This is a genomic window from Streptomyces canus (assembly GCF_030815415.1).
Classification (GTDB): Bacteria; Actinomycetota; Actinomycetes; order Streptomycetales; family Streptomycetaceae; genus Streptomyces; species Streptomyces canus_F.
Window position 1 is genome coordinate 5,008,067 of sequence record NZ_JAUSWW010000001.1, and the last position, 57,671, is coordinate 5,065,737.

The following is a 57,671-nucleotide window of genomic DNA, read 5'->3' on the forward strand; positions in this document are numbered from 1 at the left end:
GGACTGGCCGGGACGGTACTGGGTGTAGGTGTCGCCGGAGCCGACGTCGAGGACCTCGCGGACCGAGATGGAGTTCTGCTCACCGCACGCGGTCGACAGGTCCGTGTTGTACGGCTTCCAGTTGGCGTTCTTCACCGTGTAGTCCACGGCGTCGGTGTTGGCGAGACAGAACGCCTCCTTGCCGCTGCGCACCTCCCTCGTCTTGTCCTCGCTCAGCAGCCGGTAGCTGGCGAAGTCGGTGAAGTGCCAGTGCTCATGGCCGATGCGCGGGTCCCACTCCATGGTCCCGGTGGGCGTGTAGCCGACCTGCTTGCCGTTCGCGTCGTAGAAGTACTGGTACGCGTCCATCAGATCGGCGCCCGGCTTGCGGAAGCCGTCCACGACGAGCGGTGCGGGGCCGGCGTTCCAGACGTTGGCGCTGAAGGCCAGGTAGTCCTTGCCGGGTACGTCGCCGTCCTCGCCGTCGGTGATGGCGATGTCCCACGCCGGGAGGGAACGCAGGTCCGGCTTGGGCACGTCGGCCGGGACACCGGCCCGTCCGGTGGGCCGGGTGCTGTTGGGACGCAGTGCGGCCGCGATGCGCGAACCGTCGGTGTGGCCGGGGCCGTCGCCGAGGTGGTGGGCGAGGCCACGGTCCTCCAGGGCGTGGGAGAGGGCTCCCGGGGTGGGCTCGTCGGCGCCGCGCGGGCCGTAGTGGTGGGCCATCCCCTGGGCCGAGCCGTGAGCCGAGCCATGGGCCGAGCCGTGCGCGCCGCCCTGGTGGGCGGTCATGCCGCGGCCGACGCCGCCGTTCTCGCTGGGCTGCCGGACGGTGACCTTGATGGTCGGCGAGTCGTTCGGGATCCCGAAGAGGTCCCGGTACTTCTTCGCCACGGACACCTTCGCGGTGTACTCACCCACCGGCAGGTCCACGGGCTTGTCGTAGTCGACGGTGCTGGAGTTGGACGCCCAGCCCTTCTCGACACCCCACACCGACCCGAGGGTGAACGGGTTGGTGGGGCAGCTCTCCGGATAGTGCGAGGTGGCGGGCGCCTCCGGCCGGAGCCGGCCGGAGGCGTTGTTGGGGCAGAAGTTCCCCTTGCTCTTGGCGACCTCCGTCCCGTTCGCGTCCTTGACGGACACCTCCAGGAACCCGGGGAGCCCGGAGAAGTCCTTCACGAGCCCGGTGGGCAGCGCCTTGGTCGTCGTCGTGCCGCCGTGGCGGAAGACCTGCTTGGCGACGACGGGGTCCTTGTACGACTTGCGCGTCACCTTGAACTCCAGGGGCGCGTTGTCGACGGTGACATACGTGCCGAGGTCCAGGTAGACCCCGGGCTCCCCCTGCCACCGGTCGAGCGTCACGGAGTTCGACGCGGCGATCAGCTTGAGCTTCGGCTTGCCGGGTGTGGCGGCCTGCGCGGCCCCGGCGCCGGGCGCCGCTCCGGCTCCGGTGACGACGACGGTGAGCGCGGCGCCGGCGGCGAGCGCGGGGCGCTTCCAACGGCTGCGGTTGCGGTGTTGCTGACTGGTCATCGGTTCCTCGTCTGCGAGTGCCCTGGTCAGGGGCATCGGACTGGACAACCCACGGGCGGCCGACGGTGTGGACGCACCCCCATGCGGCCCCACATGCACTCCGGCAACCTGTGAGCGATCTGTGAGACCGGTAAAGAGGGTGTTCAGGTTGCCTGTTGGGAAGGAAATCCATCGATCGGGCGGCGCCCGCCCGGACACCTCACGCCCCGGTTACTTTTGCCTCAACCCCTGGTTGCGCGGGGGTGAGCAGGCGACGATGGGCTCATGACTCTCGCCGAGCGCGCCTTCGAGCGCCTCCACGTCTGGCCCGACCTCCGCACGGGTCACCCCAGTTGCGGGACCGGGCGGGCCCTGCGCTCCCCGCACGGCGAGATCGTGCACTTCCACTCCGACCGGGACGTGGACCTGCATCTGACCGGCCGCACGATCGAGCGCTTCGCGAGGGACCTCCAGGGGTCCACCGCCATCCACCTGGTCCCCGGTTCCCGCTGGGTCACCGTCCACCTGGACTGCGACACCGACGTCGACCTGCTGCTGAGCCTGGTCAGCATGGCCCTCAAGGCGTATCAGGGACAGGCCGGCGAGTCCGCGGCCACCTGCAACTTCCGGCGGGTGACGGTCGTACCCCGCGACATACCGGCGTAGCCGCTCCGCTGGGAGGGTGGTGATGAACCTGCGAGCCGGTGGGGGTTGCTCGCGCAGTTCCCCGCGGCCGCCGGGCCGGACCAGGTCATCCCGACAATGCCCGCCACGCCCGGTAGTGGTCCAGGACCGTCTCCTCGATCGGGCGGTAGGTGAGGCCCAGTTCGTCGATGCTGCGGCTGTTGTCGACCTCGAAGCGGATGCCGAGGTGCTTGCGGATGTAGTCCTGGGTGAGGCCGAACGCCGGGCCGAGGACGCGAACCGGCCAGTGGGGCAGCCGGGTCCGGGGCAGCCGGAGGTTCCTCGGGTACTCGGCGCGCAGGATGCGGGACATGTCGTGGAAGGACGTCATGGTCGGCGCCGCGAGGATGTAGCGGCCGTGTGCTCGCGGGTTCTCGGCCGCGGCGATGTGCGCGTCCGCGACGTCCCGCACGTCGACGGTGGTGAAGCTGAAGTCCGGGGCGCCGTAGAAGAAGTAGCCGTTGAAGAGCTCCTCCAGGAGGAAGAGGCTGCCGGACTCCGAGGCGGGGGTGAGCGAAGGGCCCAGGATCAGGCCCGGGTTGACCGCCACCATGCTCCAGCGGTCCTGCGCCTTCGCCGCGTCCCAGGCCGCCTGCTCGGCGACCGTCTTGGCATAGTGGTAGGGGTTGTTCTCCACCGTGCTGGTGGTGTTGACGTACTCCTCCGTGAGGATCCCGTCCTTCATCTCCAGTACGTCGGCGTAGTCGCCGAAGATCGCGCCGACGGTGGAGGTGAGGACGAGCCGGCGGACGGCCGGGGTGCGGTCGATGGTGCCGAGCACATTGCGGGTGCCGAGGAGCGCGGGCTCCACCACGTCTTTGCGGCCGTCCTTGATCCTCTCCGGTACGAGGAACGGGGAGGCGACGTGGAAGACGGTCCCGCAGCCCTGAGCCGCCTCGTCGAAGGAGCCCTCGGCGAGCAGGTCCGCCTCGAACAGGTCGAGCCTGTCCGGGAATTCGGCCTGCATCGCCCGCAGGGGCCTGGTCTTCGGCGAGTCGGCGGCGGCGCGGACCGTCGTACGGACCCGATGGCCGCGCTCCAGGAGCCGTTTCACCAAGTGGCTGCCCACAAAGCCGCTGCCGCCGGTCACCAGGACCGGGGTCCTCTCCGCGTCGTCCACCCGCGCTCCTCGAACAGAACAGGTCAGAGCCCGTAGCGGCTCTTCAGATGACGCCAGAAGTCACGCGCCATCCATTTGTCGAACTCCGTGATCTGCGTGGCCGATCCGGCCTTCATGAGGAAACAGCACTGGCCGGTCGGCGTCCAGTCGTAGAAGTCGTCGAGCCCGAAGGTGTGGCCGACTTCGTGGAGATAGATATGGATGTTCTCCTGGCCGAGGGCTCCGGTGAAGTACTCCTGGCCGACACGCTGGCCCCAGTCGCCGCCCGCGCCGCCCTGGAAGCCCTTGGTGAGCCACAGCGACTGGTCGTAGTGGCGGGTGACGCCGCCGGGGCACTTCGTGTAGTTGCCGTCCTGGTGGAAGAAGCGGCCGCAGTCGGGGGCGCACTGCGGGGCGCCGCCGTCGTCAAGGTTGTTGACGTAGATGTCGACCGAGTTGTCGGTCCACTGGAGCGTGGAGCGGTTCTTCACGGCCCAGCCGACGATGTTGACGGGCACATTGGTGTACGGCCAGGCGTTGGTGCCCGTGCCGTTGTCGAGCATGGCGGCCATCCACTTGCCGAACTGCTTCTTCAGCTGGGCGTGGATCTGGTCGCGCAGTGCGGTGCTGACGGGGGCGTCGGACTCCCAGCGGACGCAGTAGTTGATGCTCCCCTTGTTGGCCATGACCTGGTCCCAGCCGTAATTGCGGAAGCCGTAGAGGTTCGGGTACGTCGACTCGACGTGGTTCCAGACCTCGTTCAGTGGCTGTACGAGGGTGGACGGCGGGTTCCAGTTGTCGGCCGACTGTGCCGGGGCGGCCGTTGTGAAGGCCGCCGCCAGCAGGGCGGTGAGGACGGTGACGAGACGCGCGATGCGGGTGCGCATGGGGGTGAACTCCCTTCGTGGGGTGGGACTTCACCATCTGGTCGCCGCCGGCCGACGGGCAGGTTGCCGACGCATTGTTCACACCCTGTGGACGGCGCCCGCAAGGATGTCGATGACCCACGGTGCCCGGGTCTCGGCGATGCCCGGGATCCTGACCAACCAGGCCGTCGATGCCGCCGACCGATTCGAGGCCCTTGTCCATCATCAGGATCACGTCGGGCCCGGCGGCGATGAGGGCCTCGCTGGTGAGCGGTGTGAACGGCTTGTCCAGGCCCGTCTCGACCCCGGCGTCGACCGCGCCCGCGGCCTCGATCAGGGAGTCGGCGCCGGAGCCCTTGCCGCCCATGAGGTGGACGGCCGCGCTGCCGCGCATGCAGAGGAAGGCGACCTTGGGCCTGCTGCCCTCGGGGACGGTCGCCTTCGCCGCGGAAAGGTCTTCGGCGATACGGGAGTTGAGGGCCTTGCCCGCTTCCGGGACGCCCAGCGCCTGCTCGATGTGGGTGGTCCGCGTGCGGACGTCGGGCAGCTTCGTCGCCGGGTCCAGGACCACGACCGGGACGCCCGCGTCGCGGATCTGGTCGATGGCCTCGCTCGGGCCGGTGTCGTTGTCGGCGTACCGGCGAGGTCGTACCGTCGACTGACGCCCGACGTACAGACGTTCGCCCTCTCCGGCGCGGCCGGAGAGGGCGAACTCATGCCCGGGGTGTCACAGGGACACAGCGACCGCGTCGTACGTGGTCTCCGGTGTCGGCGGGGTCGTGAAACGGGCGTTGACCAGGTACAGCCGGTCCCCGAAGCGGGCGGCCGTGGTCGGCACGTCGAAGCGCGGGTCGGTGATCGTGGTGCGCAGAGTCGCGGTGGTGGCCCTGGTGTCCAGGTCCCAGACGCTCACCAGGTTGAGACGGTTCTGGACGACGTACAGCGTGCGACCGATGCGCCACAGACCGTCGCCGTTGACGACGGCGTCCTGGCCGACCAGCGTGATCTTCGTGGCGTGGCCGGTCCTCGGGTTGACGCGGTGGAGCTCGCCCGGGGTGGACTTGACGACGATCAGGGCGCGGCCGTCGGGGGTGCCGACGACGCCGTTGGCGTTGTTGACGTCGGGGAGCTGCACCCAGTCGCCGGTGAGCGGGAGGGTGCGGACGGCGCCGTCGCGGCCGCGGGGGACGCTGTAGAGCTGGGCGGCGCGGGAATCGGTGAACCAGGCACGGTCGCCGAGCAGGGTGACGTCGTTGACGAAGTGGCCGCTGGCCTCGCTCAGTTGGAAGGTGCGGACGACCTCGCCGGTGCGCGCGTCATGGACGCGGGCGACACCGGTGTTGCCCGCGACGTACAGCAGGCCGTCGCGGTCGATCTTCAGGCCGACGGCGATCTGGCCGGGGGCTCCGGCGTAGAGGACCGTGCCCTCGCCGGTGCGCAGGTCGACGCGGTAGATGCCGCCGTTGCCACGGGAGCCGAAGTAGGCGTACGGCTTCGAGCCGATCGCGATGCCCTCGGGCAGCCAGCCGTTCGGCAGCGGGAACTCGGTGGGCCAGGCGGCGGCCTGGGCGGTGGCGGGGGCGGCCGTCACCGACAGCGCGGCCAGGGCCGCGGCGCCGCCGAGGACGGCTCTGCGGCTCGGGTTCTGGATCATCGTGGGGACCTCCGTGGAATCCAACTCCGTTTACCGTTCCTTTAGTTGGCAACGGCACGGCGGAAAGCCGAGTTCCCGGAAATCCCGAAGACAGCAGGTGGACAGGTTCCTCGAATTCAGGACTGCCCTTTTGAGTCATTTCGGCGATACTTGCCATATGAGTACCGCAACGTTTGTAGTAGCGGCCGCGGGGAGCGATGTGCTCAACGTGATCGCCGCTTTCGTCGGTGGTGCGTTCATCGCCGGTGCACTGATCTGGGCCGTGCAGTTCGGCATGCGGGTGCAGGACCGGGAACTTGCCAGGCCCCGCCCGGACGAGCAGCCCAGACTTCCCAGCACCGGCGCGATCCACGAGATCAGAGAGATGCGGGAGCCGAACGTGGTCCCGCTCGCGGAGCGGGAGCGGCTCATGCCGTATCAGCTCCAGCGCGGCAGTAAACGAGGCAAGGACCAGCAGCGAAAGCGCTGGCTGCCAGGGTCCAGCGGATCCTTCGGCAGCGGCGGTCTGGGACACCTGTGACGGTCTGACGTGGAGGGGCCGTCCCGCCGGGGCAGCCCCTCCACATCTGTGTCGTCAGGGATCCGGACCGGGTCAGCGCCCCGCCGGGGCGTTACCGCGGCCCGGCACGTGGGGCGCCGTCGCCAGGGCCCAGATCACGAAGAAGCCGACGCCGACCATGATCCCGGACCAGACGGGGGCGTACGGCAGGAACAGGAATTGCAGGACCATGCTCATCGACGCCAGGAAGATGCCGGTCATCCGGGCCCACCAGGCGCCCTTGAGGACGCCGTAGCCGACGGCCACGAGGACGACGCCCAGGACGAGCATGATGACGCCCCAGCCGGTGAGGCTGATCTTGTAGACGTAGTCGCCGATCCGGTTGTAGACGTCGTCCGTGGCGAGCGCGGAGATGCCCTGAAGGATCGCGATCACCCCGTTCACCAGCATCAGGACACCGGCGAAGACGAGCCCGCCGGTCGCGAACCCGCTGCCCGCCGGCATGTCGGCGGGGGTGGGCGCGGCCTGCTGGTGGTCCTTGTCCCATACGGGCGGTGCCGAGGAGGACGGTGTCGTGGAGGACGGGGTCGGATGCGGTTGCTGTGTCATGGTTCGACGATCTGCCCGGGCCCCGGCGGGCACCACGGGGGCACGGCCGAACGGGTGAGGGCCGGGGTGCGGTCGCGGGCGGGCCGATCTTCACTGGAGGCATCCGCAGCACCCTGGAGGCGATATGACGGGCTACCGCACGGCACCGGTGGCGGTGGTCGCGGCCGCCGCACTCACCGCGGTCACCGCCCTCGCCGGCTGCTCCGACGACGACACCCCCGCGTCGGTGGCGAGCAAGGCCGCGTCCGTCGCGTCCCAGGGCGCGGACGCGTTCGCGTCGGCGACGGCGGAGGCCGGCGAGAGGTTCGACGACGTCAAGAACGGCGTCGACGTCAAGGGCGATGTGAAGCTCGGCACGGTCACCGCCTCCGGCGGGCGCGCCGAGGCCGAGGTCACGGTGACCAACACCGGGGGATCACAGAAGTCCTTCCTGGTGCAGGTGAACTTCACCGACGGCGACGGCACCTTCCTGGACGCGGTCGCGGTGACCGCCCCCGACGTGCCGGCGGGCCGGTCCGGGAAGGCGACGGCCCGCAGCAACCGCGATCTGTCCGGTGCGGTGAAGGCGGAGGTGGACAGGGCGGTCCGCTACTGAAGCCGCCGCCGGCTCCCGCGTCGAAGGCTCACGCCATCCAGAAGAAGACCGCCGTCATCCGCTTCTCCTCCAGGGTGGCGCCGCAGTAACCGGTGGCGCTGTGCACCAGGTTGGCGCTGTAGAGCAGCAGCCGGTTGTACCGGTGCGGCACGCGTACGTCTTCCTCGAAGGCGTCGGGCGCCACGAACCGGGTGCCGAGCGCGTCGACGAGGTTGTTGTGCGGGGCCTGCACGACGTTGCCGCCGAGTCGGCCGCCGGGCAGGGACTGGCGGTAGAAGCTGGTCCCGCAGTCCTTGGGGACGCCGGGGTTGAGGTAGAGGACCGCCGCGTACCGGCACAGGTTGCGCGAGTCGGTGTGCGGACGGGGCGTGCTCTCGCCCTCGCCGACCACCTGGACGCAGTTGTGGTTGAGGGTGCCGCCGCCGGGTGTGCGCTGGACCCACAGCTCCTTGGCGCCGGTGGCCTGCCGCACCAGCCGCTCGACGCGGGCCAGTTCGGCCGGTTCGAGGCCCGGCATGGCCCGCAGCCCCGGCCATGCCTCCGGCTTGTGCGGGTAGCCCTCGACCCAGTCGTCCTTGGCCAGACACCGTTCCCGCACGGCGTCCGCGTCGGGCAGGACATCGTCCAGGACCCAGTAGTCGCGCCCCTTGGTGGGCTTGCGGTAGGGGAGCACGGGAAGGGTGGCAGGGGGGTGTGGGGGCATGCGCCGAATCTAGGGCCGGGCCTTCTTTCGACTCTCCCGCAAAGGGGTCTGGAATCTCCCGCGAAGTGGTCAACGCTTCGTCAACGAGCCCTCGGAGTACGGGATATCACGCACGCAATTGTCCGCATTCCGAACCCCATGTGTCAGTAATCCGCCAGTAACGCCCGCTGCCTAAAGTCCCTCGCATCGGCCCTGTTCCGACACATTGGCCACGAGCAGGGCCGAGTCATGCCCCTCGGGACGGGAGCCGCCGTATCCCTCCTGTGGGGGGTAGGGATACACGCCGGGAGCCCCGCGGGACCGATGAGGTCACCCACCGCGGGGCCTCCGGTGATGCGTCCGGGCGTTTCACATGTCCGGACATTTTGTTTGTCCGGTCATATTCCGGTCAAAACAGGAAACCGGGCTAGAGTGCGGCCCACATGAGCAGCAGAAACGCGGAAACGGCGGACGGTGCCGTGCGCCGACCGGCGACGCCCGTCCTGCGGCTGTATCTGCTCGGCGGCTTCCGAACCGAACGCACGGACGGGGCTCCCGTCGCCGATCGCTGGCCGCGCCCCAGCTCCCGTCGCCTCGTCGAACTGCTGGCCGTCTCCCCGGGCCGGGTCAGACACCGCGAGGAGATCATCGAGATGTGCTGGCCCGACACGGCCGGCACCCCCGCCGCCCTCGGCAGCCTCCGCGTCGCCCTGCACGCCGCCCGCCGCGCCCTGGAGCCGGAGCTGACCGCCCGCACCCCCTCCTCGTACCTGATCGGCGAGGGCGCACTGCTCCGGCTGGCGCCCGACACGGTGTGGATCGACGCCGACGAGGCCGAGACCCTCGCCGACCGGGCCCTGCGCACCGGAACCACCGCCCACCTGGCCGCCGCCCTCGAAGCCTTCACCGGCGAGCTGCTCCCCGAGCACCGCTACACCCCGTGGGTGGAGGCACGGCGCGAGCGGCTCGACGCCCTGCGCGACTCCGTACGGCTCACCCTCGCCGAGGCGTACCTGACGGACGGCGAGACGGAACGGGCCGCGGCCACCGCCCGCCGGATCCTCGCCGACAGCGCCGCCGAGGAACGCGCCCACCGGGTCCTGATCGGCGCCTACCTCCACCAGGGCATGCGGCGCCGCGCCCTCGCCCAGTACCACCAGTGCCGCCTCGCGCTGGACACCGAATGGGGCATCCGGCCGGGACCCGAGACCGAGGCGCTGCACCGCGCGGCGCTGGGCACCCCCAGGACGGACGTACGACGTCCCGCTCCCGCCGCTCCGACACCGCCGCCCGCCGTCCTCGACACCCTCGCGGCCTCGCCCTTCGTCGGCCGCCGCGCCGAACTGCAACGCCTCCTCGACCCCACCCGCCCCGCCCTGACCGTGGTCGGCGGCGAGGCGGGCATCGGCAAGACCCGGCTGGCCGCGGAGGCGGCACGGCGGGCCGCGGCGGACGGGGCGGCCGTGCTGTGGGGCGCGAGCCACGACACGGCGGAACAGGCGCCGTACGGCCTGTTCGTGGAGGCCCTGGAGGGCTGGCTGGCCGGCCGTCCGGCGGCCGAACGGGCCCGGGCGGGCGCGGAATACCCCGAGCTGGCGGCGCTGCTGCCGTCGCTGGGCCAGATCGGCCCGGCGCCGGAACGCGGCGGCGGCCCCGAGTACGAACGCGAACGGATCTTCGCCGCCGTCTGCGGCCTGCTGGCCTCGGCGGCGGCACCGGGCGGTGTGCTGGTGGTGCTGGACGACGTCCATACGGCCGACACGGCGTCGCTGCACCTGCTGAGCCGCCTCGCCCGCCGCACCCAGCGGTCCGCGAAGGTGCGCTTCCTGGCCACGTACCGCCCCGAGGACCTCCCCGAGCCGGACCCGCGCCGCACCCTCCTCGACACCCTCGTCCGCCAGGGAACGGCCCGCCGGCTCCACCTGCCCCGCCTGGACCGCACCGACTGCCTGGACCTGGCGGCGGACGCGAGGGGCGGCGACGCCGACCCCACGACCCTGGAACGCGTCTGGGAGCTCTCCCTCGGCCACCCCCTGTTCGCCGTGGAACTGGCCAAGGCGACATCCGGGACGTCCGGGTACGAGGATCTGACCCCGCCGGAGGGCGTCCGCCTCCTCGTCGCCGACCGCCTGTCCCGCCTCAGCCCGGCCGCCTGCCAGGTCATCGAGACGGTGGCGATGGCGTGCGGCGGGGTCGCGGCACTGACGGAGGTGCAGGAGGTCGCGGGCGCCACGGCGGAAGTGGCCGACGGCATCGACGCCGCGCTCGCCGCCGCCGTACTGGAGGAACGGCCCGTACCGACGGACGGACGGACCGTGCCCGGCCTGGGCTTCCGGCATCCGCTCATCCGGCTGGTGTGCCGGGAGCGCCTCTCGGTCGCCCGGCGCCGCCGACTGCACGCCGCGTACGCCGAGCTGCTGCTGCGCCGCCGTCCCGGCGCGGTGGACGCCGTGGCCGCGCACCTCACGGGCGCCGACGATCCGCGCGCCGCCGGCCATCTGCACCTCGCGGCACGCCGGGCCGCGGCCGTCGGCGCCGACGACACCGCCGACCACTACTACGGCGAACTGACCGCCCGCCTCGACGCGGTCGCCGTCGAAGCCGCCCGCATCCGCCTCGACCACGCCGCCGTCCTGCGCCGCATGGCCCGCCACGAGGACGCGGCACGGGTCCTGCGGGAGGCGCTGACAGATCTGCGGAGACACGGCAGCACGGAGGAACAGGTGCGGGTGGCCGCCCAGTTGGCGGAGACGCTGGCCAGGACGGGGGAGGCGGAGGAAGGGTTCCGCCTGCTGGACGCGTACCGCCCGAGCGAGGAGATGTCGGCGGAGACGGTCGCGGGACACTGGTTGGCGCGGGGTGTGCTGTGTTTCGTGACGGGCGACTACGAGGGTTCGTTGGGGGCGGCACATACGGCAGAACAAAGCGCCGGTGAGAGTGACGCCCTCAGGGGCGCGGGGCTGCATCGATGTGCGGCTCCGCCGCGGGGCGCGACCAGCCACAACGCGCCCGCAGCCGCCGACGGCGAAGTCACCTCCCATGGTCTGCGAGCTCGTGCACTGGCCCAACAGTCCACATCACTCGCCCTCACCGGAAGGCTCCCCCAGGCCCGTGCGGCAGCGGACGCCGCCCTCCCGCACGCCGAGGCACACGGCGACCCCCGCCTCCTCGCGACGGTGCTCTCGATCCTGCGTGAGCACGCCCGACGTTCCGGTCGGCTCCACGAGGCCCTGGCCACCGGAACCCGAGCCCTCGACCTCGCCGACCGATGCGGAGACTGGGAGGCCGCCGCCTTCGAGAAGGCCAACCTCGCCGAAGTGCACCTCCTCCTGGGCGAGCTCGAAGCGGCCGCCGCCCTCGCCTCCGACGCCGTCGCGGAGGCCGAGGCCCGCCCCGGCACCACCCTGCCGTACGCCCTCACCGCCCTCGCCCGCGTCCAGCTGCGCGGCGGCCCCCGCCCCGCGCTCCCCGACCCCCGGGAACTGCTGACCCGCGCGGCCCACTGTGTGGCCCGCCGGCCCGACCACCAGGCCGAGTACGAAGTACGCACCGCCCAGGCCGAGTTGGCGCTCCGCGACGTCCGCCCCGACCGCGCCCTCGCCCTGCTGGCCACCGTGTCCGGCACCGGCGTCCCCGTCATCGCCGCCTGGGCCCACCTCACGGCCGGCGATGCCGCGCGCGCCGCCCGGCTCGCCGCGGAGGAGGCCGTACGGGCCGCCGGGGCGGGCGAGGCCGTCACCGAGTGCGAGGCCCGTACCGCGCAGGCGACGGCGCTGGCGGTACTGGGCCGCGCGGACGAGGCCGGGCGGTGTGCGGCCCGGGCGCGCGAGCTCGCCACGGCCCTGCCCTATCCGACGGTGCTGCGCAGGGTGTCCCACGCGAGCCCGTCGTGACGTCACCGCGCGGCGGGCGCCACCGTGACGTTCCTCTGCTCGCTCACCGCGCTGACCCCGTTGAGGGAAGCGGTCGCCTGGAGCCGTCCCGGACCGGCGGGAAGCGGCAGAGCGGGCCGGCAGGACCACCCGCCGTCGGCGCCGGCCGTCGTGGTGCACACCTCGGCCCCCGGCTCCGGACCCTGACCCGTCACCCCCTCGTCCTCCGCGTCCTCGTGCCGCACGGTCACCTGCGCCCCCGGATACGCGGTCCCGGCCATCTCCGGCCGCGCGCCGAGCGGCACCCCGGACTCGGGCCGGGTCAGCGTCGGTTCGGGCAGGCCGACGGTCACCGCGCAGGTTCCGTGGTCCTTGCGGGTGCCGCGCGCGTCCGTGAGCCGCATCGCGCAGCCGGTCAGCCGGGTGCCGGGCACCGCGTCGGCCGGTACGGCGAGGACGAAGGGGAAGGCGTGCTCCTGCCAGGCACCGGCGTTCGTGGTGCCCGTGTAGGTGTACGTGGCGCTGTCGCCGTCGGTGTCGACCGCGCCGCGGTAGCCGTGGGCGTCGAGGGGGGTGTCGGTGACCTCGGTGCCCTCGGGGGCGGTGAACGTCAGCCGTGACCCCGCGCCGAGGGCGGGGCCGGTGTATCCGGCGGCCTCCACGATGCCTTCGCGTCCGGGCACGATGGTGACGGTGGCCCAGAGGTCACGGCCGCCGTGCGCGGAGGCGGGCGTCCAGGCCGATGCGATGAGGGTGATTGCGGTGATACCCAGGGCGGCTGTCTTCCGGCTCATTCCCCGATTCTGACGGGGCGTCGGGGGTCAGGTCTCGCGCTGTGCGTCCGTACGGGTTGCGGACCGGCGAAGTGACGTACGCATCATGAACACCCGTGGCTCCTCGTCCGTACTGAAGGTCCGGACAACCCCGATCGGACAGGAGCCACGGTGCGCTTTTCGCGGAATGCCACGGGCACGCTCTTCGTGGGCGGTGCGCTCAGCCTGACCCTGGTCGCGCTCGCCTATCCCGCGATGCTCGGCTTCGACAAGGTTTCCACCGCCCAGGACAGGGTGATCGCCCAGACCCAGTGGGGTCCGCTGACCGAGCAGGACCGGGACTTCGTGGTCAAGGTGCGGGCGGCGGGCCTGTGGGAGTACCCCCTCGGAAAGATCGGCATGGAGAAGGGGACGACCAAGGAGGTCAAGACCGCGGGAGAGCATCTCGTCGACGGCCACGCGGCGCTGGACACCACCTGCCGCAAGATCGCCCCGATGCTCAACATCACCCTGCCGAACGTGGCGAGCCCGCAGCAGGTGGCGTTCGTGAACCAGATCAACTCCAGCACCGGCCGGGAGTTCGACTCGAACTTCGCCAACATCCTGCGCATCACCCACGGCTCGATCTTCAACACGGTGGCGAAGATCCGCTCCACCACCAAGAACTCGCTGGTGCGGGCGCTCGCGGACCAGGCCAACAACACCGTCCTGGACCACATCACGGTCATGGAGAAGACCGGCTTCGTCAACTTCGACCAGGCCCTCTTCCAGCAGACCACGCCGCCGAAGCTGCCCACCACCGATCTGACCCCGCCGCCCCCGCAGCCCGGCGAGCCCATGGTCGTCCTCACGCCGCCGCCGACCGCGACCTCCACTCCGGTCGCGCTCCCCGGCGAGCAGGCGGGCACCGTCCCGAGTCCGACCATCGGCTGATTGCGCTACCCCAGCCAGACCGTCGTGTCCGGTGCCAGCCGCCCGTCCTCCAACGGGCTGCTGGCCAGCAGCACTTCGCCCGGCGGCAGCTCCACCGCCGCCGGGGACAGGTTGGCCACACAGCGCCACCCGTCGTGCCGTACGAAGTCCAGCACCCCGTCGGCGGCCCCGTCCGCCCAGGTCAGCGCCTCGCCCTCCAGCAGTTTGCGGCGCAGCTTCAGGGCCGCGCGGTACAGCTCCAGGGTGGAGCCCTCGGTGCCGTCCTGCGCCTCGACGGCGTACTGCGCGAAGCTCTCCGGCTGCGGCAGCCAGGCCCCGCCCGCGCCGAAGCCGTACGACGGCCCGGTCCGTGTCCACGGCAGCGGCACCCGGCAGCCGTCGCGGCCCTTGCGGACGCGTCCCGTCTGCTCCCAGATCGGGTCCTGGAGCACCTCGACGGGCAGGTCGGCGACCTCGGGCAGACCGAGTTCCTCGCCCTGGTAGACGTACGAGGATCCGGGCAGCGCCAGCATGAGGAGCGTGGCGGCGCGCGCACGGCGCAGCCCCTGGGAGGTGTCGACCTGTGGTGCGTGGCCGCCGGAGAGCAGCCAGGCGTTCTCGTCCGTGCCCGGCGGGAGCATCAGGCGGGAGGTGTGGCGTACGACGTCGTGGTTGGAGAGCACCCAGGTGGCCGAGGCCCCGGCCGCGCGGGCGCCGGCGAGGGAGTCGACGATGACCTGGCGGAGTTCCGCCGCGTTCCAGCCCGCGAGCAGATAGGCGAAGTTGAAGGCCTGGCCGAGTTCCTCGGGGCGGGCGTACTGCGCGCGCCGGTCCGCGCCCGGGACCCAGGCCTCGGCGACCGCCATGCGGGGCGGGCGGTAGGAGTCGAAGACCTTGCGCCAGTCGCGGTAGATCTCGTGGACCTCGTCGCGGTCGAAGAAGGGGTGGGTGCCGGGCGCGAACTCGGTCAGCGCCTGCTCGCCGCTCAGTTCGGGTGAGCCGAGGTCGCGCAGCGGCTCGGCGAGGTCCTTGGCCAGGGCGTGGGCCACGTCGACGCGGAAGCCGTCGACACCCCGGTCGGACCAGAAGCGCAGGGTGGTGCGGAAGTCGGCGCGGACCTCGTCGTGGTCCCAGTTGAAGTCGGGCTGCTCGGGTGTGAACAGGTGCAGATACCACTGTCCGTCCGGTACCCGTTTCCAGGCGCTGCCGCCGAACACGGACTGCCAGTCGGTGGGCGGCAGTTCCCCGTGCGCACCCCGCCCGTCCCGGAAGACGTACCGCTCGCGGGCGGCCGAGCCGGGTCCGGCGGCGAGGGCCTCCTGGAACCATGCGTGCTGGTGGGAGCTGTGGTTGGGGACGAGGTCGACGATGACCTTCAGGCCGAGACGGTGGGCCTCGGCGACCATGGCGTCGAAGTCGTCGAGGGTGCCCAGGCGCGGGTCGACGTCCCGGTAGTCGGCGACGTCGTAGCCGCCGTCGGCCAGCTCGGACGGGTAGAACGGGCTCAGCCACAGGGCGTCGACGCCGAGGCCGCTCAGATGTGTGAGCCGCTCGGTGACACCTCTGATGTCACCGAGCCCGTCGCCGTCGGCGTCGCCGAAGCTTCGGGGGTAGACCTGGTAGACGACAGCCTGCCGCCACCAGTTCGGGTCCCTGGACGAGAGGTCGGGGGTCACACGATCTCCTGAGTGCTCTGTGCGTACGGCAAAGACGAACAAAGGGGAATCTGTCCACACCTGTGGAGTGACGAACCTCCCCGCCGTGCGGAGCAGTCTGTTCCTTGTGTGGTGAAATTGTGATGGCCGTTGAACAGGCCTCGTATTCCCGCAGGTTGACACCCCTCGGCGGCGAGATCCACGATGTCCGCAGCTGTGGCGCATGTGACCAATGAGCCCAGTGTTGCCGAGTGCTTTTCTGTGCCCTCGGCGTTTTCGGATCACTCCACCCTGATGGGATACGCATGTCCATAGCGAGACGTGTCACTGTGCGCCGCCTGCTGGGGACGGGCGCCGCGACGCTCGCCCTCTGCGCCTCGGGCGCATCCGCCGCCTGGGCCACCGGGCCCGGCGGCGACGGCTGGAACCACGGCGGTACCTACAAGCCCGGGACGGGCGCGGGTACGGAGACCGGGACCGACCGCTGCCAGTTCTCCCTGGACGGGGTCAACTTCTTCGACTCGGTCAAGGTGGACGACCAGAACCTGAAGCCGACCGAGGACGGCAAGGTCCACATCAAGGTCCGCGCGGCCCAGGACGCGGCCACCTGCACGGCCTCGCTGGCCTCCTACATCGCCCACGGTCCGACCTTCGCGACCTCCGGCGAGCAGATCTTCGTCGACTTCGACACGGTGACCGTCAAGCAGGGCCAGAGCGACTCCCTCGACATCGCGGTGCCCGACGCCGGCTGCTACGCGCAGATCGACCTCTACCGGGGCGCCACGAAGTTCGACGGCAACCTCGACGCCAACGACGGCTTCACCCACGGTGAGCTGCCCAAGGGTCCGGACCGCCCGGTCATCAAGGACAAGCTGATCGCGGCCTGGAACGGCGGCACGAAGGACTGCTCGACGACGCAGACCACGCCTCCGGCGACCCCGCCCGCCGAGACGACTCCCCCGGCCTCCGAGTCGACCCCGCCGGCCTCCGAGTCGACTCCCCCGGCCTCCGAGTCCACGCCTCCGGCCTCCGAGACCCCCTCGACGGACAGCCCGTCCGCCTCAGCGTCCACCACGGCCCCCGCCGCCACCCCGAACGGCGGCGGCGGCGACGACCTCGCCGAGACCGGCGGCTCCAGCGCGACCGGCCCGATCGCCATCGGCGCGGCCGTCCTGCTGGCCGGCGGCGCGGGCATCGTCCTGGCGACCCGCCGTCGCAAGGCGACGCGCGCGTAGTGACGCACAGCGGTTCCCCGCGCCCCTTCAGGGGCGCGGGGAACCGCGCGACCAGCCCTCACCGGCCGGCGGCCACGTCACCACCTAGTCGCCCTCCACCACCGACAGCCACAACTTCACGTACCGCTCCACATCCACGTCCAACCCCACATCCACCAGGGTCAATTCGCGCTCACCCTCGTGGATCTCGGCCTCCCCGGGCCGTGGCCGGCGGTCGACAATGGTCTGCCCCCGGGTCGCCCCCGGCGCCAGGCTCACCTCGACCGGCAGCAGCTCCGTACCGAGCCCGCCCGGGTCCACCACCGCGCACACCGCCCCCGCGTCCCCCAGACCCCCCGTAGGGGTGGGATCGCCGGACGTCGCCGGATCGCGGTGGGCCAGCAACTCCCCCGCCATCCGCAGCCGCGGCTCCGAACTCGCCCGCAACCGCTGCACATCCGCCGCCGGCACCAGCACCCGCTTGAACACATCGAGCCCGTACATGGTGATCGGCACCCCCGCGGTCAGCAGCACCGCCGCCGCCTCGGGGTCGTGCCACACGTTGAACTCGGCGACCGGCGTCGCGTTCCCCGTCGCCACCGCCCCGCCCATGAACACAATGCGCTCGATGTTCCGCACCACCTCGGGATGGGTCCGCAGCAGCAGCGCGATGTTCGTCAGCGGCGCCGTCGGAATCAGCGTCACCGGCCGCGGTGACGCCAGGATCTCGCGGCGCAGCAGCGTCACCGCGTCCACGTCGACCGGTCGCCGGGTCGGCGCGGGCAGCCCGAGGTCGCCCATCCCGTCCTGCCCGTGCACATGCTTCGCCGACCGGGCGGGCTCGACCAACGGCCGTTCGGCGCCCCGCGCGACGGGGATGTCACCGGCCCCGGCCTGCTCCAGGACGGTCAGGGTGTTGCGTACGACACCGTCGACGTCGGTGTTCCCGGCCACGCAGGTGATCGCCCGCACGTCGAGGCCCGGGTGACGTACGGCGAACAGCAGGGCCAGGGCGTCGTCGACACCGGTGTCGCAGTCGATGATCACGGGAATGGGGTGGGCGGTCACGATGGACTCCTTCCGTCGGGACCGACCTTACGCAGCCGCCCACAGTTCAGCCCCGCGGCCTTCGACCACCGCCCCCACCCGCCGCAGCAGTTCCTCCACCGGTACGGCACCCGGCCGGCGCCCGTCGCGCAGCCGTACGGCGGCCAGGTCGCCATCGGCCTCCCGCGCGCCGATCACCGCGACGTACGGCGCGAGCCGGGCCGCACGGATGCGGGCGCCGAGGGTGCCGTGCTCGGGGCCGGCGAGTTCGGCCCGCAGTCCGAGGCCGAGGGCGCGGCGGAGGACCTGGTCCGCCTGTTCGTCCTGCTCCTGCGACACGGGCAGCACGACCAGCTGCACCGGTGCCAGCCAGGCCGGGAACGCCCCGCCGTGCTCCTCGATGAGATGCGCGACCGCCCGTTCCACGCTGCCGATGATGCTGCGGTGCACCATGACCGGCCGGTGCTTGGCCCCGTCGGCGCCGATGTAGTGCAGGTCGAAGCGTTCGGGCTGGTGGAAGTCGATCTGCACGGTGGACAGGGTGGACTCGCGGCCGGCCCGGTCGGTGATCTGTACGTCGATCTTCGGACCGTAGAAGGCCGCCTCGCCCTCCACCGCCTCGTACTCGACCCCCTCGAGGACCTGCTCCAGCAGGGCGGTGGCCCGCTTCCACAGGTCCGGATCGGCCACGTACTTGTTGCCCTCCCCGGGCAGCGACAGCCGGTACCGGGCGGCCCGGATGCCGAGGTCGGCGTAGGCGTGGCGGATCAGGCCGAGGGCGGCGCGGGCCTCGTCGACGGCCTGCTCCAGGGTGCAGAAGATATGGGCGTCGTTGAGCTGGATGGCCCGGACCCGGGTCAGTCCGCCGAGCACGCCGGACAGCTCGGAACGGTACATGGCGCCCAACTCGGCCATACGGAGGGGGAGTTCTCGGTAACTGTGCGAGCGGGAGCGGTAAATGAGGGCGTGGTGGGGACAGAGACTGGGGCGCAGCACGACCTGCTCGCCGCCCAGGTCCATGGGCGGGAACATGTCCTCGCTGTAGTGGTCCCAGTGCCCGGAGATCTCGTACAGCTCCCGTTTGCCCAGCACGGGCGAGTACACGTGCCGGTAGCCGCCGGCCCGCTCGGCCTCACGGACGTACTCCTCCAGGGTGTGCCGTACGACGGCCCCGTCCGGGAGCCAGTACGGCAGCCCCGCGCCCATCAGGGGATCGGTGTCGAACAGGTCGAGCTCTCGGCCGAGGCGGCGGTGGTCGGACATGGCGGTTTCCTCTCGGTGAGAGGGCGAGGCCACCGGACAGCAGAGAACCCCGGGGCACTCGCCCCGGGGTTCGCGTCAGCTCATGGGTCAGCGCGCCGGGACGTGGTCCGGCGTCGTCGTGGCAGACGGATTGGCGCGCTTCACGGGGACGACGCTAGCGGTGGGGTGCGGACGGGTGCCAGGGGTTTTCCACTCCTCGGCACCAACGCCCGTACCCCATCCGGCCCGCCGCGCTGGTGGCCCCTCATGCGCGGTGCTCCCGTGGACCCATGAGCCGCCCTCTCCTCGCCCTCCCGCTCGCCGCCCTCCTCGCCACGACCGCCTGCTCCGCCATCGCCACGGACAAGGTGCACCCCGCCGAGAAGCGCTCCGCCTCCCCCGCCACGGCCTCGGCCGCGCCCACCACCGCGCCCTCGGCCCCCGCCCTCACCCCGGCCCAGGCCCGGGCCGCCCTGATCACGGACACCGATCTCGGCGAGCCCTGGACCATGACCGAGGGCGCCGCGACCTGGCGGGACGGCCTCCTCAAGGCCACCGCGAACGCACCCGACTGCCAGCGGCTGCTGGACACCCTCTACACCGAGGAATTCTTCGGCGCGGACGCCCAGGTACGGGCGAGGACGGGCCTGGACGACACCTGGAACGACGCCCAGCTGCACCACCAGGTCGTCGCCGACCGCCCCGCGGACGTGGACCGGACGCTGGCCTGGCTGAAGACCATGCCCAAGAAGTGCGGGCGGTTCACGGCCGCCACCGCCACCGGCGCCGTCCAGAACGCCGAGGTCACCGAGGCACCGCTGCCGAAGATCGGGGACTCCCGGCAGGCCCTGCGGCTCACGCTCAACGGCAAGAGCGCGGACGGCGAGGAGACCACGCTCACCCTGGACGTCGCCGCCGTCCGCATCGGCGACGACACGATCGTCCTCACCAACGGCGGCCTGGGCGACGTGGACGCCGAGATCACCCAGGGGGTCGCGGAACTGGGCGCCAAGCGCCTGACGGACGTACGGAAGCAGGCCCGCGCGGAGGTCTGAGCGGGGCGGACGAAGTCCGCTGCGAAGGGGTGCGGGGAACCGCGCGACCAGCCACGACGGTGCCGCAGCCGACCGACGGCCTCATTGCGGCACTTCCAGCGGAGCGCTCAGTCGATGTCGAACCTCTGCCTGTGCGACACCACGGCGTGCGCCACCTCCACGGCGGTGCGGTCGTGGGCGAAGGCGTGGGCCCGCAGCCGGGCCAGCGCCTCGTCCTCACCGACCCCGAGCTGCGCCATGATCATGCCGATGGCCTGGTAGACCTGGTCATGATCGGTGGCCAGACCGCCCAGCCACGGTTCCTCTCCCCCGGATCCCCCGTCCTCCGCATGGGGCAGCGCCATCAGCGCGACGGTGATCACGCCGGCCATCAGTCGCGCGGTGCGCAGCTCGCGGGTGCTGAGCTCGCCGGGGGTGTCGCGGTAGAGGTCGAGGGTGCCCACGCACACCGCTCCGTTGCCCAGCGGGATCGAGTACACCGCCTGCACCCCGGCGGCCGTCGCCTGCTGGGCGAAGACCGGCCAGCGGTCGGGGTCCCGGCCGTCGGTGAGGTCGGCGGCGAGCACGGGTGCGCCGAGCCGGGCCGCGTGCCGACAGGGACCGTCGCCCAGGGTGGCCTGGATCTCCCCGACACGAGCCGCCTGCTCGTCGCTCGCGCTCAGCTGGACGGGCATCCCGTTGGCGGCCAGCGACACGCTCGCGCCGGTCACCGGCAGCAGCTCGACCGCCACCACGCACAGTCGGTGGGGCATCTCGCCGGGTCCCGCCCCCCGGACCCGCTCGGCGATCTCATCGACGGCACGCACCCCGTCGCGGTCGCGCTCCGCGTCCCGTGCGGGCCTTCCGGGGTCACTGCCCGACGCCCCGTACGGACCGCGGCCGTCGCCGGATGCTCCGCTGCGGTCGTTGGTGGGGCCCACGGCCCCCGCCTCCTTCGCTCGGCGTGGCCAGTCGTCGTCCATGGGCGCGGCGCGGATTCACCCGGAGCAGCAGCCGTGACCGGTGGTCCGCCCGTTCCACGCGACCCCCGGTTACCCCTGGCCCGTCGGACGAAACGCGTCGGCCCGCCCGTCGCCCGGCGGCGCCCCCGTGGTCTCGGCGGACGCGGGGAAGACGCCGAACCGCTGCTCGTCATGGAGGTCGTCGACATGGTACGGGCTGCCCGTCCGCAGCGTCTCGAGACAGGGCCGTCGCCCGCCTCGTACTGCCGCCGGTCGAAGCGGTCCACGGTCTGGTCGCCGGCGGCCGCCGTCCCGGGGTCCTTGCTGCCCTCGACGCCGAGGGTGATCGAGCGGTGCGCGGGCACGGGAAGGGCGCTCGCGGCCAGGGTGACAAGTTCCCCCCAGGAACTCCTCCAGCCGGTCGGCCTCCAGCAGCAGCGTCTGCATCCGGGCCGGCAACAGCTCACCGCGCGCCGGTCCGACGGGATGTGTGTCCGTCACGACGAGTCCTCCACCGTGCGAGAAACCGGGCTCCGGTGCGCGGGTATCCCGCTGCGGCGGAGCATGGCGGATTCCCGCGATACGAGGGCTCAGGAGCGGTCTTCACAATGCGCGAGCGAGTCGCTACCTTCGGTGGTGGCTGGTCAGGGAGCGGCCGCCCACGTGGTGCGTCCGTGCTGGAGCCGCACATGTCCCTGGCCCGCCGTGACCGCGACCAAGCGTGCCGCGGACGCTGTCCGGACCATGAGACCCCGGTCCGCGTCCCCGTTCCCGCGCGGAGCGCCTCCCGCCGCTCCGCGCGGGAACGGGGATCACCGGCGAGGACCACGCAGGGGAGCCGTGCGTCCTCGCGGAGGGAGCGGCCACCAGGACGGTGGCCGCTCCCTCACCCTCACCTCTTCTCGTACGGATCGGCCGGCTGCTCGACCTGCTCCACCGACACCGCGTCCAGCACCGGCGGCCACGCCCCGTCCGTGCCGAGCTTCCCCCTGGGGTGCCAGGTGCCGGTGACGGTGACCCAGGTGTCGGCGGGCAGCGCGTCGGCGCCGCGGATCTCGGCCTTGCTGGTGCTGGCGTCGGCGGCACAGCAGGAGACGAGGAGCCGGGTGACGTACCAGGTCCCGTCGTCGCCGTGGGTCACGAACCCGGTCATCCGCACGGTACGGCCCTTCAGCGACCGCCCGCTGTCGTAGATCGCCCGTGAGGAGAACTCGCCCACGCCGAGCCGCACCGGGTCCCCGGCGGGCAGCGCCGGAAAGACCCCGACGCCCTGCGCCGCCCGCTGGGCCGCCTCGCGCTCGGCGCTGTAGGAGCCGAGGGCGGGGGGCGGGAAGAGCAGCAGGGCGAGGGCGGGGAGGGTGAGGAGCCAGGCGACCCGGGGGCCGTGGTGGGCGTGGCCGTGGTGGTCGCCGTCGCCGTCGCCGTCGTGGCCGTCGTCCGCCGAGTGTCGTACGACCGCCATGGCGATCCCCAGCAGCACGAGCGCCGCACCCGAGACGATCAGATACGGCCTCAGCCCCGCCTGCACATACCGCAGGTAGAGCGCGCTGAACGCCGAGATCCGCAGGATCGCCGCCCCGACGAGCACCAGCAGCAGGGCCGGCCCGTACCGCCTCACAGCAGCCACCACCCCACGAGCACACTGCTCATCACGGCCACCACCCACGTCACGGCGGAGAACCGCACCGCGAAGGCCCGCCCGAAGGTGCCCGCCTGCAGGGCGATCAGCTTCAGGTCGACCATCGGCCCCACCACCATGAACGCGAGCCGCGCGGTGGGCGAGAACCCGCTCAGCGAGGCCGCGACGAACGCGTCGGCCTCGCTGCACACGCACAGCACGACCGCGAGGACGGCCAGCAGCAGCACCGACAGCCAGGCGGAACCGGTGAAGACGTCCAGCACGGAGCGGGGTACGACGATGTTGAAGGTGGCGGCGGCCGCCGCGCCGAGCACGAGGAACCCGCCCGCGTGCAGGAAGTCGTGCTGGAGCCCGGCGCCGAAGGCCTTGATCCCCCGGGCCTCGGGAGCGTGCCGCTGGGGCAGCCGCAGCCACTCCTCCTTCCCGAACCGCGCCCACAGCCACCCCATCACCACGGCCGTCGCCAGCGAGGCGACGAGCCGCCCCAGCACCATCTCCGGCTGGGCCGGGAAGGCGATCGACGTGGCGACGAGCACGACGGGGTTGATCGCGGGCGCGGAGAGCAGGAAGGCGAGGGCGGCGGCGGGCGCGACCCCGCGCCGCATCAGGCTCCCGGCCACGGGCACGGAGGCGCACTCACAACCGGGCAGGACGACCCCGGCGGCCCCGGCGAGCGGCACGGCGAGGGCCTGGTTGCGGGGCAGCAGCCGGGTGAAGACCCGCTCCGGCACGAACGCGCCGATGGCCGCCGAGACGACGGTCCCCAGCAGCAGGAACGGCACCCCCTGGACGGTGATCGCCGTGAAGACGGTCCACCAGGCGGCGACGGGCGGGGTGTAGAGGTCGAGGGCGAGGGTGGGTCCGAGCACGGAGACCACGGTCGCGATGGCGAGCAGCGCGGCCCCGCCGAGGACGGCGTACACGAACGCGCGCACGACGAACCGCAGCCCGTCGACCACACTCCGCTGGTTCTCCACACCTGCCCTCTCGTCCCCGCGCAGGCTAACCGGTGAGCCCTGTGCGCAGGCTCGGAAGGGTCATAGAGGAGGCTGTGCGGGTGCGGGCCCGAGGGTGGTGGTGCCGGGGGCCGTACGGTGGCCGAGGCCCGTCCGGTAGGCGTCCAGGGCCGCCTCCACCCGCCCCTCCCGGCGCAGCAGGTCCCCCAGCAGCCGGCACAGGTCGGCCAGGTCACCGGCGGCCCCCGCCCGTTCCAGCAGGCTCAGCGCCCGCACGTAGTGCTCCTCGGCGGCCTCCGGGTCGCGGGCGTCCTCGGCGATGATGCCGAGCAGCCGGTGGGCGGCGGCGGAGTGGACGGCGCCGCGCTCCGAGGACAGGTCCCCGAGCACGTCCTGGAGCAGGGCGGCGGCCTCGTCGGACTTGCCGCGCCGGTGCAGTACGTCGGCCAGCTCGACGGCGGCCTGGCTGCTGTAGAGGGCGGCCCGGGAGGCGGAGAGCATGGTGAGGGCCTGCCTCAACTCGTCCTCGGCGCGCTCCAGTTCGTTGTTCTGCGCGTACACGTACCCGCGCATCCAGTGGCAGTTGGCCAGCTCGGTGCGGAGCTGGAGCTGCCGGTACAGCTCGGCCGCCTTCGCGAGCGAGGCGTCGGCCTCGGCGACCCGGCCCTCGGCGATGAGGGTGCGGGCGACGGACCGGTGCATCCGGGCCACGAGGGCGGGGTCGCCGGCCTGCGGGGCGAGGGCGAGCGCGAACTCGGCGGCCTGGGCGGCTCGGGCGTGGGCGCCCATGTCCATGTAGGGCCCGATGATGCTGGCGTAGAGGAGGAGCAGCGCGTCGGGATCGTGCAGTCCGCCGCGGTTGAGCTCGTCGAGGGTGGACTCCAGGAGGTAGACGGCGTAGCGGAGTTCACCGGCGAGGTAGTGGGACAGGGCGCGGCCGCGCAGGGCGGGGACGCGGGCGGGCAGCGGAGCGTTGGCCAGCGTCTGCTCGGCCCGTTCGAAGTACTGCCGTCCTTCGACGAGCTCACCGGTCTCGACGGCGCACTCCCCGAGCCCGAGAAGGGCGGCGGCCCGCACCTCGACGATCCGCAGGGCGTCCGCCTCCGCGAGCAGTGCGGCGTACTGCCGGGTCGCCTCCTCGGCCTCGCCGGTGGCGAGGGTGCGCTGGGCCTCGACGATCCGCAGCCGCAGATCGGTGACGAGATGGGCGGGCCGGCCGGTGGCGAGCTCGTCGACCTCGACGCCGAGCCGCTCGGCGAGATGCCGCAGGGCCTGGTCGGAGGGCCTGACGCGGCCCGCCTCCAGGGTGGAGACATAGGCGGCGCTGTAGGCGGGCTCGGCGACCTGCCGCTGGGTGAGGCCCCGTTCGACGCGCAGCCGCTGGACTCTTCGCCCGATGGTCTCCGGATCGTCACGTTCAACCATGACCCAACTCCCCCTGCGCCTCTTGCCGTTGGGCAACGCCGGGCTCTAGGTTAAACGGCGTATTAAGCCTGCTTAATACGTTGCTGCTGTTGTTGGAGTTGCATCTGTCGTCGCTGCGAGGTCGTCGTGCTCGAACGCACCAGCACCACCGAGCGTTTCGTGAGGAGCGCCATCGCCGCCGTGGTCGCGGTGGCGGCCCTGGTCCTGGCGGCCAACGCGGGACCCGCGAAGGCCACGGAGGACCACCGGGCCGACCATGTGGAGCAGGTGGAGCAGGCCGGGCACGCCCGGCGGGGCTAGTGCCGCGGCACTAGGTCAGAGCTGGAACTCCGCGGGGTTCAGCCCCAGTGCCGCGCAGGCCTCCTGGAGGACCATCTGCTCCGCCTGGGAGAAGTGACCGTCGGCACCGGCGATGACGATGCCGGTCTGGATCACGGCCCGGGCCTCGGTCGGCTTCTTGGCGGCCTTGGCGATGTCCTGCATCGCCTCGGCCTTCCCCTGCGGGAAGTTACGGGTGAGCTGCTCCACATGCTTGTGGAAGCGCTGGCGCAGCTGCTCCGGCGGGAAGTTCTGCAGCACCTCGTTGCTGAGGATCATCTGCTCCATCTGCTGCATCTCGGACGCGTCCACCTGACCGTCGGCCGCCGCGACCAGCGCGCACATCGCCATGCTCGCGTCCCGGTACGCACCGCTCTTCAGCTCGGTCTTGATCGAGCCGAGCTGGTTCTTCAGCAGGCCCACCAGCTGGGCGCGGGAGCCACCGCCCGATCCACCGTGCGAGCCCGCGCGCGATCCGGTCTGCGAGCCGTGTCCCCCGGTCGTGCCGCGCCCGCCCTGCGCCTGCTGCTGCAAGCTCTTGGCCTGGTCCTTGAGCCGGTCGAACAGTGCCATTGCCGTCACCTCGGTACTCGTCTGATCGATCTCACCCCGGAAACGGCCCCGCCCCGGAAAAGGTTCCACGGCGGGCCCCCGGCATAGATTGCCCCCCATGACCTCCACAGCCGCCGGTACCGCGCTGGACCTCACCGCCGACCTCCCGGTCCCGGAACTGGAGGACCTCTACCGGGACCTGCACCGCCACCCCGAGCTCTCCGGCCAGGAGCACCGTACCGCCGCACGGTTCGCCGAGCGGCTGAGGAAGGCGGGGTACGACACCGCCGAGGGCATCGGCGGCACCGGAATCGCCGGGGTGCTGCGCAACGGGGACGGACCCGTGGTCCTGCTGCGCGCCGACATGGACGCGCTGCCCGTCCAGGAGGAGACCGGACTGCCGTACGCCTCCGAGACCCCCGGGGTGATGCACGCCTGCGGGCACGACCTGCACGTGACCTGGCTGACCGGCGCGGCCCAGGTGCTGGCGGCGGGACGGGACACCTGGTCCGGGACGCTGGTGGTGATCGGACAGCCCGCCGAGGAGAGCGGCGGCGGGGCGGCGGCGATGGTGGCGGACGGGCTGTACGCGCGCGTGCCGCGCCCCGACGTACTGCTCGGGCAGCATGCGGTGCCGGGGCCCGTGGGGCTGTATCCGCACGTTCCCGGGCTGATCATGTCGGCCACCACCGACGTCGACATCGTGGTGCACGGGCGGGGCGGGCACGGCTCGCGGCCGGAGACGACGGTGGATCCGGTCGTGACGGCGGCGTACATCGTCACCCGGCTCCAGACGGTGGTGAGCCGGGAGGTGCCGCCCCGTGAGTCCGCGGTACTGACGGTCGGACGGATCGAGGCGGGCACGGCGGCCAACGTCATCCCGTCCACCGCCCGGATCTCCCTCAACCTGCGCACCCAGTCGGAGGCGGTACGCGAACGGATGCTCGCCGCGATCCGCCGGATCGCCGAGGGCGAGTGCCGGGCCGCGGGGTGCCCGCGCGATCCGGAGGTGATCCTGGGCGGGTCCTATCCGCTGACCGTGAACGACGCGGACACCGACCGCCGGGTCGCGGACGTGCACCGCGAGGTGTTCGGCGAGGGCACGGTGTTCGATCCCGGCCCGGCGATGGGCAGCGAGGACTTCTCCCTGCTGGCGGCGGACGGACAGCCGTACTCCTACTGGTTCGTGACGACCACCCCGGCCGAGACCTGGGACGCGGCGCCGGGCGGCGACGACCTGCCGGCCCGCCTGGACGCGCTGCCGAGCAACCACAGCCCGCGCTTCGCGCCCGATCTGTCGGTGGTGGGGCCGGGGGTGCGGACGCTGGTGGCGGGCGCGCTCAGCCATCTGGTCCGGTAGGGCGCTCTAGTCCGGCAACGCCTTCTTCAGTGCCGCGTCCAGCGCCGCCGCCAGCTCCGCGTCACCCGGCGGACTGTCGCCCAGGAGCGGGCCCAGCTGTGCCGTGAAGGTCTGGGTGAAGGCTCCGTAGAGCGGGGTGCGCGGGCGCTGGACCGCCTCTTGGAGGGCGGGGAGCAGGATGGTGCGGGCGTAGCGGGGACGGCCCTCGTCGTCGCGGGGCATGCGGTCGGCCCGCTCACCGGTGGGCGAGGTGGAGGGGGAGGGGGCCGCGGGGTCCAGGGGGCAGCGGATGTCCTGGGTGTAGGCCGAGGTCCGGGTCGCCGCGAACCCCGCGTCCAGCAGGCAGCGTTCACTCCCCGGGCTGGTGAGATACCTGATCAGCTCGGTCGCCTTGAGCGCCCGCTGCGAGCCCTCGGTCACCGCGAGGTTCTGGCCGCCGAGCACGGCCCGGCCGGGAAGCGGGGCGACGCCCAACTGCCCTTCGGTGAAGGACTGGTGGAGGGTGCGGTAGGCGTACGGCCAGTGGCGCAGGAACGCGGTGCGGCCGTCGGCGAAGTCGCTCAAGGAGTCGGCCTCGTCGGAGTGGACGGCGTCCTGGAGGGTGTACGGGGACGCGGTACGGCGGCGCAGTTCGGCGATCCCGTCGGTCAACTGACCGACGTCGGCGTCGTAGTGGCCGTCGGGGCCGGTGAAGTGGAAGCCCTCCGTCGCCGACGCGAACGCCTCGACCCCGTTGACCGTACGGCCCTCGTAGGGGGCGAGCTGCGTGGTCCAGCCCTTCTGGTAGGCGCCCACGGCGGGATGCTCGTCGATCTCCTCGATCAGGTCCTCCAGCTGCCCCCGGTCGAGCCCTGCGCTCAGGTCCGTCTGCTGCACACCGGCCGCCTCGAGCAGATCGCGGCGGTAGTAGAGCAGCCCGACGTCACTGTTGAACGGCACCGCGTACACCTCGTCGCCCCAACGGGCCGTTTCCGCGACGGACTCGATGTGATCGCTATCGAGCACGTCGTCCCGGGGCAGCGGGCGGATCAGCCCGGCCGCGGCGAACTCCGGTACCCATGTCACATCCAGGTTGACGACGTCGTAGACCGAGCTGCCGGACTGCAGCGCGCCGAGCAGCTGGCTGCGCTGCTCGTCGGCGCTGCCCGGCAGCTCGACGAGGCGGGCACGGTACCCGGAGTTCGCCTTCTTCTCCCGCTCGTTCCAGTCATCGATCAGCTGCTGCCGGATCCCGTTCTGCCCGGTCACATCCCGCCCCCCGGCGACCACGATGTCCCCGGCCACGTCGGGAGAGGGGGCGGCGGGGGTGGTGGAGCCACCGGTGCAGGCGGTGACGGCCAGCAACAGGGCAGCGGCGAGCAGTCGGCGTCTTCGGCCCATCAGTCCTCCCCCGTTCCGGTGCGGGCCACCTCGTCCGCCAGGGCCGCGCCGAGGTCGTCGCCGGCGTCCAGGCAGCGGCCGCCGCTCGCGATGGCGATACGCGCCGCCGGTGCGGTGGGGTCGCAGCCGGCGGAGTCCAGGGAGACCGTGGCCACCGGGATCTTCGCCGACCGGGCGCGGGTCAGGACGTCGTCGAGGTTCCCGGCGGTCAGTGCGGTGTCGTCCTCGCCGTCGGTGATGTGGACGATGAGCTGGGGGCGGTCGTCGGCGGTGCCGCGTTCCGCCATCTCGTCGAGCGCGGCGAGCAGCGCGGCGTGCGGGTCGGCCTGGGCGTCGCGGACCTCCGCGCGGGTGTCGACGGCGCGCTCGGCCTCCTTGCGGGTGTGCGGGCCGAAGGCGAGCACGGTCTCGTACCGGCGGTCGCCGGAGGTTCCCGAGACACCCCACACCGCGTACTCGTCCTTCCCGCCGAGCCCGCCCAGGGACTGCTTCAGCAGGCCGGGACCACCGCTCGGGCCCTTCCAGAGGCCGGCCATCGAACCGGAGCTGTCGAGGAGATACAGGACCCGGCCGGGGCCGTGCGCGGCGCGGTACCGCTCCAGGACGTCCGTCATCTCGCCCGCGCCCGCGGACTCGTCGAGCGGTTCCGGATCGGGCAGCACCCCGGCGGCGAGCGGCGATCGCAGTTCCCCGTCCGTGGAGCGGAAGCCGTCCCCGGCGAACACCGCCCGCCCCTCCTTCCCGGTCAGCCACGCCCGGAAGTCCTCGGCGGCCCGGTCGCGCGCGGACTCGTCGCGGTCGCCGCCCTCCCAGCGCACCCGGACGAAGGTGGGCTGCACCCCGGGCACGTCGTTCGGGTACTGGGCCGTGCGCGGGGTGCGTGTCGTACGTTCGCAGGCGACGCCGCTGCGCAGCAGGAACTCCGGTACGAGGGCCGCCGTACGGTCGTCCACGGCGTTGTCCTCGGGCAGCGCGCACAGCAGGTCGGCGCCGGTCGGGGCGGGCGGTCCCGGCTGGGCGACCTTCTGCTCGGCACCGGCCGCGTCGGTGTTCGCGGTGTCGTACAGGCCGATCGTGGCGAGCAGTGCCGCGTCGGCGAACTCCGGGTCGGGACGGCGTACCGCGGCGTTCTCGTCGCGCACCCGCAGATGGTCGATCATCCTCGACAGGGGGAGCCCGACCCGGTCCCCCAGGGACTTCGCGGCGATCCGGTCCGGTACCGCGAGCACGACCGGTGAGTGCGCGAAGGGCTCGTCGTCCGGCTTCAGTTCGGCCACGGCGTCGGTGTCCTGGAGGGCGGCGACCCGGGCGGCGTCGGCGGGGGAGGCCGGGATCCACACGTCCGGCTGCGGGCCGACGTCCCGCTGCGGGTTGGACTCCTCGTCACGCGGCTCCTGCCAGGCCACCGAGTCCTGGCCGAGCGCGGCGACCGTGTCGGCGGACCCCGCGCTGTAGACGGTGATCCCGCTGCGCCGGCAGCCGTCGCCGGTGGTGTTGGCGTCCGACGTCAGATAGGCGTCGGTCGCCGCGGTGACCGACGGCGCGAGATCGGGGTCGGTCAGGACGCGCAGTTCCAGGGGCGGGGGGCAGGGGTCGCTGCCGGAGGTCAGGGCGACGATGCCGTAGGAGCCGAGACCGATCGCGGCGACGGCGAGCAGGGCGGTGAGGCGGGTGGGGCCCACCGCGCGCAGCAGACCGGGGAGGCGGGAGCGGCGCAGCCGGGCGCCGACGGTGCCGGCCCAGGTGCCCAACAGGGCGAGGAGGGCGGCCAGGGGACGCCGGGGCGGCACGGGTGGCGGGGGCGGCGGCGGGGGCGGCTTCACCCCGGGCGCCGACAGCAGGACGTCCTCGTCCGGCTCGGATCTGCTCTGCGGCTCCCACGGATCGCCCCGCACGGTCTCGTACCCGTCGGCGGCCATCCGGGCCCGTAACGCGTCCGACAGCTCCCGGAACCCCAGCTCGCCGCCCTCGTCCAGAAGCTGTACGAGCTCGCCGGTGAACGGCGTCGGCGTGCCCGGATCGCCCGCGTCGACCCGGTGGTTGGCCTGCACGCTCATCAGCAGCAGCACCCGGCGCTTGCTCTCGAACCGCTCCCACAGCCAGGCCGCGTTGCCCGCGAAGCAGCAGTCGAGGATCACCACGACCCGCTCGGCCGGGCTGCCCGCGAGCACCGTCAGCACGGTGGTGAACATCTCCGCGCCCGGGAACACCGCGTGCCGCCCCGGGACCACGCGCGCGTTGTGCATCTGCAGGAACAGCTCGTCGCCCGCGCTCGGGATGGCCCCGTGCCCGGCGAAGTACAGCAGGAGCAGGCCCTCGGCCTCGCCCGCGGCGGTGTGCAGGGCCCGGTTGAACTCGTCCTGGGACGGGGAGCGGGAGACGACGACGTCGTGCTCGCCGAACACCCGGCCACGCAGCAGCGCGTCCCGCAGCCGGTTCACGTCGTGCTTGACGGCCGGCAGGTCGCCGGGCACCCCGTGCGGCGGGTCCGTGAACTCGTACTCGGAGACACCCACCAGCAGCGCCCGGTTGACCCGTCCTCGCGGGTCGAAGCGGGTCACCGGCCTACCTGTCGTCGTGGAGGTCCACGATGTCGACGCGGCCCGTGGGCGGATCCCCGTTCTCCACGCCCCGGCGGACGTCCCGCCACTCCTCCACCGATCGTTTGACGTACTCCAGCAGCTCCTTGCAGACCGCGGCCCCGGCGCCGCCCGCCATCGCCACGACGATGTCCATGCCGATGCCCATCGGGGCGCCGGACTCGTCGGTCCGCGGCCGCTCCAGGATGTGCAGCTCGCCGGCGCGCACCCGCTCGTCGAGCCGCTGCTCCCGCTCCAGCCACTTGCGCAGGGCGTCGATGTCGCTCTCGCTCGCGGTCCCGTCCAGCCGTACGCGTATGCCTTGGTCGGCCACTCCATCCCCCTCAGCCATAACTCACCATCATGGCAGCGGAGTTGTGTACACGGGAGGGTTCGTACGGGACCCCTGTGCCGACGTTGTCGGTGGCATGACTTACTCTTCGCTCACTCGCCACACGCGCCCCACAGGTTCCACACATGGCTGTGCGCGTGGGCCTCCACTTTCGTACCGGGGGGTTCGAACCAAGTGCGCATGCGCTCCCTCACGGCCGCCACCACGTTGGCGGTCCTCTTCAGCTCGGCGGTCCTGACCGCCACGCCGGCGTCCGCGGACGCCACCAGGTCCCTGCCGGTGAAGCAGACCGCGGACATCGTGGTGGACGGCGTCCACCAGCGGGTCTTCGTCAGCGACCCGAGCAACGGGAAGATCGTCGTCACCGACTACGCCGGGAACGTCACCCGCCAGCTGACGGGCCTGCCGGGCGTCGTCGGCCTGGAGCTGTCCGCCGACTCCGGCACCCTGTACGCGGCCGTCCGGGACGCCGACGCGATCGTCGCGTTCGACACCGCGACCGACACCGAGACCGCCCGCTACTCCGCGGGCGACGGCCCGCTGAGCGTCGCCCTGGCGGGCGGCAAACTGTGGTTCGGCTACGGCTCGGCGGGCGAGGGCAACATCGGCTCGGTCGACTTCTCCGGCGAGCAGCCCGTGGTCACCCTCGCCCAGGAGGGGAACCTCTGGTACACCGGCCCGATGCTGGACGCCGCACCCGGCGCCGACACCCTGATAGCGGGCGCGATCGGCCAGAGCCCGGTCGCCCTGGCCTCGTACGACGTGTCGACCGGCACCCCGACTCGTACCGCGTACTCCACCGAGGCCGGCAGCAACCTCGGGGACCTCCAGGTCACCCCGGACGGCCAGGACGTCGTCGTGGCCAGCGGCGCGCCCTACCACCACCAGGTGTTCAAGACCTCCGACCTGACGGCGGACGGCAGTTACGCCAGCGACGCCTACCCGAACTCCGTGGCCATCGCCCCCGACGGCGCGGTCGCGGCGGGCATCTCCGGGGCGTACGAGCCGGACGTCTACGTCTACAAGGCGGGCGGCACCACCTCCGTCCGGGAGTACGACTTCCCGGACACCGACCCCACCGTCACCGGCGCCGACGAACTCTCCGACGGCGGCCTGGCCTGGGCGCCGGACGGCTCCCGGCTGTTCGCGGTGACGTCCAACTACTCCGGTGTGTACTCACTGCGGGTCCTCGAGGCGCCCACCAAGGCGGCCACCTCGATCACCGTGACCGCCCCGGACACCGCCACCCGCGCCAAGCAGCTCACCGTCAAGGGCAAGGTCTCCTCCAAGGTCGCGCTGCCCGCCGGCATCAAGCTCACGGCGACCCGCACCGACCTGGAGAACACCTCCGGCAAGGCGCTCCCCGCGGTGGCGGTGAAGTCCGACGGCACGTACTCCTTCACCGACACCCCGACGGTCGGCGGCAAGGTCACGTACACGCTGAAGTACGCCGGTGACGCCGACCACGCGGCTGGCACCGGCTCCGACAGCGTCGCCGTCTCCCGCGCCAAGACGACCCTGACGCTGAACAACAACGGCAAGGTCTACTCGTACGGCAAGGACGTCAAGTTCACCGCGCACCTCGGTGCGACGTACAAGAACCGCAAGGTGGAGATCTGGGCCGACCCGTTCGGCGGGGACAAGGCCAACAAGCTGGTGAAGTCCGGCACGGTCAACTCCAGCGGCAACCTGTCCGTCACCCTCGACCTGAAGCGGGACACCAAGGTCACGGCGAAGTTCGCGGGCGACGCCCGGTACGCGCCGAAGTCGGTGTCGAGCACGGTCGGCGCCAAGGTGAAGGTGTCGACGGCCGTCAGCAAGCACTACAAGACGAAGTACACGTGGGGCCACACCTACTACTACTTCAAAAAGTCCACGAACCCGCTGTTCACGACCACGATGACGGCGTACCCGGACCGCAAGCAGCGCATGGAGTTCGAGTTCTACTACGACGGCACGTGGTACGACCTCGGCTCGGAGTACTTCGCGCTGGGCTCCGCGGGCATCTCGAAGGTGCAGCTCACCGGTGAGCACGAGACGGGCTACCGGATGCGCGTCCGCTCCTCGTACATCAACTCCTCGTCGGGCGACACCGTGAACTCGACGACGCACGGCGCGTGGAAGTACTTCATCTTCACGAGCTGATCGTCTGGAGCCGGTCCAGCTGCCGGTGCACATGGTCCAGGGCGCCCTCGCGGCGCCCTGGCACCCGCGCCCTCAGATCGGCCAGCGCGGGCCCGAGTTCCCGGGCCCGCGCCGGGTCGTCGATGCGCCCCCACTGATGGTGGGCCCGGTCGGCGGCGGCCTCCACGGCGGGCGCGTCCGGGGCCTGCCCGGCGGCCAGCCGCGTGGTGGCCACGGACAGCCAGGCCCGGCAGCTGCGCGCCGGGTCCTCGGCGAACATCGCCAGATCCGCCCGGACCTCACTCCAGTGCAGCGCCTCCTCGGAGGCCGGCCCGTGCGCGCGTACGGCGGTCAGCTCGTGGTGCGCGGCCAGCGAGTCGGCGTCCCCGTGCCGCCGGGCCGCGACGGCGGCCGAGATCAGCACGTGCGGGTCGCCCGCGGCGGGCCCCTGCGCGCTCAGGACGTGTCCCAGGCCCTCCTGCGGGGTCCGGCTCAGCGCCTGCTGGTGCAACTGCTCCAGCGGGGGCCGGTGTCCACTGCGCAGGATCGTCGCGACGGCCTTCATGTACGCGGGCGTCGACACCGTGCGCCGGGACGGCGGCGGTGCGATCCGGCCGTAAACCGCGTTGTTGCGGCCCGTGTCCAAGGGGTTCGCCCGCAGCCACTCCCAGGTCTCCTGGTCGGCGTGCAGATCCAGCACGAAGTCCGTCGCGCCGGCCGGGCGCAGCCGCAGCTCGTCCCGGAACCAGTGCCAGGGGAAGGCGGTGTAGCGGACCGTCGAGGGGGTGGTGCGGGCCAGCGCGAGGTGGGGCAGGTGCTGGCGGCGGTCCAGCTGGAGCTGGCCGGTGAGGAACACGGTGAGCGGGCCGGGGGCCGCCGCGGCGGCACGCAGCCGGGTCAGGACCGCCTGCGGCTCCACCGGGTCCGCGAGCTCGACCACGTTGGCCGTGTCCGTGCCGGACAGGACGGCGGGCGGTACGGCGGCGAGGACCGGGAGCACGGAGGCCGCGTCGACCAAACACCCCCTGCCCGCCGGTGCGGCGGCCAGCAGCAGCACGGTTCCGGGCATCGGTCCCTCCCCATCCCCCGTCGATCACGTACGGCAGCACCGTAGCCGCTGCGGCTGCGAAGGTGGACCTCAGGACGGCGAACGTCCCTTTCCTGACGGACTGCCCACCGGCCGCCGTACCGCGAACACCGTCGTGTCGTCGGCCAGCCGTCCCCCGCAGTGCCGCAGCGTGCCGTCGCGCACGAAGGCGACCAGACGGTGCGGTTCGGCGATACGCGGATCGGCGGCGACAGCCTCGCTGACCTCGGCGGCGAGCGGGTAGAAGAGGCCGCCGGGGTCACGGGCCTCGGTCACGCCGTCCGTCGTCAGCAGCAGGGTCTCACCGGGCGCCAGGGGCACCCGCAGCACCGGGGGCGGGCCGCCGGGGGCGAGTTCACCGAGCCCGAGCGGGAGCGCCTCGCCGGGCGGCAGGTGCCGTACGCCCTCGGGGCCGACGACCAGCGGGGGTTCATGGCCGAAGACGACGGCGTCGACAGCGCCGGGGTCGTCGTCGGGGAAGCCGAGCAACACCGCCGTGGCGAAGCGGTTTGCGTCGCCGCCGCCGCGGGGGCCGCTGCCGTCGAACCCCCGTCGTCCGCCCGGAGGGCGGGCCCCGCGGCGTCCGGTGCGTGCGATCGCAAGGCGCCGGAGTGCCCTCGTGGCGGAGCCACGTGGGCGGTCCGGCAACGCGGCGAGCGTGCGTGCCGGACGCCGCGGGGCAGGCGGGGGTTCGACGGCAGCGGCCAGTGCCTTGATGTGCCCGCGATGCCGCACCATCCGTACCTCCAGGCGCTCCGCGACCGTCGTGAGGTCCGCCTCGTGGTACCCGGCCTCGCGGAACGTACCGAGCAGCGCGGCGGCCGCCTCCACCGCCCCGAGGCCCTTGCCCTGGACGTCGCCGACGAGGACCCGGGTGCCGTGCGGACCGGGCTGGATGTCGTAGAAGTCGCCGCCGACCCGGGCCTCCACGTCGGAGGCGAGATAGACCCCCGCGTGCTCCAGGCCGCCCCAGTCCGCGGGGAGGGGACGCAGCACCGTGCGGCGCGTGGTGTCGGCGATGTCCCGCATGTGCAGCATCAGCCGCTCACCGCGCACCCGGACCGCACAGGCCAGCACGGCGAGGACGCCGCCGACGCCGACGAGGATGAAGTCGGGCAGTCCGCTCTGGTACCGGTTCGGGTACGAGGTGTCCGCGAGGAGATAGTTCAGCTGCGCGAGCACGCCGAAGACCGCGGTGCCCCACACCCCGCAGATCGCGGCGGCGATACCGGGCACCAGCACGACCCAGCTGATCATCCGGAACTCGCCGGCCGTGTTGAAGTCGATCACCGTGATGCCGATGAGCAGCAGCAGCGGCGGCACCCAGGCGACGCTGTGGCCGCGGACCCGCAGCAGCTCTCCGCGGCTGCGGACGTCGCCCTTCATGCCGTTCAGCGAAACACGGCGTGCCCGGGGTCGCCATCCGGTGCCGGATACTCTCTTCCGCCGACTTGCCAGCGCCTCCTCCCAGGTGTGCTCTGGAATCCGGGGGCAATCCGGGGGCGAGAGAGAGGAGTCCTCTCATGGCTCATGCGGCACCCGCGTCCCGCCGAGCGAAGCGATATGGGGGTCCCCCCGGCCGAAGGCTGGGGGAGACCCGCGGAACGCCCGATGTCTTCAGCGAGCGGGTCCACAGGGCGGCGCGGTACGGGATCCCCGTCGTCCTCGGCCTGGTCTACGGCTACTGGGCCGCGGCCAACCGCCGCGGCGGCGGCGAGATCACCGGCTGGAACATCCTGTTCGGCTTCGTGACCGCGCTCACGTTCATCGTGCTGTGCCTCGCGGTGGCGACGTTCGCGCCGCTGCTCAAGCGCGAACTGCACTCTCTGGTGAAGTCCGCCTTCGCGGGCGCGGCGGTCGGCTTCCTCTACAGCCAGACCGGCGAGAGCGTGCTGCGGTCCGCGGTCCTGGGGCTGGTGGTCACGGCGGGCATCTTCGGCGTGTTCTTCTACCGCTACTACACCCGCGAGGACGGGGCCGGAAACCGTCTGCGCTGACCCCGGGTGACCTGGGCAAAGGGGCCCGGCAGCCGCTGCCGGGCCCCTTCGTCTCCCTCTCTCACCCACCGCCCGGGAACATGTCCCAGGCGTCCGCCGAGGACCCGGTGGCACTCCAGCTCCACGAGCCGGAGAAACTCCAGGTTCCGGACCCCGACGCGCTCCACGAGTCGTTCCAGTACGGGTCGTCCCAGTTGCTCCAGGCCCCGTCCTTCCACTCGGGACACGGATCGGCGCAGCTCGGCACCGAGCGACCGCCCGTGTCGACGAAGACGGCGCTGGCCCAGCCCTGGGCGCCCTCGAGCCAGTACCAGTACCGATTGCCGTTGACTCGCTGCCCCTTGACCTTGCAGTCCACGCGGTCCTGGCTCCACGGCGAGAGCTGCGCGACGACGGGCGAGTGAGTGGTGGGCGCGGCTCTCACATTGAGGTCGACGCCGGAGACGATGGTGCCCCAGATCGGACCGCCGGATCCGCCACCGCCATGCCCGTCGGCATAAGTCGGCGGGGCGGCGGCTGCTGCCGTGGTGCCCGCTGCCGCGACGGCCAGGGTGCCGCCGGTGAGCAGGGCCGCGGCCAGAGTCCGCAGGGCCGGAGTGGTGCGCATGGATTCGGCCTCCTTCTCCCCAGATCCAGGAAACACCCGTTCGGGTGAACCCTCCACCGGAGAGCCCGGCCGGGGGTGCCGTCATGCGGCCATATGCAGTCACCCCGGTCGCGCACACGCCCCCGGCGCCCTTGCCTGGAACCGTGCGCCCACCCCTCCGCAACGCCGTCTCGACCGCCCTGATCGCCCTGGCCTGTCTGCTCGTCCCGTTCGGGGTGCTCGCGGCCTGGGCCACCTACGGAAGAAATGCCGAGCTCCCCCGGCTCAGGCATCAACTCACCGACCCCTACCTGCCGTTCGAGGTCGCCGGATTCTGGCTCCCCGTCACCGCGCTGGTCCTCGCCGCCACCGGTATCGCGGTCGCCGCCTGCCGCCGCCGCGCGGTCACGGCGACCTCGCTGGGCACGGCGCTGGGCGGCGCGTTTTTGGGCCTCGCGGTGACACTCGGCCGCCATCTGACCCTCTCCGACCTGCACGAGACCCGCCGCCCCGCCGCCGGCGCCATCTACGACGCCCTCACCGTCACCCTGCGCACGGTCTCCTGGCTGCTGGTCGCCCTCGGCGTCACCGCGGCCTGCACCACCTGGCTCACGGCCGTTTGCGCACGACGCCGGCAAGCGTCCGCAGCGCCCGTTCCAGATCCCGCGGTGCGGCCGACGCGAGCCCGAGCCTGACCGCGTCCGGCGTCCGGTTCGGGTCGACGGCGAAGGCGGGCCCCGGCGTCACGGCGATCCCGAGCGCCGCCGCGGCGGCCGTGAAGGTGTCGGCACGCCATGGCGCGGGCAGCTCCCACCAGGCGTAGTAGACCTGCGGATGAGCCCGTACGACGAACCCGTCGAGCTCCTGGGCGACGAGCCGCTGCCGCATGGCCGCGTCCGCCCGCTTGGCCTCCACCAGCCGCTGGACGACCCCCGCCCCGACCAGCCGGACGGCCGCCTCCAGCGCGAACCGTCCCGCACTCCACCCGCCGGAGCGGATCGCCGCGGCCACGGCGTGGCGGCGGTCCTTCGGTACGACGACGAAGCCGGCGGTGAGCCCCGGCGCGACCCGCTTGGACAGGCTGTCGACGACGTGGGTGAGACCGGGCGCATGAGCGGCGAGGGGGTCGGGGGCGTGCGGGTGGAGGAAGGACCAGATGCGGTCCTCGACGACCGGGAGGTTCAGGTCGGCCACGGTGAGCGCGATCTCGCGGCGCCGGTCCCAGCTCATCGTCAGGGAGGTCGGGTTGTGCAGCGTCGGCTGGAGGTAGAGCGCGGACAGCGGGGCCGTGCGATGGGCGGCGGCGATGGCCTGCGGCAGCGGTCCGTCCCCGTCCACGGCCAGTGGGACCAGGGTGATGCCCAGCTGCGCGGCGATCTCCTTGACCAGGGGATACGTCAGCGACTCCACCCCCACCCGGCCGCCCGGCCGGACCAGGGAGGCGAGGGTGGCGGCGATGGACTGACGGGCGTTGCCGGTGAACAGCACCTGGGCCGGGTCGGGGTGCCAGCCGGGGGTCGCGAGGAGTGCGGCCACCGCCTCGCGCGCCGCCGCGGTGCCTGTGGCGGCGGCCGGGAGGAGCGCCTCGGTGAGGACGTCGGGGCGCAGCAGGGGTTCGAGGACGGGGGCGAGGAGCTCCGACTGGCCGGGCGCGGAAGGGTAGTTGAGCTCCATGTTCACGGGCGCCCGGGTCGCCTGCTCGGTCAGCGCCCGTCCGGCGGGCCCGGCCGGGGCGGCCCGCACGAAGGTGCCGCGTCCGACCTCCCCCACCACCAGCCCCCGCCGCACGAGTTCGCCGTACACCCGCCCCGCCGTCGACCCGGCGATCCCGCGCCGTCGGGCGAACTGCCGTTGCGGCGGCAGCCGTTCACCGGGCTTGAGCCGTCCGGCGGCGATGTCGTCGGCGAGTCGGTCGGCGATGCGCCGGTAGTCGTCCACGGGTCCCCCTCTTGCTTCACTGCTCTGTACGTTCTCGCGATTGCACCGAGGGCAAAGATCTTATTGCACCGAGGAGTTGGGGCGGCCTAGGGTCGACGTCATGGCGACAGTCCCTCTGGTCCTGGTCCACGGTCACCCCTTCGACCACACGATGTGGAACCCGCAGCGCGCGGCCTTCTCCGCCGACCGTCAGGTGATCACCCCCGACCTGCGCGGCTACGGCACCTCACCCCGAGTCCCCGAGGTCACGCGCTTCGAACAGTTCGCCCAGGACATCCGGGAACTGCTGGACGAACTGGATGTGCGGGAATGCGTGTTGGCCGGCCTCTCCATGGGCGGCCAGATCGTCATGGACTGCTACCGCCAGTTCCCCGAACGCGTCCGGGGACTGGTCCTCGCCGACACGTTCCCGGCGCCGGAGACACCCGAGGGCGTCGAGGTCCGGCACGCCATGGCGGACCGCCTGCTGCGGGAGGGCATGCGGGGCTACGCCGACGAGGTGCTGGAGAAGATGGTCGCCCCGTACGCGGATGCCGGGGTGAAGGCCCACGTCCACCGCATGATGACGGCCACCTCCCCGCAGGGCGCCGCTGCGGCCCTGCGCGCCCGCGCCGCCCGTCCCGACTACCGCGACCTGCTCACCCGCGTCACGGTGCCCGCCCTGGTCGTCGTGGGCACGGACGACGCGTACACCCCCGTCGCCGACGCGGAGGCGATGCACGCGGCCCTGCCCTCCTCGCAACTGGTGGTGATCGAGGGTGCCGCCCATATGCCGAACCTGGAGCGGCCGACGGAGTTCAACGAGGCGCTGGGGGAGTTTCTGACAAAGGTGGACGCGTCCTCCTAGGCTCGGAGCGGTGAGCAGCCCCGAGGAACGGCCCGTACGACGGGAACGGCGAGCACGGCACAGACTCGGCATCCGGATCGCCGCCGTGCTGTTCGCCGTCGTCAGTGTCGTCATGGGGTGCCGGCTCGCCGACGTCGACGGGATCACGCCCGTCCCCCAGTTCCTCGCCTTTCTACCCTGGCTGGTCGCGCCCACCGCGGCCGGCCTGGCCCTCGTCCTCCTCGCCCGCTGGTGGCCGGGGGCGGTGTGGGGTGTCGTCCTGCTCGGGTTGCTGGCCTGGTTCATCGAGCCGTACGGCAAGACCACCGAGCCGGGCGGGCCCGCGGTCGCCTCCTTCCGGGTGCTGACCTCGAACGTGGAGTTCGGGCAGGCCACCGGGGCGCTGATCGACGCCGTACGGCGTCAGAAGCCGGAGCTGGTGTTCGTTCAGGAGTGCGAGTACACCTGCGACGCCGAGCTGAAGCGGACCCTGGGCGGCACCTATCCGCACCGGCAGGCCGTCGAGGGCGGCGGCTCCGCGGGGTCCGTCGTCCTCAGCCGGTTTCCGCTGAAGGCCGCCGATCCGGTCCCCGGCACGATGGGGATGCCCGGAGCCGTCGCCGATGTGCGCGGGCATGCCGTACGGCTTCAGCTCGCGCACCCGATGCCGCCGCTCCCCGGGCGGGTGGACGTGTGGCGGCGTGAACTGGGCGCACTGCGGGACTTCGCGGCGGAACAGGCGGGCGGAACGACCCTGCTGGCGGGCGACTTCAACGCCTCCCAGGACCACGCCGTCTTCCGCCGCATCCTCGACACCGGGTTGCGCGACGCCGCCCGGCTCGCCGGCGACGACCGCACACCGAGCTGGCCGGCCCGGACCGCGCCGACGCTCGGGGCGCAGATCGACCACGTCCTGCTGTCCCCGGACTTCTCCGCGGAGACGGCCCGCTTCCTGGATCTGGCCGACACCGACCACCGGGCCCTTCTGGTGAGCATCACGCTGCACGCACGCACGCCCATGACGTACGGCAAGGAAGTCCGCAGGAGCCGTGTTCAGCTCTGCCTCGGGCACCTCGCAGGTGGCGTTGAGAAACCACATGCCGCCGCGTTCCAGCAGGTCGGACTCGCCCCTGCGGTACAGGGCGAGCGTGGCGAGCTGCTCCATCGAGGCGCTGAAGGCCACGTTCTTGACCCGCCCCGACGTGGTCCAGACCGACACCGTGCGCTCGGCGATCTGCCACGAGAGCATCCGGTCGTCGTAGGGCTGGGCACCCTGGGGGCGGAAGACGAGAGGCTTCTCGGTGGCCTTGCGGTAGCGCTTCGAGCCGGGCTTGCCGAGGTTGCCGGTCTTCAGGTTCGCCTTCAGCGTGGTGTACGCGTCACAGGTCTTCTTGATCACGTGCTGGGCGGCCTGCGCACCCAGGCTCCAGCGGGACTTGACCGCCTCGTAGGTGTGCTTGCGCAGGGGGAAGTTCTTGAACTCCCCGCGCTCGAAGGCGATCTCACTCACCCAAGTGGCAGCCTCGTTGCAGGCGTGCAGGGTCGCCTCGAGCGCCGCCGCCTGTCCGGGTGTCGGCAGGAGTCTGATCTGCACCACCAGCTTCACGATCACTGACCCTACGCACCCGTACGAGACACCCCCACGCGTTCGGCAGCGTTCATCACACCGAGCGACCCAACCGGCCACGCGTTCGCATCACCAAGCTCCGCCGGGGACGGCACCCGGCCGCTCCGCGGCCGATTCGGGACCATCAGGCGCGAGCCTGGACGATGAGGGTGCCCACAGTGCGCGGCCCAGGTGGCGCAGGCGCACGCCCCCACCGGCCCCGGCTTCAACGTGTACGCCTGTCCTGAGTGCGCGCCGCACTACCCGCCCCTGACCGACGTACTCGAACTCCTCGAACCCACCCGGCGCCGCTCGCGCCTCACCCTGCACGTCTACAGAGTCGACGCGGAGGGCGCGCTGACCGAGGACGGGGTGAGGTCGAGGCCCTGGTCGGCGGGCGCACGGATCCGGTGCCGCGCACATCGGCGTATCCGCCGTGCGCTTGCCCGAGATGCAGAGACCCGCGATAGCCACCACCCCACTGACCCTGGTGGTGAGTGGCTGGAGCGCGCGGCCCCACCCACTCACCACCAGGGACTTCTCAGACGCCGATGTCGTCGCCGTCCTTGCGCCACACCGCCACGACCGCCGGGCGGACGATCCGGCCCGGGCCGTCGGGCCAGACGCTCGCCGGGTTCTCGACCGTCGCCCCGCTGATCTCGCCCGGGTGCTGGACGGCGACCAGGACACGGCGGTCCTGGACGATCGGGCCGCAGGTCTCGGCACCGATCGGCATGGTCAGGAACTGCTTGAGCTCACCGCGCCGGTCGCCCTTGGTCGCGACGCCGAACAGGCCGTCGTGGTGGCCGAGCTGGGCGCCGTCGGTGGAGATCCACAGGTTGCCGTGCGGGTCGAAGGCGACGTTGTCCGGGCAGGAGATGGGGCTGACGCGGTCCTTGGGGAAACCGGCGAAGTAGGTGGCCGGGTCGTTCGGGTCACCGGCGACGAGGAACAGCAGCCAGGCGAACTTCGTGCTCTCGGGCCGGTTCCAGCGCTCGGTCAGCTCCAGGATCTGGCCGTGCTTGTTGGCATTGCGCGGGTTGGCCTCGTCCGCCGGGGCGTTGCTGCCGACACCGCGGTTGGTGTTGTTGGTGAGGGCGACGTACACCTTGCCGGTGTTCGGGTTCGGCTCGATGTCCTCGGGCCGGTCCATCTTGGTCGCGCCGACCTTGTCGCCGGCGAGGCGGGTGAAGACGAAGACCTCGTCGGCGCTCATGCCGTCGACGTGCGAGACGGCACCCTCGGCGGTCGCGGTGGCCAGCGGTATCCACTCGCCGCTGCCGTCGAACTCGCCGTCGGAGGGCAGCTTGCCGGTGCCGTCGATCTCGATGGCGGGGGAGTCGCCGGTGAGCTTGGCGACGTAGAGCGTGCCCTCGTCGAGCAGCGAGAGATTGTGCTCGCGGACGGCGCGGCCCGTCCCCCTCTTCATCCGCTTGCTGCTGACGAACTTGTAGAAGTAGTCGAAGCGCTCGTCGTCACCGGAGTAGACGACGGGGCGCCCGTCGCCGGTGAGCCGGATGGTGGCGCCCTCGTGCTTGAAGCGGCCTATGGCGGTGTGCTTGCGGGGCGTGGAGGCCGGGTCGTACGGGTCGAACTCGACGACGTATCCGAAACGGTGGACCTCGTTGGGCTCCTGGGCGACGTCGAACCGCTTGTCGAAGCGTTCCCACTTGCGCTCGGTCGCGCCCGTCCCGATGCCGTACCGCTTGTCGGTGGCCCGGCTGCTGTTGGCGAAGTACTGGTTGAAGTTCTCCTCGCCGTGCAGGCTCGTGCCCCAGGGGGTCGTCCCGCCCGAGCAGTTGTTGAGCGTCCCGAGGACCTTCGTCCCCGTCGGGTCGGCGGAGGTCTTCAGGAGATCGGAGCCGGCGGCCGGGCCGGTGAGCCGGAACTCGGTGGTGGCCGTGACCCGGCGGTTGAGGGGATGGCGGGGTACGACGGTCAGCTTGCCGGTCTTACGGCTCTCCTCGACCACGACCGCGGACAGCCCGTGTGCCGCCCAGGCGATCTCGACCTGCTCGCGGGTGGGGTTGGCGGCGTCGTAGCCGCGGAACATCAGGACCTCGTCGGTGTACTCGTGGTTGGCGACGAGAAGCTGCTTGCCGTGGCCCAGCGGGAGCAGGGTCAGGTAGTCGTTGTTGTACCCGAACTGTCCGGCCTGGGCGGCGGCGCTCTGGTTGTCCGGGTCGAAGGCGGGCGCACCGCGCAGGATGGGCTCGCCCCAGCGGACGACCACGTTCTGGGCGTAGCCGTCCGGGACGGTGACCTGGTCGGCGGTGTTGGGCGCGACCGGGGTGAAACGGAGCCCGCGGGCTGCCTTGCCGTTGCCGGGCTTGTACGAGGCGGCGGTCGCGTCGGTGGCGGCGTGGGCCTGCGGCGCCGCCGCGACGGTGGCGGAACCGGCGGCCGCGGCGACCGTGACGACGGCGGCGGCCTGCATGACCGACCGCCGGCTGACGGCACCGGCGATGACGTCGCCGACGTACTCGTTGGCACTCGTGTTGGGCGCCTCGTGGAAGCAGGCGTTGCCGCACCGGTACAGGCAGGTCAGGGCGGAGCGGCCGCCCGGGTGGGTGTCGGACGACGACGTTCTGATCAACGGCAGCAGTTTGCGCATTTTGTGTTTCCCTTGCTTCCCCATGGGATCCCCTTGAATCCGCGTCACGGACGCTAGGAGCCCGTCTGTGCGGCAGCGGGGACTGCCGGTGAACTGCCGGTGAATCCGAGGTAGCGGTAAGAGAGTTGGCGGCCCGGGGGAGGATGGGGACCGGCCTGTGGCCGGTTGGCGGTCTTGACGGAGGCAGGGTCCTGTGGCAGCCCCTGCCTAAGATCACCATCCGAGGCGGCTAACCTTACGTGTCCGTCCTGGCCAGGGATTTACGGGCATCAACTCACGCGAAGGGTTGCGCACATGGGCATTCTCACTCTCCTGCGGAACGCGTTCGGCCGGTCACGCAAGGGGCGCAGCGCCGAGGCAGAGGGTGCGGAAGGGACGAAGCCGACGGTGCCCTCCCCGTCACGCGAGCCCTCGACCCCGACCCCGACCTCGGCCACGGCCCAGGTCCCGGAGCAGCGTCCGTCGACGTCGGCGACCCTGTCGGCGAAGGACGAGCACGACCTCGTGTCGGCGGCGTTCGACAACGTGGCGGTACCGAAGCCGGGGGGCCCGGTGGAAGAGCGGGAGCCTGCGGCGGGCTCAGCGGAGACGGTGCCGGTAGCCGCCGAGAAGGCGACGCCGGTGCCTGCCGAGGAGGCTGCGGCGGAGACCGCCGTGGCGGAAGAGCCGACGCCGGCCGCCGAGGAGGCTGCGGAAGAGCCGACGCCGGTGACGGCCGAGGAAGCCGTGGCGGAGACCGCCGTAGCGGAGCCGGTCACGGAAGAAGCGAAGGCCGAGGAGCCGACGCCGGTCGCGGAAGAGCCTGCGGCAGAGCCGACGCCGGTGACAGCCGAGGAAGCCGTGGCGGAGACCGCCGTAGCGGAGCCGGTCACGGAGGAAGCGAAGACCGAGGAGCCGACGCCGGTCGCGGTGGAGCCGGTCGAGGAGTCCGCGCCGGTGGTCGAGGAGACCGCCGTGGACGAGACGGCTGCCGAACCCGTCGCGGAAGCCGCGCCGACGACCGAGACCGAGCCGGTCACGGAGACCGAGACGGAGACCGCCACCGACCCCGAGCCTGAGCCTGCGGTCGAGGAGTCCGCCCCGGAGGAGTCGGCGACTGCCGAGGAGCCCGTCGCGGAAGTCGAGCCGGAGACAGTCGCGGAGACCGCCGCCGAAGCCGACCCCGCCCCGGAGGCGGCCGCAGAGGCCGTCGCGGAGGAGTCGGCAGCTGCCGAGGAGCCCGTCGCGGCGACCCGGCCGGAGCCCACCCCCGAGCCCGAGACGGTCGTCGAGGAAACGTCGCCAGAGCCAGTCTCTGCTGAGGCCTCCGCCGAGGCACCGGTCACGGAGGAGCCCACCCCGGAACCCGCCGCGGAGACGGAGCCGGAGCCGGTCGTAGAGCCCACACCCGAGCCCGAGCCGGTCGCCGAGGAGACCGCCCCGGAGCCGGCGGCAGAGCCCGTCGCCGCGGCGGAGCCCGAGACGCAGCCGGTCGTCGAGGAACCCGCCGCCCCCGCACCGATCGCCGCGGCCGCCGACGGCGAGTCCGCCCCGCAGGAGCCAGCCGCGGTCGCCCACGACGCCGCCGCCCTCGCCCTCGCCAAGGCCGGCCTCACCACCGCCCGCGCCAGGACCTACCTCGTCCTGGACCGCTCCGCGAGCATGCGCCCGTACTACAAGGACGGCTCCGCACAGGCCCTCGCCGACCAGACCCTCGCGCTCGCGGCCCACCTCACCCCGGACGACGAAGCCGGCAACCCCTCCGTGCACGTCGTCTTCTTCTCCACCGAGGTCGACGGCACCACCGACCTCACCCCCGCCTCCCCGAAGGACGCGATCGACGAGGCGCACGCCGGTCTCGGCCGCATGGGCCGCACCAGCTACCACGCCGCCGTGGAAGCCGTACTCGCCCACTACGACAAGACCACCCCCGACGCGAAGACCCCCGCCCTGGTCGTCTTCCAGACCGACGGCGCCCCCGACGCGAAGACCCCCGCCACCCAGGCCCTGACCGACGCCGCGAAGAGCCACCCCTCGGTGTTCTTCTCCTTCGTCGCGTTCGGCGAGCACGAGAACAAGGCGTTCGACTACCTCCGCAAACTGAAGACCGACAACACGGCCTTCTTCCACGCGGGCCCGACCCCCAAGGAGCTCACGGACGCGGAGCTCTACGACGGCGTACTGATCGACTGGCGCCCGTAGTCACCGAAGATCCACACACTCCCGGCCGCCCGCTTCCCACCCCTCAATACGGAAAGCGGGCGGCCTGCCCATGTCGGCTAGGATTTCTTGGTTCGTAAAGCACCACGAAATCCAGCACCACGAAATCCGACCTGGGAGCAGCCCCCGATGGCTCGACACCTCATCACCAGCGCCCTTCCGTACATCAACGGGATCAAGCACCTGGGCAACATGGTGGGGTCCATGCTCCCGGCGGACGTGTACTCCCGGTACCTCCGCCAGCGCGGCCACGACGTCCTCTACATCTGCGCCACCGACGAGCACGGCACCCCCGCCGAGCTCGCCGCGAAGGAGGCGGGGCTCAGCGTCGCCGAGTTCTGCGCCCAGGCGCACGACGCCCAGAAGGCGGTCTACGACGGCTTCGCGCTGGCCTTCGACTACTTCGGCCGCAGCTCCAGCGAGCAGAACGTCGAGATCACCCAGCACTTCGCCCGCCGCCTCAACGAGAACGGCTTCATCGAGGAGCGGGCGATCCGCCAGGTGTACTCCCCCACCGACGGCCGCTTCCTCCCGGACCGCTATGTCGAGGGCACCTGCCCCCACTGCGGCTACGACAAGGCCCGCGGCGACCAGTGCGAGAACTGCACCCGCGTCCTGGACCCCACCGACCTGATCGACCCGCGCTCGGCGATCTCCGGCTCCACGGACCTGGAGGTCCGTGAGACCAAGCACCTCTTCCTCCTCCAGTCGAAGCTCCAGCACGAGGTCGAGGAGTGGGTCGCCCGCCACGAGGACGAGTGGCCCCAGCTGGCCTCCTCCATCGCCCGCAAGTGGCTGACCGAGGGCCTGCACGACCGTGCGATCACCCGTGACCTGGACTGGGGTGTCCCGGTCCCGGCGGACACGTGGCCGGAGCTGGCGGCCGAGGGCAAGGTCTTCTACGTCTGGTTCGACGCCCCGATCGAGTACATCGGCGCGACGAAGGAGTGGTCGGACCTGGACCCGGAGAACCGGGACTGGAAGTCCTGGTGGTACGAGGCCGACTCCGGTGAGAACCCGGTCCGCTACACCGAGTTCATGGCGAAGGACAACGTCCCCTTCCACACGGTGATGTTCCCGGCGACGGAGCTCGGCGTCCGGGAGCCGTGGAAGAAGGTCGACTACGTCAAGGCCTTCAACTGGCTGACGTACTACGGCGGAAAGTTCTCCACGAGCCAGCGGCGGGGCGTCTTCACCGACCAGGCCCTGGACATCCTCCCGGCCGACTACTGGCGCTACTTCCTGATCGCCAACGCTCCCGAGTCCGACGACTCGTCCTTCACCTGGGAGCACTTCACCGCCACGGTGAACAAGGACCTCGCCGACACTCTCGGCAACTTCGTCAACCGCGTCCTGTCCTTCTCCAAGAAGCGCTTCGGCGAGGAGGTCCCCGCGGGCGGTGAGCCGGGCGCCGCGGAGACGAAGCTGGGCGAGGAGATCGCCCGCCTCCTCGCCGAGTACGAGGAGCAGATGGAGGCCCTCCAGTTCCGCAAGGCCGCGGCCGCCCTGCGCGCCCTGTGGTCGGCCGGCAACTCCTACCTGGAGGAGAAGGCCCCCTGGCTGGAGATCAAGACCGACCAGGAGGCCGCCGCCCTCACCCTGCGCACGGCGATGAACCTGATCCACCTCTACGCGGTGGTCTCGGAACCCTTCATCCCGGCCACCTCGGCGGCCATGCGCCAGGCCTTCGCCCTCGAGAACGACACGGCCACCTGGATCAGCCCGGAAGCCGCCCGCGCTCTCACCGCCGTCCCGGTCGGCATCCCCTTCACCGTCCCGCCGGTCCTCTTCGCCAAGCTCACGGAAGACGACCTGGAGACGTACAAGGAGCGCTTCGGCGGCGAGCCGGCCGCGTAAGTCACGTACGAACCGAGGAAGGGCCCGGGACGGCGCGTCCCGGGCCCTTCCTTCCGTCATCGGCCTTACTTCAGGACGCCCGCGCCCGCCGTCGTACCCAGCGTCGTCGGCAGGTTCTTCGCTGAGGACTCCCGGCCCGCCGTCAGGGTCGGGGTCCAGTTCACGGTCGTCTTCAGGTCCTTGGACGACGCCGCGTTGTACGCCGCGACCAGGTCCGTGACCGTGCCGTTCACCAGGTTGCCGGAGCCCTTGACGGAGCCGGTGCCGTCGCCGCTGAGGAGCTTGGCGACCTTCACCGACGACGGGACCTTCCAGTAGTTGTTCTCGGCGACGACCTGGGCCTTGGCGCGGGAGTTGATGCTGTACTGCAACGCGTAGCCGTTCAGGGGGGTCACGTCGTAGTAGTTGTTGTAGATGTGGACCTGGCCCACGCGCGCCAGCGGGGCGCGCTGGGTGATGCCCTTGTAGATGTTGTGGTGGATGGAGACACGCAGCTTGCCCGCGGGCTCGCTGTCGCTGCTGCCGATCAGCGTCGTCTTGTCGTGGTTGGTGAACTGGTTGCGGGACACCGTCACGAGGTCGGAGCTCTTGGTGATGTCCAGCGCGCCGTCGTGGATCTGGTACTCGCGGCCGTAGTACTTCGGGTTGGCCGAGTCCAGGTGCGGCGCGTCCGTGAACGTGTTGTGGTCCGCCCAGACGTGGGTGGCGCCGCGCAGGGTCATCGAGTCGTAGTTGGAGTTCCAGTTGCCGTCGTCACCGTCGGTCGGGTCCCACTGCGGGAAGCAGTCCTCGGTGGCGGCGAAGGCGAGGTTGCGGACGATGACGTTGTCCACGTTCTGGATCTGGAGCATGCCGCCGGTGATCCCGGCGTTGGTGCCGGGGACGCCGACGACCGAGGTGTTCGCCGGGACCTTGAAGACGATGTTCTTCGCCTGCTTGGTCTGGCCGGCGGCGCGGGCCTTCTCCTGGGTACCGGAGGGCAGCTTGGAGTGGCCGTACGTCGACGGGTCGTACGCCTTCAGGTAGGCGGAGAGCGAGTAGCCCGTGCCCGAGGCGTAGTCCGCGCAGGTCAGCTTCTTGCCCGCGTCGTTGGTGTTGGCGTCGATCCTGCCCTTGACCTTGATGATCCGGGGCGTGGTGTCGGAGGCCGAGCCCAGCGCCTTGACCAGCTGGGCACGGGTGGAGACCGTGAAGGTGTGCGCGGCGTCGGCCTTCGTGCCGCCGGTCGTACCCGTCCCCGAGGAGGCCCAGCCGTCCTTGGCGGCGAGGGTCTCGTGGTACAGGTCGACGGTCCCGGCGTTCGCGTTCAGCACGAGCGCGCCCGCGCCGACACCGGCCGCCACCACGGCGGCGGAGACGATGAGGGTGCGGCGCTTGCGGAGAGACCGGCGGTGTGCGGGAGCAGCCACGGATGAGTCCTTACGTACTTGGGGGGTAGTTCCGACTCTTCTGTGGTCGTGGAGATCCAAAAGGTTGCCGTAAAACTTTCGTCTCATCGGTGATCAACTGATGGATGGGGGGCGGAACTTGCCAGAGAAGCTACGTATGGTTTGCGCCATGGCAGTACCTGGGCTCATCCCGATCGCCTACGAGCCGCACGGCCGTACCGAGGCCATCGGTCTATACGCGGACGGGCAGTTCCTCGGGTCGGTCTCGTACGCCTTCCCCAAGGGGTTCCGGCTCGACAGCGGCTGGGAGGAGCACAAGCGCCTCTACGCCGTGCTGCACACCTTCGACGCGGAGGGCACCTACCGCGACTCGCGGATCTGGTGTGCCGGCACCTGGGCCCAGCAGCAGCGCGACGGTTCGGTACTCGCCCGGGCGCGGGCCCACCTCGCCACGCTGTTGCGCAGTCTGCCCCGGCGCACGTACACCGACATCGCCGTACGGCCCTTCCAGCTCGTCGTCGACGGTGTCCTGTTCGGGCTGGTCACCGGGGAGGACGAGGACGAGCTCTGGGCCGAGCTGTACCCGGACAATCTGGGCTTCGGGCCGCCCTGGGACGGCAGTTACGACACCTGATCTAGGCAGACGCCCCCACAAGGCGCTATACATGCCGAAGATCACTAGTGGGGGGTTTCATCCATGGCGCTCTTCGGCAACGCGCACACCATCGATCCGGGTCAGGCGGCATCGGACTTCGGCAAGCTGCTGGGCGCCGGTGAGGGCGTGCAGGCGGCGTACCAGCTGGTGCGCGACGTCATCATGTTCACCGACCGTCGGCTGATCCTGGTCGACAAGCAGGGCATCACCGGCAAGAAGGTCGAGTACCACTCGATCCCGTACCGCAGCATCACGCACTTCGCGGTGGAGACGGCCGGCACCTTCGACCTCGACGCCGAGCTGAAGATCTGGGTCTCCGGCAACTCCGTGCCGATCCAGAAGACCTTCACCAAGGGCGTGGACATCTACGAGGTACAGGCGATCCTCACCCAGTACGTCGCGCGCTGAGCGCTCCGCTGGAAGTGCCACGCTATGCCCGTCGGTCGTCTGCGGGTCCGTCGTGGCTGGTCGCGCGCACGCGGCGGAGCCGCATATCGACACAGCCCCGCGCCCCTTCAGGGCGCGGCCGAACCGCAGTCGACTTCACCCGGCCCGCTTGGCACTACCTGCGCGGGCCGCCTCCGAAGCCTCCTTCGGGGGCGTCGCCCGCCGTCACCGTGGCGATCTCGTCGGCCCCGTCGAGGTCGCCCGCCGGGTACATCCCGCCGGTCTCCTCGCCCGCGGCCCTGCCGCCCGACCAGATCCGGTACTCCGAGCCGCTCTCGAGGGCCGCCGACGAGTAGACGACGTTCTGGATCGCCTTCGCGGTGACGTACGAGGCGACCACCTTGCCGTCGGAGTCGACGATGTGCAGGGTCGTCCCCGCCGCCACCGTCGAGTCGAGCGTCGCCGACAGCCACCCCTGCCCGGACTCCTCGTCCGGCGCCACGGCCATCCCCGCGCTGCCCGCGGCGAGCAGCACTCCGCCGCTGACGGTGAAGCCGCCGTTGACGTCGAGCGCCCCGTTGCCGCCCGTCTCGGGGCCGTTGACCACGAGCGTGCCGCCGGTGATCTCGGCGGTGCCGTTGGAGTCGAAGCCGTCGCCGTCGGCGTCGATGACGAGGGTGCCGCCGGTGACCTTCAGACTGAAGTCACCCACGGACCCGCCCCCGCCACCACCTCCGGGGCCACCGCCCGGGCCGCCGCCCTGGTCCTCGGAACTCGCCGTACTCCCCGACGCGTTGACCCCGTCATCGCCCGAGGTGACCTTCGTCGAGCCACCCGCGACGGTGATGTCCTTGCCCTCCAGGCCCTCGTTCGACCGCGTGATCGCGACCGTGCCCTGGCTGATGACCAGATCGCCCTCGGCGTGCACCCCGTCGTCCCCGGCCGCGACGGTGACCTTCGCCCCGCCCAGGTGCACGGCCGCGTCGCTGTGCAGCCCGTCGGCGGAGGCGTCGACCTTCACGGTGCCCTTCTCCAGGACCGTGATCACGCCGGACTTCAGTCCGTGCGCGGAAGAGTCGTCGGTCGCCTGCGCGGTGACATCGAGCGTGCCGCCGGTGACGACCAGGTCGGTGGCCGCGTCGACGCCGTCGCCTGCGGCGGTCACCTGGACCGTCCCTGCCGAGACGGCGATGTAACCCGCCTTCGTGTCCTCGGTGTTGTCGGACTTCAGCCCGTCGCCCCGGGCGCTCACCTTCACCGCGCCGCCCTTCACGACGAGGTAGTCCTTGCCGCGTACGCCGTCGTCGGCGGCCTCGACCGTGACCGTGCCGGACGCGATGACCAGGCCGTCCTTGCTCACGATCCCGTCGTTGCCGTTCCCGTGCACGGTGAGCGAGCCCGCGCCGCCGACGGTGAGGTCCCCGGCGCTGAAGAGAGCGGCGTCGGCATCCGCGCCCTCCTCGTAGGAGTCGGCGTCGGAAAGGGTGTTCTCACTCCCGTCGGCCAGGACGACCACCAGTTCCTCGGCCTCCGTCGCCGCGATCGCCGCACCGGAGGAGCTGGAGATGTCGACCCCGTCGAGAATCAACGTGACCTTCTGGCCGGGGGCGTTGACGAGCACCTGCCCGTCGGAGAGCTTGCCGCTGAGCCGGTACGTCCCGCCCTCGGTGAGCGTGACGCCTTTCCCGGCGAGCGTGACGTCCTCGGCACCCGAGGTGCTGAGGTCCCCGTCGTGGGCCTCCTTGTCGGCGGCGAGAACGGCGGCGGCCTTCTGCGCGCCCTCGACGGAGGCGGCGGCCGAGGACGGGCTCCCACCGGCCTCCTCCTCCGACTCCGAGGACGACGAGCACCCGGCCAGCGCGGCGGCGCCGAGGACGGCGGACACCACGGCACCCATGGCCTTCGTACGGACGGACGTCGTACGGATTCTCATGCGGAACTCCTGTCTGGGCGGTCCGGGCGGGGTACGGCGCGGCACCGCGCCCGATGTTCGGCTCCGCCGTGCGGAAGCGACCGGCAACCGCCGGCCCGCGGCGCTGTCACCGTTCTCCCTGCGGAGCGCTTCGGGCGTGCGGAAAGTGGCGGCGCAGCACGGGCAGCCAGCGGTGGGCGGGCAGTTCGGGGCGGAGGGCGGCGAGGCCCGTGCCGTACTTCGACACCGGGAGGGGGCGGTGGCGCAGGGACCACAGCAGACGGTCGGCACCGGAGCCGGCCCGGCCGGACTTGGTCTCGACGATCGCCCGGTCGGGGGTGCGCAGTTCGGCCACGCCGTCCGGGAGGGACCAGGTCAGACCGGTGTCCACGGTGAGACGGCTGTCGGTGGCGGGGAGGTGGAGGGTGGTGCGGCGGTACGCCGTGGTCAGGGTGGGTTCGAGGCGGAGGTGCCGGATGTCGATGCCGGCGCCGGCGAGCACGTCGTCGGCGTAGGCGCGGGCCCCGGGGGACAGGCGGTGCGGATCACCGTCGTACGGCATGCGGTCCTTGACCGTGATGCCGCGCGGGCCGCGCGTCTTGACCTCGACGAAGCGCTCCCCGGAGTCCAGGTAGGTACGGATGCGCAGCTTGAAGCGGCGTCTGCGCTGCCGGGCGGCGCCGAGGTAGCCGTCCAGGCCCGGGGTGTCGAAGTACAGGGAGCGGTAGCCGAACCGCCGCTCGCCGCCGATCTCCAGGACCCGTACGTCCTCGCCCAGACCGCCGAGCAGGATCGGCAGATCGGCCGGCGGCAGGACGTACTTGCGGTCGAGGCGGGTCAGCAGCGGCGGGAGTTCGTCGAGACCGAGGGGGCGCAGGAGCCGTACGGCCGTGTGGACCGGGTCGAGCGCGGTCACGCCGGTACGTCCTGTGCGGCGGGGGTACCGGCCTCCTGCGAAACCGGGGTGCCGGAGACGATGTAGCGGACCTCGACCTGGGTGGTGTCGTTGACGAGGTCGACACTGCGCACCGTCAGGTTCACCACCCGGCCGCCGAGCAGGACTTCGAGGTGGGCGCGCAGGGCGTCGTCGTCGGTGTAGGCGGAGTCCAGACGCAGGCTGCGCCGGCGGTGGCGGGGGAAGAGTCGGGGGTGGTCGGCGACGTACATCACGGCGACGATCAGGGCCGTCAGCGCGGCGGTCAGCGGGTTGGCCTCGGCGGGCAGGCCGCCGAGCAGGCCGATGGCCAGGGCGGAGAAGTAGTACGCGATCTCGTGCTGGGCGATCTCGTACGACCGCAGCCGGATGATCGACAGCACCCCGAACAGGCCCATCCCGAGCCCGATACCCACGGACGCCGAGCTCAGTGTCATCGCCACGGCGAGCACCCCGACGTTGACACCGAGGAAAGAGGCGACGAGGTCGCGGCGGTGATGGCGCGGGAAGTAGACGCCGAAGACGAGCACCGAGACTGCGGCGAGGTCGGAGGCGACAAGAACCAGCTGGTGAACGGCTGTTGACGTCATGGGCAAACATTCGGCGGACAGCCTGTGAGTCCCCTTTGAGAAGGGTTAAGCGACTTTAAGAAGTCTTGGCAATGTCCGGACCGTCGGGGTCCCGTGGCCACAAGTTCCCCCGCTGCACGAGGAGTTCCTGGGTGATCCGACCGCTCAGGCCACCGCCGGCGCCGGGTTCCACCAGGGCGCGCTGTACCAGCCCCCGGGCACCCGGCGTCCGGCGACGACGCCGCCCGCGCAGTAGTACGGCGTCACCCCGTCCCGCCAGCGGTTGGAGACCGTGTACGTGCGGTCCGCCACGATGACCCGGCCATCTCGGGCGGTGACCGCGCCCGTGCCCAGGCCCGGCAGCACGGGCCCGGGGTCCAGGCGGAGCGCGGTGCGGGCGGCGCGGACGTAGTGGAGGCCCTCGACGGCGGCCGCCGTCGCCGAGTCGTACCGCCCGGCCGCGAGTTCCCCCTTCGCGGCGCGGTACCGCCCGGTCGCGTCGGCGAGGGCCTGCACGGCCGCCTTGTCACCCGCCGCGTCGATCCCCGCCGGACCGGCCCCGAGCCGCTCGACCCACCGCTCGGCCTCGCCGCGGGTGCCGGTCCCGGGATCGGGGTCGGCGTCGAGGTCGGGGACAGCGGGCGGCACTGCCGCCGGCACGACAGGCTCCGCCCGGCCGCCCTGCCTCCGCTGTGTGGCGACCGCGGCGGCCGCTGCGACGATCAGCAACAGTGCGAGTACGACGTATCCCATCGCTTCCTCCAGCGCTTGCGGTCTCCCACGGGGCGGGGCAACCCGACCCCGTATGTCCCCATGAGACCCCGGGCCGCTGTGCTCGGACGCCGAGCCGTCTGTACGGCTCCTGTGAGGACGTCATGGCGCTCACGGCGAAGGGCGCCCGGGACCTGAAAGTCCCGGGCGCCCTTGTGCGGATCCGTGGTTACAGCGAGGTGCCCTCGTTCGTCGCGTCGGGGTCGACGCCCATCGTGAGGGAGCCGACGACGCCCTTGGCGATGTTCTTCTTGTTGTACTTCAGCTTGAGCAGGCCGCCCGCGGTGCCGCTCTGGTCGTAGATGGTGTCCTCGTCGAGCGTGGTGCGCTCGGTCGTCGAGGTCGAGTACGGCTCGACCTCGGCGGAGGCGAGCACGGACGTCTCGTCGAAGAAGAACTGGCCGGTGTGGCAGGTGGTGCCGCCCTCGTAACCGGCGTCCGTCCACTCGCCGCCCACATGCACCTTGGTGTGAATGTGGACGGTACGGCCCCGGTACCAGCCCGGGAAGATGGTCTTGAAGGTGACCTTGCCGTTCTTGTCCGTCCTCCACGTGCCGCGCAGGTAGCGTTCGTCGTCGGTCGGCTCCTCGTGGCCCCCGCCGCCGGTGCCACCGGACGGCGCGCCCGACGGCGGCTCACCGGTCGGGGTGCCGGAGGGGGCGCCCGTGGGAGCGGTGCCGCCACCGCCGGTCGACAGGCTCTCGTAGCCCGAGTAGATGCCCAGGGCGTCGCAGTGCCAGATGTCCACGGCGGCGTTGCGGATCGGCTTGCAGCTCTCCGAGTCGATCACCTTGAGGTCGAGGACGAGCGGGATGCCCTCCTTGTCCTCGGTGATGTCGCGGCGGAGCTTGTCGGCGTCGATGTAGTACGGACCCTCGGTGGTCTCCGAGGTGAGCTTGTAGCAGACCTCGGCGGAGGAGGTGCCGCTCGCGGAGACGCTGCTCGTCGTCTCGTCGGCGAAGGCACCCGAGGCGAGCGTGGCGCCCGCGCCCACGGCCACGGCGGCACCCGCGCCCGCCACGACGACCTTGCGACGCGTCAGGTCCCGCTTGTGCTTCGGCTCGTTGTTCTGCTGGTTTCCCGTCATGGGCAGGAAAGTTAGGTAAGAAGGCTGTCAGGGGCGTGGGAAAGCACTGTGGCGTCCTCAAAGGAACACGAGAGGAAAGCCTTTCCTTACTTGCCTGTTGGGGCCACTGTCGCGGGGGCGCCGGCCTCCACCGCGGGGCCGCAGCGAGGCCGCCGACAGCGTGTAGAGACCGCCGTTGGTGCTGCCCGCCGTGTCCTTGAGACAGCCGAAGAGCGTGCCCGTGGGCGCACCCGTGGGAGCCGGTCCGCCGCCACCCCCGTTGCCCATGTCCTCGTACCCCGAGCAGACGCCCACCGCGTCGCAGTGCCAGATGTCCACGGCCGCGTTACGGACCGGCCGGCAGGTCTCGTTGTCGATCACCTTGATCGTGAGGACGAACGGGATACCCGGCCGGTCCTCGGTGACATCCCGGCGGATCTTGTCCGCGTCGATGTAGTACGGACCCTCGATGATCTCCGAGGTCAGCACATAGCACTCCTCGGCCACCTGCGCCGGAGGCCGTCTCCGCTCCCCCGCACCGGCGTTCGCCGCGTACGCGCTGCCGCCCAGGCCCGCCGCCGCGATCACTCCGGCGCCCCGGCTGGAAGCCAGGTAAGAAAGCTGTCAGTGAGCTGAGAAAACAGCCTGTTTCCGGCACGCACGCAAAAGGGACTTGAAATCGTGCGTCGATTTCAAGTCCCTTTTATCAACCGAGTTACAAGGCTTGCCTTACTTCGGCTGCGGCTTGCGCACCGACAGGTGCAGCTCCTTCAGCCGCGCCTCCTCCAGCTCCGTCGGCGCGCCCATCATCAGGTCCTGGGCGTTGCCGTTGAGCGGGAAGGCGATGGTCTCGCGGATGTTCGGTTCGTCGGCCAGCAGCATCACGATGCGGTCGACGCCGGGCGCGATCCCGCCGTGCGGCGGGGCGCCGAAGCGGAACGCCCGCAGCATGCCGGCGAACTTCTCCTCCACCGTCTCGCGGTCGTAGCCCGCGATCTCGAAGGCCTTCAGCATGATCTCGGGCTCGTGGTTCCGGATCGCGCCGGAGGACAGCTCGACACCGTTGCAGACGATGTCGTACTGCCAGCCGAGGATGTCCAGCGGGTCCTGGGTCTCCAGGGCCTCAAGACCGCCCTGCGGCATGGAGAACGGGTTGTGCGAGAAGTCGATCGCGCCGGTCTCCTCGTCCTTCTCGTACATCGGGAAGTCGACGATCCAGCAGAACCGGAAGACGTTCTCCTCGAAGTGCCCGGCACGCTTGGCGGCCTCGACCCGCACCGCGCCCATGATCTTCGAGACCTCGTCGAACTCGCCCGCACCGAAGAACACGGCGTGCCCGGCGGCCAGCGACAGCCGCTTGGTCAGCTCGGCGACGTTCTCCTCGGTGAGGAACTTCGCGATCGGCCCGGACAGCGAACCGTCTTCGGCGACCCGCACCCAGGCCAGACCCTTCGCACCCTGCGAGACGGCGTAGTCGCCGAGCTGGTCGAAGAACTTCCGCGGCTGCGCGGAGACGTCCGGCACCGCCAGCGCCCGCACGTGCTTGCCGGCGAACGCCTTGAACTCCGAGCCCTCGAAGACATCGGTGATGTCGACGAGCTCCAGCTGGGCCCGCAGGTCCGGCTTGTCGGAGCCGTACTTCAGCATCGCCTCACGGAACGGGATCCGCGGGAAGGGGGACGTCACATGACGCCCGTTGCCGAA

The 57,671-nt window shown here is 71.6% G+C and carries 48 protein-coding genes and 2 pseudogenes (2 of these 50 running past the window's edge); 18 read left to right on the forward strand and 32 right to left on the reverse strand.

Annotated elements, in window-relative coordinates:
• A protein-coding gene (locus tag QF037_RS23150; protein WP_307028228.1) for a lysyl oxidase family protein crosses the window boundary here: on the reverse strand, positions 1-1,512 show its 5' portion. The gene continues 180 nt to the left of window position 1, outside the view; 1,512 of the gene's 1,692 nt are visible here — the first part of the coding sequence; it begins with the start codon at positions 1,510-1,512; its stop codon lies off the left edge, out of view.
• 264 nt (positions 1,513-1,776) lie between these two features.
• On the opposite strand from QF037_RS23150, the gene QF037_RS23155 reads away from it, so the two are divergent.
• Positions 1,777-2,157 (forward strand): luciferase domain-containing protein, encoded by a 381-nt coding sequence (locus tag QF037_RS23155; RefSeq protein WP_307028230.1) that lies wholly within the window; start codon positions 1,777-1,779, stop codon positions 2,155-2,157.
• An 85-nt stretch (positions 2,158-2,242) separates the two neighbouring features.
• Here the strand turns inward: QF037_RS23155 and QF037_RS23160 are convergent, their stop codons facing one another.
• The 4 genes and pseudogenes from QF037_RS23160 to QF037_RS23175 all read right to left on the reverse strand — a co-directional run bounded on the left by QF037_RS23160 (position 2,243) and on the right by QF037_RS23175 (position 5,794).
• Positions 2,243-3,295, reverse strand: coding sequence for an NAD-dependent epimerase/dehydratase family protein (locus tag QF037_RS23160; RefSeq protein WP_307028232.1), 1,053 nt, complete (start codon positions 3,293-3,295; stop codon positions 2,243-2,245).
• A gap of 23 nt (positions 3,296-3,318) precedes the next feature.
• Entirely contained in the window at positions 3,319-4,161 is an 843-nt protein-coding gene (locus QF037_RS23165; protein WP_307028234.1) for a hypothetical protein, read from the reverse strand.
• 226 nt (positions 4,162-4,387) lie between these two features.
• Positions 4,388-4,711: pseudogene (locus QF037_RS23170) on the reverse strand (ABC transporter substrate-binding protein); the annotation flags it as partial.
• Positions 4,712-4,867: 156 nt separating this feature from the next.
• Positions 4,868-5,794, reverse strand: a complete 927-nt coding sequence (locus QF037_RS23175) for an SMP-30/gluconolactonase/LRE family protein (protein WP_307028237.1) — start codon at positions 5,792-5,794, stop codon at positions 4,868-4,870.
• A 157-nt stretch (positions 5,795-5,951) separates the two neighbouring features.
• Between QF037_RS23175 and QF037_RS23180 the strand changes: the two genes are divergently transcribed.
• On the forward strand, positions 5,952-6,314 hold the full coding sequence (locus QF037_RS23180) for a DUF6479 family protein (RefSeq protein WP_307028239.1): 363 nt from the start codon (positions 5,952-5,954) through the stop codon (positions 6,312-6,314).
• A gap of 72 nt (positions 6,315-6,386) precedes the next feature.
• Here the strand turns inward: QF037_RS23180 and QF037_RS23185 are convergent, their stop codons facing one another.
• A complete protein-coding gene (locus QF037_RS23185) occupies positions 6,387-6,902 on the reverse strand; it encodes a DUF7144 family membrane protein (RefSeq protein WP_307028242.1) in 516 nt (171 codons plus the stop codon).
• A 124-nt stretch (positions 6,903-7,026) separates the two neighbouring features.
• Here QF037_RS23185 and QF037_RS23190 point away from each other — a divergent pair, with 124 nt between their 5' ends.
• The gene (locus QF037_RS23190) at positions 7,027-7,497 is read left to right on the forward strand and encodes a hypothetical protein (protein WP_307028244.1); all 471 of its coding nucleotides are present in this window, start codon (positions 7,027-7,029) and stop codon (positions 7,495-7,497) included.
• Positions 7,498-7,525: 28 nt separating this feature from the next.
• On the opposite strand, the gene QF037_RS23195 is transcribed toward QF037_RS23190, so the two are convergent.
• Positions 7,526-8,200 carry a DUF6445 family protein gene (locus QF037_RS23195; RefSeq protein WP_307028246.1) on the reverse strand — a complete coding sequence of 225 codons (675 nt, stop codon included), beginning with the start codon at positions 8,198-8,200 and terminating at the stop codon, positions 7,526-7,528.
• 422 nt (positions 8,201-8,622) lie between these two features.
• Here QF037_RS23195 and QF037_RS23200 point away from each other — a divergent pair, with 422 nt between their 5' ends.
• The gene (locus QF037_RS23200) at positions 8,623-12,072 is read left to right on the forward strand and encodes an ATP-binding protein (RefSeq protein WP_307028248.1); all 3,450 of its coding nucleotides are present in this window, start codon (positions 8,623-8,625) and stop codon (positions 12,070-12,072) included.
• A gap of 2 nt (positions 12,073-12,074) precedes the next feature.
• On the opposite strand, the gene QF037_RS23205 is transcribed toward QF037_RS23200, so the two are convergent.
• The gene (locus QF037_RS23205) at positions 12,075-12,845 is read right to left on the reverse strand and encodes a carboxypeptidase regulatory-like domain-containing protein (RefSeq protein WP_307028250.1); all 771 of its coding nucleotides are present in this window, start codon (positions 12,843-12,845) and stop codon (positions 12,075-12,077) included.
• 186 nt (positions 12,846-13,031) lie between these two features.
• Between QF037_RS23205 and QF037_RS23210 the strand changes: the two genes are divergently transcribed.
• Positions 13,032-13,757 (forward strand): DUF4142 domain-containing protein, encoded by a 726-nt coding sequence (locus tag QF037_RS23210; protein WP_307037328.1) that lies wholly within the window; start codon positions 13,032-13,034, stop codon positions 13,755-13,757.
• Between the two features lie 5 nt (positions 13,758-13,762).
• Here QF037_RS23210 and QF037_RS23215 read toward each other — a convergent pair whose 3' ends face one another.
• Positions 13,763-15,412 (reverse strand): glycoside hydrolase family 13 protein, encoded by a 1,650-nt coding sequence (locus tag QF037_RS23215; RefSeq protein WP_307028251.1) that lies wholly within the window; start codon positions 15,410-15,412, stop codon positions 13,763-13,765.
• Positions 15,413-15,696: 284 nt separating this feature from the next.
• On the opposite strand from QF037_RS23215, the gene QF037_RS23220 reads away from it, so the two are divergent.
• A complete protein-coding gene (locus QF037_RS23220) occupies positions 15,697-16,626 on the forward strand; it encodes an LAETG motif-containing sortase-dependent surface protein (RefSeq protein WP_307028253.1) in 930 nt (309 codons plus the stop codon).
• 84 nt (positions 16,627-16,710) lie between these two features.
• On the opposite strand, the gene QF037_RS23225 is transcribed toward QF037_RS23220, so the two are convergent.
• Both QF037_RS23225 and thrS read right to left on the reverse strand, forming a co-directional pair.
• Positions 16,711-17,673 carry a nucleoside hydrolase gene (locus QF037_RS23225; protein WP_307028255.1) on the reverse strand — a complete coding sequence of 321 codons (963 nt, stop codon included), beginning with the start codon at positions 17,671-17,673 and terminating at the stop codon, positions 16,711-16,713.
• Between the two features lie 27 nt (positions 17,674-17,700).
• Positions 17,701-18,948, reverse strand: a complete 1,248-nt coding sequence (gene thrS / locus QF037_RS23230; RefSeq protein WP_307028257.1) for a threonine--tRNA ligase — start codon at positions 18,946-18,948, stop codon at positions 17,701-17,703.
• 236 nt (positions 18,949-19,184) lie between these two features.
• Between thrS and QF037_RS23235 the strand changes: the two genes are divergently transcribed.
• Positions 19,185-19,949 (forward strand): hypothetical protein, encoded by a 765-nt coding sequence (locus QF037_RS23235; RefSeq protein ID WP_307028259.1) that lies wholly within the window; start codon positions 19,185-19,187, stop codon positions 19,947-19,949.
• Positions 19,950-20,056: 107 nt separating this feature from the next.
• Here QF037_RS23235 and QF037_RS23240 read toward each other — a convergent pair whose 3' ends face one another.
• The 4 genes from QF037_RS23240 to QF037_RS23255 all read right to left on the reverse strand — a co-directional run bounded on the left by QF037_RS23240 (position 20,057) and on the right by QF037_RS23255 (position 24,910).
• Complete coding sequence (locus QF037_RS23240; RefSeq protein WP_373463806.1) at positions 20,057-20,869, reverse strand: GAF and ANTAR domain-containing protein; 813 nt, start codon at positions 20,867-20,869, stop codon at positions 20,057-20,059.
• A gap of 913 nt (positions 20,870-21,782) precedes the next feature.
• Positions 21,783-22,508 carry a TIGR03943 family putative permease subunit gene (locus QF037_RS23245; protein ID WP_307028261.1) on the reverse strand — a complete coding sequence of 242 codons (726 nt, stop codon included), beginning with the start codon at positions 22,506-22,508 and terminating at the stop codon, positions 21,783-21,785.
• Complete coding sequence (locus QF037_RS23250) at positions 22,505-23,506, reverse strand: permease (protein WP_307028262.1); 1,002 nt, start codon at positions 23,504-23,506, stop codon at positions 22,505-22,507. Before QF037_RS23250 ends, QF037_RS23245 begins: the two co-directional genes overlap by 4 nt.
• Before the next feature lie 60 nt (positions 23,507-23,566).
• Positions 23,567-24,910: a helix-turn-helix domain-containing protein gene (locus QF037_RS23255; RefSeq protein ID WP_307028264.1), complete on the reverse strand. Its 1,344-nt coding sequence runs from the start codon at positions 24,908-24,910 to the stop codon at positions 23,567-23,569.
• Between the two features lie 126 nt (positions 24,911-25,036).
• Between QF037_RS23255 and QF037_RS23260 the strand changes: the two genes are divergently transcribed.
• A complete protein-coding gene (locus QF037_RS23260; RefSeq protein WP_307028266.1) occupies positions 25,037-25,210 on the forward strand; it encodes a hypothetical protein in 174 nt (57 codons plus the stop codon).
• A gap of 15 nt (positions 25,211-25,225) precedes the next feature.
• Here QF037_RS23260 and QF037_RS23265 read toward each other — a convergent pair whose 3' ends face one another.
• Positions 25,226-25,801 (reverse strand): tellurite resistance TerB family protein, encoded by a 576-nt coding sequence (locus QF037_RS23265; protein ID WP_307028268.1) that lies wholly within the window; start codon positions 25,799-25,801, stop codon positions 25,226-25,228.
• 97 nt (positions 25,802-25,898) lie between these two features.
• Here QF037_RS23265 and QF037_RS23270 point away from each other — a divergent pair, with 97 nt between their 5' ends.
• On the forward strand, positions 25,899-27,140 hold the full coding sequence (locus QF037_RS23270; RefSeq protein WP_307028269.1) for an amidohydrolase: 1,242 nt from the start codon (positions 25,899-25,901) through the stop codon (positions 27,138-27,140).
• 6 nt (positions 27,141-27,146) lie between these two features.
• On the opposite strand, the gene QF037_RS23275 is transcribed toward QF037_RS23270, so the two are convergent.
• The 3 genes from QF037_RS23275 to QF037_RS23285 are packed head-to-tail and all read right to left on the reverse strand — an operon-like array spanning position 27,147 to position 31,433.
• Positions 27,147-28,520 (reverse strand): extracellular solute-binding protein, encoded by a 1,374-nt coding sequence (locus QF037_RS23275; protein WP_307028271.1) that lies wholly within the window; start codon positions 28,518-28,520, stop codon positions 27,147-27,149.
• Positions 28,520-31,081, reverse strand: coding sequence for a caspase family protein (locus QF037_RS23280; RefSeq protein ID WP_307028273.1), 2,562 nt, complete (start codon positions 31,079-31,081; stop codon positions 28,520-28,522). The genes QF037_RS23275 and QF037_RS23280 overlap by 1 nt, the downstream gene beginning before the upstream one ends.
• Positions 31,082-31,085: 4 nt before the next feature.
• Entirely contained in the window at positions 31,086-31,433 is a 348-nt protein-coding gene (locus QF037_RS23285; protein ID WP_307028275.1) for an effector-associated constant component EACC1, read from the reverse strand.
• A 198-nt stretch (positions 31,434-31,631) separates the two neighbouring features.
• Between QF037_RS23285 and QF037_RS23290 the strand changes: the two genes are divergently transcribed.
• A complete protein-coding gene (locus QF037_RS23290; protein WP_307028276.1) occupies positions 31,632-33,596 on the forward strand; it encodes an Ig-like domain repeat protein in 1,965 nt (654 codons plus the stop codon).
• Here QF037_RS23290 and QF037_RS23295 read toward each other — a convergent pair.
• Both QF037_RS23295 and QF037_RS23300 read right to left on the reverse strand, forming a co-directional pair.
• Complete coding sequence (locus QF037_RS23295; RefSeq protein ID WP_307028278.1) at positions 33,586-34,644, reverse strand: hypothetical protein; 1,059 nt, start codon at positions 34,642-34,644, stop codon at positions 33,586-33,588. The genes QF037_RS23290 and QF037_RS23295 overlap by 11 nt on opposite strands.
• 69 nt (positions 34,645-34,713) lie before the next feature.
• Positions 34,714-36,048, reverse strand: coding sequence for a PP2C family protein-serine/threonine phosphatase (locus QF037_RS23300; RefSeq protein WP_307028280.1), 1,335 nt, complete (start codon positions 36,046-36,048; stop codon positions 34,714-34,716).
• A gap of 137 nt (positions 36,049-36,185) precedes the next feature.
• Here QF037_RS23300 and QF037_RS23305 point away from each other — a divergent pair, with 137 nt between their 5' ends.
• Entirely contained in the window at positions 36,186-36,659 is a 474-nt protein-coding gene (locus tag QF037_RS23305; protein WP_307028282.1) for a hypothetical protein, read from the forward strand.
• A 61-nt stretch (positions 36,660-36,720) separates the two neighbouring features.
• Here QF037_RS23305 and QF037_RS23310 read toward each other — a convergent pair whose 3' ends face one another.
• Positions 36,721-37,266 carry an SH3 domain-containing protein gene (locus QF037_RS23310; RefSeq protein ID WP_307028284.1) on the reverse strand — a complete coding sequence of 182 codons (546 nt, stop codon included), beginning with the start codon at positions 37,264-37,266 and terminating at the stop codon, positions 36,721-36,723.
• A 143-nt stretch (positions 37,267-37,409) separates the two neighbouring features.
• Between QF037_RS23310 and QF037_RS23315 the strand changes: the two genes are divergently transcribed.
• Positions 37,410-37,940, forward strand: a complete 531-nt coding sequence (locus QF037_RS23315; RefSeq protein ID WP_307028285.1) for a hypothetical protein — start codon at positions 37,410-37,412, stop codon at positions 37,938-37,940.
• Here QF037_RS23315 and QF037_RS23320 read toward each other — a convergent pair.
• Positions 37,855-39,183, reverse strand: a complete 1,329-nt coding sequence (locus QF037_RS23320) for an aminotransferase-like domain-containing protein (RefSeq protein ID WP_307028287.1) — start codon at positions 39,181-39,183, stop codon at positions 37,855-37,857. The two genes, QF037_RS23315 and QF037_RS23320, sit on opposite strands and share 86 nt — an antisense overlap.
• Positions 39,184-39,283: 100 nt before the next feature.
• On the opposite strand from QF037_RS23320, the gene QF037_RS23325 reads away from it, so the two are divergent.
• Positions 39,284-40,030, forward strand: coding sequence for an alpha/beta fold hydrolase (locus tag QF037_RS23325; RefSeq protein WP_307028289.1), 747 nt, complete (start codon positions 39,284-39,286; stop codon positions 40,028-40,030).
• 70 nt (positions 40,031-40,100) lie between these two features.
• A pseudogene (locus QF037_RS23330) lies at positions 40,101-41,021 on the forward strand (endonuclease/exonuclease/phosphatase family protein); the annotation flags it as partial.
• Positions 41,022-42,156: 1,135 nt separating this feature from the next.
• Here the strand turns inward: QF037_RS23330 and QF037_RS23335 are convergent.
• The gene (locus QF037_RS23335; RefSeq protein ID WP_307028291.1) at positions 42,157-44,229 is read right to left on the reverse strand and encodes a PhoX family protein; all 2,073 of its coding nucleotides are present in this window, start codon (positions 44,227-44,229) and stop codon (positions 42,157-42,159) included.
• Between the two features lie 294 nt (positions 44,230-44,523).
• Between QF037_RS23335 and QF037_RS23340 the strand changes: the two genes are divergently transcribed.
• A complete protein-coding gene (locus tag QF037_RS23340) occupies positions 44,524-46,410 on the forward strand; it encodes a VWA domain-containing protein (protein ID WP_307028293.1) in 1,887 nt (628 codons plus the stop codon).
• Positions 46,411-46,557: 147 nt separating this feature from the next.
• Complete coding sequence (gene metG / locus QF037_RS23345; RefSeq protein ID WP_307028295.1) at positions 46,558-48,285, forward strand: methionine--tRNA ligase; 1,728 nt, start codon at positions 46,558-46,560, stop codon at positions 48,283-48,285.
• A gap of 65 nt (positions 48,286-48,350) precedes the next feature.
• Here the strand turns inward: metG and QF037_RS23350 are convergent, their stop codons facing one another.
• Positions 48,351-49,694, reverse strand: a complete 1,344-nt coding sequence (locus QF037_RS23350) for a pectate lyase family protein (protein WP_307028297.1) — start codon at positions 49,692-49,694, stop codon at positions 48,351-48,353.
• A gap of 148 nt (positions 49,695-49,842) precedes the next feature.
• On the opposite strand from QF037_RS23350, the gene QF037_RS23355 reads away from it, so the two are divergent.
• Positions 49,843-50,307 (forward strand): hypothetical protein, encoded by a 465-nt coding sequence (locus QF037_RS23355; RefSeq protein WP_307028299.1) that lies wholly within the window; start codon positions 49,843-49,845, stop codon positions 50,305-50,307.
• A gap of 63 nt (positions 50,308-50,370) precedes the next feature.
• Positions 50,371-50,736 carry a PH domain-containing protein gene (locus QF037_RS23360; RefSeq protein ID WP_266889888.1) on the forward strand — a complete coding sequence of 122 codons (366 nt, stop codon included), beginning with the start codon at positions 50,371-50,373 and terminating at the stop codon, positions 50,734-50,736.
• 154 nt (positions 50,737-50,890) lie between these two features.
• On the opposite strand, the gene QF037_RS23365 is transcribed toward QF037_RS23360, so the two are convergent.
• The 7 genes from QF037_RS23365 to aspS form a co-directional block, all read right to left on the reverse strand.
• Positions 50,891-52,648, reverse strand: coding sequence for a carbohydrate-binding domain-containing protein (locus tag QF037_RS23365; RefSeq protein WP_307028302.1), 1,758 nt, complete (start codon positions 52,646-52,648; stop codon positions 50,891-50,893).
• 106 nt (positions 52,649-52,754) lie between these two features.
• Positions 52,755-53,543, reverse strand: a complete 789-nt coding sequence (locus QF037_RS23370) for a polyphosphate polymerase domain-containing protein (protein ID WP_307028304.1) — start codon at positions 53,541-53,543, stop codon at positions 52,755-52,757.
• The gene (locus QF037_RS23375) at positions 53,540-54,151 is read right to left on the reverse strand and encodes a DUF4956 domain-containing protein (protein ID WP_307028305.1); all 612 of its coding nucleotides are present in this window, start codon (positions 54,149-54,151) and stop codon (positions 53,540-53,542) included. The genes QF037_RS23370 and QF037_RS23375 overlap by 4 nt, the downstream gene beginning before the upstream one ends.
• A 144-nt stretch (positions 54,152-54,295) precedes the next feature.
• Entirely contained in the window at positions 54,296-54,883 is a 588-nt protein-coding gene (locus QF037_RS23380; RefSeq protein ID WP_307028307.1) for a hypothetical protein, read from the reverse strand.
• 187 nt (positions 54,884-55,070) lie between these two features.
• Complete coding sequence (locus QF037_RS23385) at positions 55,071-55,988, reverse strand: intradiol ring-cleavage dioxygenase (RefSeq protein WP_307028309.1); 918 nt, start codon at positions 55,986-55,988, stop codon at positions 55,071-55,073.
• 57 nt (positions 55,989-56,045) lie between these two features.
• Positions 56,046-56,555: a dioxygenase family protein gene (locus tag QF037_RS23390; protein ID WP_373463807.1), complete on the reverse strand. Its 510-nt coding sequence runs from the start codon at positions 56,553-56,555 to the stop codon at positions 56,046-56,048.
• A 141-nt stretch (positions 56,556-56,696) separates the two neighbouring features.
• On the reverse strand, positions 56,697-57,671 hold the 3' portion of the coding sequence (gene aspS / locus QF037_RS23395) for an aspartate--tRNA ligase (RefSeq protein WP_307028310.1). 789 nt of this gene lie beyond the right edge of the window; only the last 975 of its 1,764 coding nucleotides appear in the window; its start codon lies off the right edge, out of view; its stop codon occupies positions 56,697-56,699.

Coding starts and splice junctions, on each gene's coding strand:
- QF037_RS23155 (WP_307028230.1), top strand. CDS start 1,777: ATGACTCTCGCCGAGCGCGCCTTCGAGCGCCTCCACGTCTGGCCCGAC.
- QF037_RS23165 (WP_307028234.1), bottom strand. CDS start 4,161: ATGCGCACCCGCATCGCGCGTCTCGTCACCGTCCTCACCGCCCTGCTG.
- QF037_RS23175 (WP_307028237.1), bottom strand. CDS start 5,794: ATGATCCAGAACCCGAGCCGCAGAGCCGTCCTCGGCGGCGCCGCGGCC.
- QF037_RS23180 (WP_307028239.1), top strand. CDS start 5,952: ATGAGTACCGCAACGTTTGTAGTAGCGGCCGCGGGGAGCGATGTGCTC.
- QF037_RS23185 (WP_307028242.1), bottom strand. CDS start 6,902: ATGACACAGCAACCGCATCCGACCCCGTCCTCCACGACACCGTCCTCC.
- QF037_RS23190 (WP_307028244.1), top strand. CDS start 7,027: ATGACGGGCTACCGCACGGCACCGGTGGCGGTGGTCGCGGCCGCCGCA.
- QF037_RS23195 (WP_307028246.1), bottom strand. CDS start 8,200: ATGCCCCCACACCCCCCTGCCACCCTTCCCGTGCTCCCCTACCGCAAG.
- QF037_RS23200 (WP_307028248.1), top strand. CDS start 8,623: ATGAGCAGCAGAAACGCGGAAACGGCGGACGGTGCCGTGCGCCGACCG.
- QF037_RS23205 (WP_307028250.1), bottom strand. CDS start 12,845: ATGAGCCGGAAGACAGCCGCCCTGGGTATCACCGCAATCACCCTCATC.
- QF037_RS23220 (WP_307028253.1), top strand. CDS start 15,697: ATGTCCATAGCGAGACGTGTCACTGTGCGCCGCCTGCTGGGGACGGGC.
- QF037_RS23235 (WP_307028259.1), top strand. CDS start 19,185: ATGAGCCGCCCTCTCCTCGCCCTCCCGCTCGCCGCCCTCCTCGCCACG.
- QF037_RS23255 (WP_307028264.1), bottom strand. CDS start 24,910: ATGGTTGAACGTGACGATCCGGAGACCATCGGGCGAAGAGTCCAGCGG.
- QF037_RS23265 (WP_307028268.1), bottom strand. CDS start 25,801: ATGGCACTGTTCGACCGGCTCAAGGACCAGGCCAAGAGCTTGCAGCAG.
- QF037_RS23270 (WP_307028269.1), top strand. CDS start 25,899: ATGACCTCCACAGCCGCCGGTACCGCGCTGGACCTCACCGCCGACCTC.
- QF037_RS23275 (WP_307028271.1), bottom strand. CDS start 28,520: ATGGGCCGAAGACGCCGACTGCTCGCCGCTGCCCTGTTGCTGGCCGTC.
- QF037_RS23290 (WP_307028276.1), top strand. CDS start 31,632: ATGCGCTCCCTCACGGCCGCCACCACGTTGGCGGTCCTCTTCAGCTCG.
- QF037_RS23295 (WP_307028278.1), bottom strand. CDS start 34,644: ATGCCCGGAACCGTGCTGCTGCTGGCCGCCGCACCGGCGGGCAGGGGG.
- QF037_RS23300 (WP_307028280.1), bottom strand. CDS start 36,048: ATGAAGGGCGACGTCCGCAGCCGCGGAGAGCTGCTGCGGGTCCGCGGC.
- QF037_RS23305 (WP_307028282.1), top strand. CDS start 36,186: ATGGCTCATGCGGCACCCGCGTCCCGCCGAGCGAAGCGATATGGGGGT.
- QF037_RS23310 (WP_307028284.1), bottom strand. CDS start 37,266: ATGCGCACCACTCCGGCCCTGCGGACTCTGGCCGCGGCCCTGCTCACC.
- QF037_RS23325 (WP_307028289.1), top strand. CDS start 39,284: ATGGCGACAGTCCCTCTGGTCCTGGTCCACGGTCACCCCTTCGACCAC.
- QF037_RS23335 (WP_307028291.1), bottom strand. CDS start 44,229: ATGCGCAAACTGCTGCCGTTGATCAGAACGTCGTCGTCCGACACCCAC.
- QF037_RS23340 (WP_307028293.1), top strand. CDS start 44,524: ATGGGCATTCTCACTCTCCTGCGGAACGCGTTCGGCCGGTCACGCAAG.
- metG (WP_307028295.1), top strand. CDS start 46,558: ATGGCTCGACACCTCATCACCAGCGCCCTTCCGTACATCAACGGGATC.
- QF037_RS23355 (WP_307028299.1), top strand. CDS start 49,843: ATGGCAGTACCTGGGCTCATCCCGATCGCCTACGAGCCGCACGGCCGT.
- QF037_RS23360 (WP_266889888.1), top strand. CDS start 50,371: ATGGCGCTCTTCGGCAACGCGCACACCATCGATCCGGGTCAGGCGGCA.
- QF037_RS23365 (WP_307028302.1), bottom strand. CDS start 52,648: ATGAGAATCCGTACGACGTCCGTCCGTACGAAGGCCATGGGTGCCGTG.
- QF037_RS23375 (WP_307028305.1), bottom strand. CDS start 54,151: ATGACGTCAACAGCCGTTCACCAGCTGGTTCTTGTCGCCTCCGACCTC.
- QF037_RS23380 (WP_307028307.1), bottom strand. CDS start 54,883: ATGGGATACGTCGTACTCGCACTGTTGCTGATCGTCGCAGCGGCCGCC.
- QF037_RS23385 (WP_307028309.1), bottom strand. CDS start 55,988: ATGACGGGAAACCAGCAGAACAACGAGCCGAAGCACAAGCGGGACCTG.